Genomic DNA, 54432 nt, shown 5'->3' on the forward strand with positions numbered 1-54432 from the left:
CCTGCGGCATTCGATACGGTCGACTTCGACGGGTTGGAATTGTTTCCTGCACCTACGGCAACCGACCGCGTGAACATGCAGACATTCGTGCAACTTCAGCAGGCTGCCAACAAGGCTATTGTTACAGCATTATCCAAGCGATACCGAGTATCAAATACTTTACTGCCCTTGCCTCCCAATGCGCATCCACTGGTCATGAAAGCTGCGATAACCGGTGTGAGCGCCTCCAACGAGGGCATGAAGTGGTATGAGGTCATTCCCGTTGCAGCAGTAGTGGGGGGAGTGGGTGCCATAACCGGACACCGCGATCAAAACACCGAGTTGTACATAGAGGCCGCTTTACTCGACCCAGCCAGCAATGAGCCAGTGGCGAGAGTTGTGCGCAAGGTTTTTGGGAAAAAACTGGAAAACTCTTCCACTCAGATCACTACTGAGGACTTTACCCAGGCAATTAACGGATTGGGTACAGATCTTAGTGCGTTCATCCGTTAATTATCATCGAAGTCTGCTTTTCGGGACGTTGGTCAAGCAGGTTGATCATCAAACAGGTGTAAAGCGTGACGGCAAGAAACAAACCCATGCGCACGGCAAACGCCGTGTACACGTCCTTCCCCGCTACGCTGTCCTGCACCGACTGGCCCAGCAAAATGATCATAGTGATCAGGCTGTTGAGCCAGAACCCCGGGCTTAACCGGGTCGGACTTAGCCCATAAAGTTTGCGGGCCAGTATCAAACCGAATAGCAGCATCCACAGAAAAAACATCCACAGATGGACAAACAGGCTCAGCGCGCACCAGAACAGAACGGCCAACAGGCCGCCGAGCAGCGTCGAGCCGACCAGTTCGCGTCCGGCATGGCGGGCGGTTAACCTCGAACTCTGCTGACCGAGGCTGACGGCCTTCAGGATAATCGGCAGATAGCTGGCCGGATCGATCAATGCCAGCAGGAAGGTTGGTAATACGATCAAGGTTGCACGCAGCGCCACCCGACTGACTTCTTCTGCCGGCAGGAGTGGAGCTGGCGGCGGCGAAGGGGCGTTGGGCGGATCCGGGAATAACCCATGACTGAGCGCCACGACGACTACGGCGAGCAGCAAACCCTTGACCAGTGCGCCAATAACCATCGCTGCCAGATCGAATTCGGCGATACCCGCCGAAGAAATCATGGTTAGGCCAATCACGAGAAAGGTCATGATCAGGGGGCTGCCGCCGCGCAGGCCGAGACGGAAGGCCAGGAACATTCCGACACTGATCAACAGCACGCCGCTGACGGGGTAATAACGCAGGATCGGAATCAATAGCAGGCCGATGCCAGTGGTCAACATGGCGACCAGTGCAAGCGCCAGTCCGGCCTTGAAAGGCAGCGGGCGATTAAGCGAGGCCAGCAACAGCAGGCACAGCACCGGAGCCATAAAAGGAATCGGCAAGCCTATGCCGAAACTGGCCGTGAGGCATAGTGCCGTGCCAGTGGCCAGACGCAGCGCGCGTTGGTCCCCCGCCGTGCGCTGAGTAGACATCCCGTTAATAGGCATAGCTCAGCCAGCTCATGAACCCCACAAACAAACGGCCGAGCGGATTCAGAGGGTTGCCCTCAGAGGGGAAGGCCATTACCTCGGCCTGCCCGCCGGCACGGATACCTCGGCGGTCACGCAATGTGTTCAATGAGTCTGGCGAAAACTCGATAATCACGGGAAAACGCTGTGCCGGACGCAACCAGTCGCGACTGTTCTGCACACTTGGCAAAGTGCCAGGCGCGGGAGGCTGACCCACGCTGACGCCGTAGCCGACACTGCGCACGCGGCCGTTAAACACCTCGCCCGGAAACGCATCCAGAACAATCGAGACCGGCGTGTCGAGCATGACCAAACCGATGTTGTTCTCGGTCATGTCCGCGCTGATCCACACATCGTGGATGGCGATCAGGGTCATGACCGGGCTGCCGGCAGCAGCGAATTGCCCCGCGTCGGTGCGCAGATCCGAAATCAGTCCGTCCGAGCGAGCGCGAATCTGCGTGTTGGCCAGATCCAGTTCGGCTTTGGACAACACCGTGGAGGCACTGCGCAGCAAGGCGTTGTCTTCTTCACTGCCGCCTTCCTGCTCACGCGCGCGCTGCACTTCAGCGCGGGCAGCGGCGACTTGACTCAGCGCCTGTTCGCGGTTCGCGCGAGACACCTCTAGCAGGCGCACAGAAATAGTGCCGGGGTCTTCGCGATACAAACCTTCCAGACGCTGATTGTCTTGGCGTGCCTTGACTTCATTGGCCTGGGCGGCTCGCAAGCTGGCTTGCGCCGAGGCAATGCCGGCGCTGCTGGCACCGATCTGCCGACGTGTCGATTCAAGGTCGGCGCGCGCACGGTCGACGGCAATCTGATATGGCTGTGGGTCCACCTCGAAAAGGATTTCGCCGGCCTTGACGTCCTGGTTGTTGCGCACGTTCACCCGGGTCACGCGGCCTGCCACTTCCGAGGCGACCGGAATCACAAAGGCACCCACCCGGGCCTGTTGTGTATAGGGTGTGAAACGATCCGCCAACAGGTACCAAGTCAGACTCAGGAGGATCAGTAGTAGCACCCACTTGATGCCTTTTTTCACAGGATCGGCGGCCAGTTCTGGCGCCTGGGTGACAGGCGTCTCGGACGTGGGCGGTGCGGCTTCACTCATTGGTCATCTACCTTGTAAGACATTGGAACGGGGTGCAGTGGTGGGTTCTTCCAGCAGATCGCCCCAGTCGGTGCGTTTTTCCATTTGCCGGCGAGTCGTTTGATCAACTTTTGGCTGGGTGCTGTACCAACCACCGCCCACGGCCTTATACAAGGCAATCACATTGCTCACCGCGTTGCTGCGGGCGACCAGATAATTGTCCTGTTGTTCGAGCAAGGCACGCTGCGCATCCAGCACCCGCTGGAAGTCCGAATAGCCTTCGCGATACTGCGCGCTGGCCAGCACCAGCGAACGCTTCGCCGCTACTTCGGCCTCCCGCAGGATGCGTTCGCGCTCCAGGGATTTGATCAGGCCATAGGCCGCATCGTCTGCCTCGCGTGCCGCCTGGCGAACCTTGTCGCGGTAGGCCTCGATCAGCTGCTGCAACCGCGCATCCTGCACCCGCACGTTGTTGCTGATCTGGCCGTGATCGAACAGGTTCCAGCGCAGACTTGGGCCGCCGACTAAATCCAGATTTCGGGGCGTGCCACTGAGCGTGTCGGTCGACCAGACGATGCTGCCCAGCAAGGTCAACGACGGATAGAAATCGCTTTCAGCCACCCCGATCAGCGCCGACTGAGCGGCGACATTCAACTCGGCCGCGCGCACATCCGGCCGACGCAACAGCAAATTGGCCGGAACATCGTGCAGCACGGCGCGGTCGACCAGCGGGATCAGGCCTTCATTTTCGAGCAGTTGCGGCAGGCCGCCGGGAGGCTGGCCGATCAAAACGGCCAAGGCATTGCGGGTGCGCTGGATCTGATCTTCCAGGTTAGGGATGGTGCTAACCGTGCCCAGGTATTGGGTCCTGGCTTGTTGCAGGTCAAGTTCGGCTTGCTGACCGCTGTTAAACAGCTTTTCAGTAATTTCGAAGTTACGCTTTTGCTGCTTGGCATTTTCCCGGGCGACGCGCAAACGCGCCTCGGTGGTGCGCAGCGAAAAATAGGTGTCGGCCACTTGCGCCCGCAGCAGCACAAGCACGTCTTCATAGTTGGCCTGGGCGGCGAAGTAGCTGGCGTCGGACGATTCGATGGCGCGACTGAAGCGGCCCCAGAAGTCCAACTCCCACCCCACGTCGAACCCCGCACTGTGTTGCCAGAAATGGCTGTCCTGCGGATTGCTCCCGCCGGATTGCCTGCGGTTGAAGTAAAGACTGTCGGCACTGGCTTGCTGCAATTGCGGGTAAAGACCGCTTCGAGCAATGCCGAGTTGGGCACGGGCTTCCATGACGCGCAGGCCGGCGATTTTGAGGCTGGAGTTACGCGCATCCGACTCGGCAATCAAATGATTCAGGACCGGATCGGAAAATACTTGCCACCACTGATGCAGATCCGGTTTCAGTCCGCGCTGGCTGGATTGCTCAAGAGCTGGGCTACTCCAGTGTTTGACCCATGCTTCGCCAGGCGACTGAAAGTCCGGCCCTAGCCGTACGCAGCCACCAAGACCGAGTACGCCAAGCAGCATGAGCCGGCCTGGGCAAATCAGCAGGGTTCTAACTGGATGCATTGATGTTTTCCATAAAAAAGATCATTGGTGCATAGCCGCCCGTCAGGGGCGTGTAGTAATGTCGGTCACCGCGAGGGGTTGTCAATCTACGCTATTAAAATAGCATCTAAGCACTCACCTTCGTGCCCGCGGCTACTCTTCACGCACTATAAAATCCGCTAAAAAACAAATAAGGTAAACGTTCATGAATTCCACACAGGGTACAGTGACCCCGCATTCTGCCGGCTGGCGCTTCAAATTGGGAATTGCGATCATCTGTTTGATGGCAGGCTCATGGTTGTTGGTGCCCATCCTTGCAGCGACCGGTGTACCAGGGTCAAAGATCGCAGCATTTACAGGGGTCTTGTTTATTAGTAACAAAGTCTTGCTGATTTTGGTCATCGCCATTATGGGCAAGTCCGGCTTCCAACAATTGAAAAGCAGCGTGTTCGGTTACGTGTCAACGCTCGCACCCAAAGCCGACCTCGAAGTGGGACCCGTTCGTCATCGAGTGGGTATCGTCATGTTTTGCTTACCTTTGATTTCTGCATTTCTTGAACCCTACATCGACACCATTTGGCCCGGTCTTAGACCCAACCTTTGGCAGCTACAAGCGCTCGGCGACGCCTTGCTGATCGGTAGCTTTTTCGTGCTGGGGGGAAATTTCTGGGAGAAGGTGCGCGCGTTATTTATTCGAACCGCACGAGTTAGCACTACAGAGGTAGCTTGACTTGAAGGCAAGTTATCTTGCCCTTGTCAGCAGACCTCAGCACAGTCAGGCAACTCATTAAGTTGCCTGACTCCCGCGCGATGATGGGAGTCTGCACACCGAAGATGTGCTGACTCACGGTCCTTCGAAATGCCCTGAACAATCGAACAGCGCTCCTGAACCGACGCGCCACTGATCAACCTTTTCGCTAGACTACTTTCCTTTGAGCTTGACGTAAGTCTGATTCAGGTCGCTTGCCCAGCCGTCAAGCACCTTCTTCATATCAGTGGCTTTCATTACCTGACTATCATTTTCCAAAGGCGCTCCCGTGCCCTTGCGCACCACCTGCGCGACGATCTGATTGGATGCACCGTCTAGAAATACCGCTTCAGTCGCAATATTGGTTTCTTGATCCCGGATGCCTGAGGCGGTACTGACGGCTGCTGCTACTAGAGTAATTGGCAGCACCTCGTAGTACTGCAATCCTTGAGTTTTACTACTGACTGCGGTGATAGCCGGCCGAACTATGAGGGATTTTGGTCCGGGCGATGTCGCCACCGGCAAGGATTTCCCTAGTTCACGTTTCAGCGCCTGATCATAGTAAGAGGTAATACCCTGCAAAGTGCTTTGCGGTATTTTTTCGGTCGCTTGCGGCTTAGGGTATAGCTGGCTTGGCTCAACATAGAAACTGGTATACCGATTCAAATCGAGCTTGGGATCAATCCATCGCATAACCGGCACACCGGATGCAGATTGAGCCTCTGTGAGTCGGCTGTAGTCCTTCAGATAGCCAGAATACTCATCAGGCTCACTCAGCTTACTCGCACACCCCGTCATCGTTAGGGAGGCCACACAAAGCGAACTCAACAAAAACGCTAATCTCATCCTTTGAATCTCCTTGACTTTTGCGAGGCGATGGCCGGCTTAGTCACCATGGAAAATGAAAAGCAGGCAGGTATCACTCGTTCCCGATTTTTGATGATCAAGTACTAAAGCGGTACTGGTGTATACCAAAAATTCTATGGCAGGTGTTGCGTCGACTCACAGATTTACCCATTTTATTTAATAAAATTTGCGCATTTTTCTAACCGCTCTATATTGGCTTACCTCAGTATTCATCGGCTTTTTGACGAGTAAGATCCATGGCGAATTGTGACCACTTGGTCATCTGTGAGCATTGTGACTGCGTGTATGAAAAAGTCACCCTCGTCAACGATCAAACCTCCTATTGTTCGCGTTGCGATGGCGTGCTTCAGCGCTTTAACGGCCTGTCGGTGGAGCAGCGTTTAGCATTGACCTTTACCGCGGCGGTGCTGTGGGTTTTCGCCAATTTCTATCCGGTCATGACCATCAAACTGCAAGGTCTGCAAAGCAGCGCCACGTTATGGGATTCGATACTGGCCCTCAGCACAGGACCGATCACGTTTATTGCCATGGTGGCGGCGATTGCCATCATCATTGCGCCAATTTTTCAGCTGCTTTTATTAATATGGGTCTTGAGTTTCGCAGTGGTGAACAGACGTTCGCCGGCATTCAAGCCGTGTATGCGCTGGCTGGAAGCCCTCCGGCCCTGGAGCATGCTGGAAGTCTGCCTGCTGGGGGCGATGGTGGCGGTGTTCAAACTCGCAGGCTTGCTCGATGTGTTGCCCGGCATCGGCCTGTTTGCCCTGGCCGTGCTCAGCCTGATGATGATCCGCCTTGCCGGGCGCGATATTCGTGAACTGTGGGACATCCTATGAATGCGCCACCGACCGCCAGCGAACTCAACCTCTGCTTGTGTCATACCTGCGGCCTGGCCTGCGAATTGAGCAATCGTGCGCATCAATGCGAGCGATGTGACGCTCCGCTGCACTGCAGAAAGATCAACTCTCTAACCCGAACCTGGGCTTACCTGCTGGCGTCGCTGGTGTTTTATATCCCGGCCAATCTGCTGCCGGTGATGAACACCACTATGCTCGGCTCCGGAGCCGACAGCACCATCATGAGTGGTGTGCTGGAGTTTTGGCAGCACGGTGCCTGGGACATTGCCCTGATCATTTTCATCGCCAGCATCGCCGTACCGGGTATCAAATTTGTCGCCCTGACGATGTTGCTGGTGACCGTGCGGCGCAACAGCCAATGGGCGCGAAAGGAACGATCAAAACTGTACCGTTTCGTCGAGCTGATCGGCTACTGGTCGATGCTCGACGTGATTGTCGTCGCGCTGGTGGCAGCGCTGGTGAAGTTCCAGGCGCTGGGAGATATCGAGCCACGCGTGGGCATTCTATTTTTTGGCCTGGTGGTGATATTCACCATGCTGTCGGCGATGAGTTTCGATCCACGCCTGATCTGGGATAACCCACAAAACAAGGAGCAAATGGATGACGCTGCAAGCCACTGACGGGCCGAGAATCCCGGGCCAAGCCCCCATCAAAACCCGACGCTTCAGCGTATCGCTGGTGTGGATCGTGCCGATCGTGGCGGTGCTGGTGGGGATCTCGCTGGTGGTGCACAGCTTGATGCAGGAAGGACCGACCATCACTCTGAACTTCAAGACCGGCAGCGGTCTGACTGCTAACAAAACCGTGGTCAAGTACCGCAACGTGGTGATCGGAACAGTGTCCGACGTGGAACTGAGCGACGACCAGAATAGTGTCAACGCCACCATCAAACTGGTCAAACAAGCGGAAAGTTTTACCCGCGAAGACTCGCAATACTGGGTCGTGCGACCGCGCATTGGCGCCGGCGGGGTCTCGGGCATCGACACCCTGCTGTCGGGGGATTACATCGGCGCCGATATTGGCCAGTCCAACGTTAGCGCGAAAAATTTTAAAGGCCTGGAAAACCCGCCGCCGATTACCTATGGCGAGCCCGGCAAGCGCTTCACTCTGCACACCCAGAACCTGGGATCGCTGGACATCGGTTCGCCGGTTTATTACCGAAAGATCCCTGTTGGCCAGGTGGTGGCCTATGCTCTGGACGCCGACGGTAAAGGGGTGAACATCGAAGTGTTTATCCACGCGCCGAATGATGCCTACGTCACCGAAAACACCCGATTCTGGAATGCCAGCGGGATCGACGTGAACGTCGGCGCAAACGGGTTTGCGGTGAAGACCGAGTCGCTGTCGTCATTGCTGGTGGGGGGCATCGCCTTCCGTGCCCCGGAATACAGCCCCAACGATCAACCGGCCGGAGAGGAAAAAGCCTTCGACCTGTTCGAGGACCAGCAGACCGCCCTCGCCCCGCCCAGCGGTAAGGCGCAGTACTTGAGTTTGCGTTTCGATCAGGCCTTGCGCGGACTCAGGGTCGATGCGCCAGTGGAATTTCTCGGCATCGAATTTGGCAAAGTCGTATCGGTCAACCTCGATTTCGACGCGAAAAAGCGCAGCTTCCCGGTCAATGTCGGCATCGTGATTTACCCGCAACGCCTCGGTCAGGCCCACCTTAAAATGCTTGAGGCCTTAAAGCACGACCCCAATGACGAAGCTGCTGGCATCAAGCTGATAGGTACCTTCATCGAAAACGGCCTGCGTGCTCAGGCCCGCAGCGGAAACCTGTTGACCGGCCAGCTGTACATCGCTCTCGACTTCTACCCCAAGGCGGAAAAGGTCGCGTTCGACCCGACTGCCCGCCCTGTCACCATTCCAACCATTCCTGGCAGCTTGGAGCAGTTGCAGGAAAAACTGGAAAGCATGGTCAACAAGATCAATCAGTTGCCCATCGAGCGAATCGCCGGGAACCTCGATAGCAACCTCGTCGAACTGCGCAAGGGGTTGAGTCAATTCAACGCAAAAACCCTACCCGGTGTGCAAACCACCTTGGCGGACGTCAGCAAAACGCTGCAATCGGCCAGCTCGACCTTGGCCGAAGACTCGCCGCAACGGGAGCAGTTGACCCAGACCCTCGACGAACTCGGCCGAATGTCGCGCTCCTTGCGAGAACTCTCGGACTACCTGGGTCGGCATCCGGAATCACTGCTACGCGGTCGTCCCGATAATGCCGAGCCAATGGATTTAAAGGCGCCACCGCGCAACTGACCACAGGAGCAACACTCATGGTTTTGCCACTAAAGATCAGCCTGTTAACGGCGTTGTTGCTGCTCGCCGCTTGCCGCAGTGATCCGATTCAATTTCACACCCTGATGCCGGCTCATCTGAGCGGCAACTCAAGGTCGGGCGCTGCGGATATCCAAATTGTAGGCATCAGCGTGCCGCCCCAGGTTGATCGTCCGCAGATTGTTATCCGGCAGGGCAACAGTGGCCTAGCGATTCTGGAAACCCAATGGTGGGCGGCGAGTCTGGTCGATGAATTGCGCAGTGCGCTGGTTGATCAACTGACTAACAGCACGCCCAGCCGCAAGCTGTCGGTGCGACTGGACGTGCAGCGCTTTGACTCGATTCCTGACCAGTACGCCTTGCTGGACGTGAAATGGCGCTTGCGTACAACAGGCGAAAACGATTATTCGCTGATGACATGCCGAACGACCCTTCGCTCGACAGCTGGACCTACCATCGATGACTTGGTAATGGCCCACCAAGACAACGTAAAGCGCCTGGCCGCCATAATCAGTGAGGCTTCCGGCAGAACATCTGCCGACTGCCCCGTCGAGCGGTAAAAAATGTTTTAAAGCAGCTTACGACTGACGGAAGGATTTAAACGGGCGGTCAGGATCAATTTTTATCGACCCCGCCCGTTGCTCTGTTCAACGGTTAAATATGGAAGCAATCGCGACAGGTAGCGGTGAACATGCGATGTAGCGCCACTACTCGAAAGACTTTCTGACCTATTTGCAACCGGTGCGAAGCATTTACGATCTCGACGATTAGAAGAGTAGATAATCATGGTGGTTTTCACGCAGCGTGGGTCGAGCCTCCCTTCTTGTTCGACCGCCATCAGCCAAGCGACGTCCAACAGACAGTTCAAAAATTGAAGTTTGCGCGTCTATGCGAAATCTGAAAATTATCGGCTGCTCAGCTGCTCAGCCGATCTGGATTTTGCGTTGAAACGCAATTTTCAGTCGAACACTGGGCTCCATTCGCGCTGAAAAACGTTTTTACACAGCCTCGGCCAGAAGCAGTCACTCATCAAAATGTCAGTTAATGACTGAGTTGAGGGATTTCAACCGATGAAATATAGAAGACATGGAACGAGCCAAGTTGCGTCAGATCTGCCGCTGCTCGTCTGACCCGAGATCTTGCGCTTGATCCTCCACCCATTGCCAGAACAGCTGATAGCCGACCGCAAGTATGACAGGACCGATAAACAGGCCGAGGATACCGCTCGTGACCATCCCGCCCAAGGCGCCGATCAGCACCACAGGCATCGGTACATCGACACCACGACCCAGCAGCAGCGGTTTGAGGACGTTATCGACCAAGCCCGCAACGAAGACATAGATGGCAAATACGATGGTCGCCGTACTGGCACCTTCGCTCGCGAAAACGAAGACAATAACCGGAAGGGTAATCAGGGTGGCCGGTAACTGCATGATGCCAAGAAGCAGCACCGCCAAGGCGAGAAGACCTGCGCCGGGGACGCCCATGAGCACAAAGCCGATGCCTACCAATAGCATCTGAATGAAGGCGATGCCGACCACACCCAACGCCACTGCCCGGATGGTTGCGGTGCACAGCTCGGCGATTTTCGGCCCCTTGACTGGACCGCAGAAGCGCGAAACGATTTGCACTGCGCTGCGGTGTCCACCTTCACCATAGGCTAAAAAAATACCGGCAATAATCAGGGCGAAGATGAATAAAAGGAGCCCCATGCCGACACCCGCAAGCTTGCTCAGCAGGGAGAGGCTGACACCTTTGATTTGCGGTATGAACTTCTGTACCAGATCGGGCAGGTCGTTGACGGCTTGCACCCATAAGCTATGAAGAGGTTTCCCCACGAGTGGCCAGCCGGCTACCGCATCGGACGGTGGCGGGATATGGAAACTGTCACTTTTGACCATGCTCATCGCCCTCTCCACGGAATCTGCAATCGAGGCTCCCAACAAATAGACTGGCACCATAAGGATACTGATGGCGATCAACACGATCAGCGTCGCGGTGATCCCGTCCTTGTTTCCCACCACGCCTTTGAACCTGACTTGCAATGGGTAGAGGGTGATTGCCAGGATCAACGACCACAGCATCAGATCGAGAAATGGGTGGAATATCCGAAAGCAGAAAATCACCAGAACGGCAATCAGTCCGGCACGAATCAGCACATCGAGCAGCCCCCGGGAAAAAGCCTTCTCGAAAATGGGTGTGGGAACCATTGATTTCATCCTGTAGATAGGAGCCAACGCATGCAGGGGTGCACCGCACATACGTGGGAATGCTGGAGCGGTCAGAAAAAAACGCGACAATATACAACATCGACAGAATTGCCGGTGCCTTGCAGGTAGAGCCATACATGCTTTTGAAAAAGCACTGCGAAGACTGATCGATCCATACGCATCTCACCTATCCGTCGTTGCCTACTACGGTGTTCGTATCTGCTGGATGTCGTCTGCTAGATCAAACCATTCACGTATATGCCTCTACCTTTTGCTAATCACACCAGCTCTCACCTCGCTGCGACAAATGGCGCGATTCTAATGGGTAACGGCGAGGTGATGGCGGGCATGCATTGTTGCCAGACAGGCATGACTACGCGCAGTGATTCGGCACGCCATGCAGAAATTATCTCAACGTAACGCCCGTCATGAGCGATAAATCCGCTGTGCCAGATCAAATGACTTGCTGTTGTTGGAGCGGGCGGATGAAGGCGAGCGTGCGGGATATCAACCAGTCCATACCAAGGTGGCGGGAGTATGGGCTGAAATATGGGCTGGCTCGAGGCCTGTCTAAAAAAGTCTTGTTTTACAGAAGGATAGAGCATTAAAAAGCCGGCTTGTGGCCGGCAGCATTCAATCCGCCTCGCTCAAGCCTGATACACAAGCATGGTCTATGGCATGGTCTCTAAAACGCAGATACAAAAAAGCCCTGATAAATCAGGGCTTTAGTGATGAATATGGCGGAGAGATAGGGATTCGAACCCTAGGTACCGGTGAAGGTACAACGGATTTCGAATCCGTCCCATTCGGCCACTCTGGCATCTCTCCAACGGCGCGCATCATAACAACACTTTTGCCGGAAGCGAACCCCCTAAGCGAAATTTTTCCGTGCTATCAGATGCTTGCGTCGATTAAAGCGGTACGCCCAAACGATTGGCGACTTCTTCGTAGGCTTCGATGACGTCACCGAGGCCCTGACGGAAGCGGTCTTTGTCCATTTTCTTGCCGGTGGCCTTGTCCCACAGACGGCAGCCGTCCGGGCTGAATTCGTCGCCCAGAACGATGGAGCCGTCTGAGAACACGCCGAATTCAAGTTTGAAGTCGACCAGCAGCAGGCCAGCGTCGTCGAACAGTTTGCTCAGGACTTCGTTGACCTTGAGCGACAGTTCTTTCATGCGAACCAGTTGCTCGGCGGTGCCCCAACCGAATGCCACGACGTGGGATTCGTTGATGAACGGGTCGCCCTTGGCGTCGTCCTTCAGGAACAGTTCGAAGGTGTAAGGGTTGAGCTTCGTGCCTTCTTCGACGCCCAGGCGCTTGACCAGGCTGCCGGCGGCGTAGTTACGCACGACGCACTCGACCGGGATCATGTCGAGTTTTTTCACCAGGCATTCGTTGTCGCCCAGCAGTTTGTCGAATTGGGTCGGCACGCCGGCTGCTTCGAGTTTCTGCATGATGAAGGCGTTGAACTTGTTGTTCACCATGCCTTTGCGGTCGAGCTGCTCGATGCGCTTGCCGTCGAACGCCGAGGTGTCGTTGCGAAACAGCAGGATCAAGCGGTCAGCGTCGTCGGTCTTGAAAACCGATTTGGCTTTGCCGCGGTAGAGTTCTTCACGTTTTTCCATGATGGGCTCCGCTTGCTAAGTAGGTGGGCTAGGCGATGTGTCGCCAGTCGAGCCCTGAATCTTGATCGGCCAGTTGCAGCCAGTCCGGGTCGCACCCGAGGGTGTCGACAAAACATTGCCGGGCCAGCTGCGGCAGGTTGTTCTTGCTGCTCAGATGGGCCAGGACCAGATGTTGCAGGCCTTGCCAGCCCAACTCAGACACCAGGAATGCCGCCTGATGGTTGTTCAAATGTCCCAATTCACCGCCCACCCGCTGCTTGAGAAAGTACGGGTAGTGACCGCGAGCCAGCATGTCACGGCAATGGTTGGACTCGATCATCAACGCATCGAGGTCCCGGTAGCCGTCCAGCACCTTGTTGCAATACGAGCCCAGGTCGGTCAACAGGCCGAAACGCCGCTCACCGTCACTGAATACGTATTGCGTTGGCTCCTGTGCATCGTGTGCCACGGCAATAACGCCGATGCTCAGTGCGCCGATCTGCAGTTGCTCGCCGCCGGCCAGAAGGCCAGCCGGTTCAATGGGTTTGCGCATCCCGCGCAGGGTGCCGCGACTGAGGTAGACAGGCAGATTGTAGCGCCGAGACAGCAAACCCACGCCATGCACGTGGTCGGCATGTTCGTGGGTCACGAGTATCGCGCTCAGTTGCGCAGGGCTTACATCCAGGCGCAGCAAGCGTTTTTCGGTTTCCCGCAGGGAGAAACCACAATCCACCAGTACATACGTGTCATCGCTGGCTATCAGCGTGCCGTTCCCTTGGCTACCGCTGCCGAGAACGGCAAAACGCATGTGATCAGCCCAGGTTGTCCTGAATCACGCTCAACACTTTGCGCGCCACATCTGCCGGCGCCACGGTATTGATGTTTTTCTCGACGGTGACCTGGACGTTCTCGCCAACCTTGCTCAGGCGAACCTGATAACGCTCGGCACGGGATTCAACTTCTTCCTTGCTCGGCGCGCTGCCGAACAGGCCGCTGAAGAAACCAGGCTTCTCGTCTTTCTTCTCGGCTTTTTCGGCCAGGTTGATGTAGTACAGGCCCAGGCTGCGGTTGATGTCTTCAACGCGCCATTCACCCTGTTCCAGCGCACGACCGACGCTCGACCAGGCACGATCCAGGTCGTTGCCGACGTTCAGAACCGGGTTGCCGCTGCCGTCTTCGCTCAGGCTGACACGGCTTGGCGTATCGGAATCACGTGAAGCCAGCATGGAGACCGAACCGCCCTTCTCCGAGGTGCGGCTCATGCTCGCGAGCATGTCGTCGACCAGTGCCGCGTCCAGGCCCGTGTTGACCGAACGGTTGGTGAAGGCCACGTCAGAGGTGCTACCGGCAGGACGCTCGGCGCTGACCACGTAGACTTCGCTGGTGTTGCGCTGCACGCCAGGCTCGATGCGGACCCGCACGCGGGTTTCGCTGTCAGCGCCGACACCGGCCGCGCTCAGGCGCTTGGCCATGGCGGCGGACAGTTCCTCGGAATGCTGCCAGGTGGTAGTGAATTCACCGGTTTGCGGGCGCTGCTCGTCCAAACGGTAACCGTTGTCCTGGAAGAACTGCACGGCCACTGGCCAGACTTCGGCTGGCGGGTTCTGGGCGACGATCCAACGCGAATCACCGGTCTTTTGCAGGGAGTAGGCGCTGGCGTCGGCCGCTGCCGACAATGGTTGCGGACGAGGAACGATGTACTCGCCCTTAGCGGTATCATCGGCCACGTTACGCGGGATCGGCAATAGCGGATCCAGACGTTTGGCAGTGCTGACATCCGCCGGCAATTGCATGGGTGCAGTTTGTTGCGCTTCCAGGTAATCGCTACCACGGTCACGGAAATAACCTTCCGGGCCCCAAACCCATCCGCAGCCACTGGTGCTGGAGATGATCAAGGCAAGTGCGGAAAGTCCGGCCAATCGCTTCATGCGTAGTGCTTCCTCAATTAAACCAGGACGCCGGACTGGCGCATGGCCTGCCGCAGCGGTTCGTGACAGGCAGCGCTGAGCCAGGTGAGCGGCAGACGGATACCGTCCGGCATCAAGCCCATTTCATGCAGTGCCCATTTCACGGGGATAGGGTTGGATTCGATAAAAAGGGTTTTATTGAGCGGCATCAGTTTTTCGTGAATCGCGCGGGCCGTCACGGCGTCACCTTTCAGGGCAGCGTTGCACAGGTCACTCATGTCGCGCGGCGCAACGTTGGCGGTCACCGAGATGTTGCCTTTGCCGCCGAGCAGGATCAGTTCGACTGCGGTGGCGTCGTCACCGGAAAGCACCACGAAGTCTTTGCTGACGCCGTCGATGATGGCTTTGGCACGCGTCAGGTCGCCGGTGGCTTCCTTGATGCCGATGATGTTTTTCACGGTCGACAGGCGGATCACGGTTTCGGTCAGCATGTCGCAGGCTGTACGGCCCGGCACGTTGTAAAGAATCTGCGGGATGTCGACGGCTTCGGCGATGGCTTTAAAGTGCTGGTACAAGCCTTCTTGGGTCGGCTTGTTGTAGTACGGCGTGACCAACAGGCAAGCATCGGCGCCGGCGGTCTTCGCATTGGTGGTCAGTTCAATGGCTTCGCGAGTCGAGTTGGCGCCGGTACCGGCGATCACCGGGATGCGCCCTGCAACCTGCTTCACCACGTAACGAATCACTTCGATGTGCTCGTTCACGTCAAGGGTGGCCGATTCACCTGTGGTGCCGACCGCCACGATGGCGTGGGTGCCGTTTTGCAGGTGAAAGTCCACCAGTTTGCTCAGGCTGTCCCAGTCGAGACCACCTTGTGCATCCATGGGTGTGACCAGTGCCACCATACTGCCCGCAATCATGCAACCGCTCCTGCCGGAAAAAGAGAGCGGTAATGGTACTGGCGCCAAGATGCTTGTACAAGCAAAGTACTGCGCTGCTGCCATTCCCCTTGGCGCTGCTTTTCGCTACCCTTCAGACTTTGATCGGTACTGATCAGCTCGTACGCCGGGTTCCAGCCTCTATTTTCGGCATCACAAGCCCCGATCCAGCGTTGCCACCCCTCGCTCTTGCCACACTGGAGCACGTTGCAACCTTGCGGTTCGGGTTTTCTGAATTCGCATTCGCAGGCTCGCTCCCGGTAAAAAAAGCCCGTAGAAGTATCGACCGCTCATCGCTTTAGGAATGCTGCATGTCCACCCCCACAGTTCGCGAACAATTCCTTGTCATCAGTGCCCTCGGCGCCAACCCCATGGAGCTGACTAACGTCCTGTGCCGCGCCAGCCATGAAAACCGCTGCGCCGTGGTCACCTCTCGTCTGACGCGTCATGGCGAGTGCAGTGCGCTGATCCTCGAGATCTCCGGCAGCTGGGACGCCCTGGCGCGCCTCGAAGGCAGCCTGTCGAGCCTCGCCAAGAAGCACGCCTTTACGGTCAACGTGGTGCGCAGCGCGGCGCTGGAGAATCGACCTCAGGCCCTGCCGTACGTCGCCTATGTCAGCTCAGCTTACCGCTCGGACATCATTAACGAGCTGTGCCAGTTCTTCATGGACCACAACGTCGAGCTGGAAAACCTGACCTGCGACACCTATCAGGCTCCGCAAACCGGCGGCACCATGCTCAACGCTACGTTTACCGTGACCTTGCCGGCCGGTGTGCAGATCAGTTGGCTGCGCGATCAGTTCCTGGATTTCGCCGACGCGCTGAACCTGGATGCCCTGATCGAACCGTGGCGCCCACAAAACCCAATGTAAGGAAGCTTTCATGGCCGTTGCCATCGACCAACCGGTTGCCGACTTCGAAGCCCCCGCCACCAGCGGGCAGTCCGTCAGCCTAGCGAGCCTCAAAGGCAAGCAGGTGGTGATTTACTTCTATCCGAAGGACAGCACGCCAGGCTGCACCACCCAGGGTCAGGGCTTTCGCGATCAGCTGGACGCTTTTAAGGCCGCCAACACTGAAGTCTTCGGCGTGTCCCGCGACAGCCTCAAATCCCACGAAAACTTCAAGGCCAAGCAAGCGTTCACCTTCGAGCTGATCAGCGACAAGGAAGAATCACTTTGCCAGTTGTTCGATGTGATCAAGCTGAAGAAGCTTTATGGCAAAGAGTATATGGGTGTTGATCGCAGCACATTCCTGATCGACAAGGACGGTGTGCTGCGTCAGGAATGGCGGGGTGTGAAAGTGCCGGGGCATATAGATGCGGTGCTGGCTGCGGCTCAAGCGCTGAACAAGGCCTGATCGTTGAATGCTGTGGGAGCCCGCTCCCACAGACTGCTTACAAAAGCGGCGCCACCACCGGCTCCTTGCGCGGCCACGCATCCAGCACAGCCTTGAATAGCGTCGCCAGGGGAATCGCAAAGAATACCCCCCAAAAACCCCACAGCCCACCAAACAACAACACCGCGCAGATGATCGCCACCGGATGCAGATTGACCGCTTCCGAGAACAACAGCGGCACCAGCACGTTGCCGTCCAGTGTCTGGATGATCCCGTAAACCGCCATCAAATAGATGAACTGATCGCTCCAGCCCCACTGGAACAGCGCAATCAGCAGCACCGGCACGGTCACCACCACGGCCCCGACATAGGGCACCACCACCGACACACCCACCAGCAACGCCAGCAGCGCCGCGTAGTTCAGCCCCAAGGCGACGAAAGCGATGTAAGTCACGCCACCGCAAATGAAGATTTCGATGACCTTGCCGCGTATGTAATTGGCGATCTGCCGGTTCATTTCCTGCGCGACGCGGGTGATCAGCGCCCGCTCACGGGGCAAGTAACCACGCACCCACTGACCGATCATCTCCCGGTCCTTGAGAAAGAAAAACACCAGGATCGGCACCAGCACCAGGTAGATCATGATGTTCACCAGCAGCGGCAGACTCGACAGCGAGAACGTCAGCGCCCACTGACCGAACTTGCCGATCTCGCCCCGCGCCACTTCGATGGCCTGCAGCACCTGCTCGTCGGATACCAGATGCGGATAGCGCTCAGGCAGCAGCAATAACAGCGATTGCCACTTGGCGAGCATGCCGGGTAACTCGTTGAACAAGGTGATCAGCTGATGCCAGAGCAACGGCACCACGACAATAATGAATACCAGCAAAACCCCCATGAACAAGGCGAAGACCAGCCCCACCGCTACCCCGCCGGGCATGCGCAGGCGTTCGAGAGTCACTACCAACCCTTGCATCAGATACGCCAGCACCATCCCGGCCAGCACTGGCGCAAGCATGCCGCCCAGCGTAAGCACGGCGGTAAACGCCAGAAACAACAGGACCGCCAGCACCACGGCTTCTTCATCGGAGAAATAACGCTGAATCCAGTCGCGTAACACCTTGAACATCAATAATCCCTTAGAAACGAACGCAGCAGAATTCAGGCTTTTTGCAACCAATAGCGGTAAACGCCCGCGTCATCTTCTTCACGAAGCAGCGTATGACCGGCCAATCGGGCAAAGGTGCGAAAGTCACGCTGTGAGCCCGCATCGGTGGCGATCACCTTGAGCACTGCGCCGCTGGCCAGTCGATTGAGTTCCAGCTTGGCCTTCAGTAAAGGCAACGGGCAATTCAGGCCGCTGGCGTCGAGTTCGGCGTCATGGGCTACAGCGTCGGTCATTGCATCACTCCGGGTCAGGTGGTCGAGGGACTTAGAATATCTGGTCCGAAGCGTACTGTCCGGCTACAGTAAGGTCTTTGTCGACTAAGGCTTTGTGCATGACTTTTTTGCGCCCTACCCTGCTGACGCTCGCTTGCCTGCTCGCCTCACCGGGCTTCGCCGACGACCTGCCGTCACTCGGCGACGCCAGTTCTGCCATCGTCTCGCCGCAACAGGAACACCAGTTGGGCCGTGCCTGGCTGGCGCTGTTACGTAGTCAGGTTTCCCAGCTCAACGATCCGCAGCTCAAAGACTACGTCGAATCCAGCGTCTACCGACTGGTGGAAACCAGCCAGGTTAATGACCGGCGTCTGGAGTTCATCCTGATCAACAGCCCGCAACTCAACGCCTTCGCGGCACCGGGCGGAATTGTCGGGGTCAACGGCGGTTTGTTTCTCAATGCCCAGACCGAGGGCGAATACGCCTCGGTACTCGCTCACGAATTGGCTCACTTGTCGCAACGCCACTTCGCCCGCGGCGTCGAAGCCCAACAGCGCATGCAGGTGCCGATGATGGCCGCGCTGCTGGCCGGGATCGTGATTGCCGCAGCCGGTGCCGGCGATGCCGGGATCGCGGCCATTGCGGGCACGCAGGCGGCGGCCATTCAGGAACAGCGGCGCTTCTCTCGCCAGAACGAACAGGAAGCCGACCGCATCGGCATCCTCAATCTGGAAAAGGCCGGTTACGACCCGCGCTCGATGCCGACCATGTTCGAGCGATTGGCGCGCCAATACCGCTTTGACGCCAAGCCGCCCGAGTTTCTGCTGACTCACCCGGTGACCGAATCGCGGATCGCCGACACCCGCAACCGCGCCGAACAGTCCAAAGCAGGCGGGATCGAAGACACCATCCGATATCAACTGATTCGTGCACGGGTTCAATTGATCTATGAAGAGACCCCTGGCCTGGGCGCCAAACGCTTTCGCGCCCAGCTTGATGAAAACCCGAAAAGCGATGTCGCGCGCTACGGCCTGGCCCTCGCCCAGATCAAGGGCGGCCAGCTGAATGAAGCACGGGAAAACCTCAAGATGCTGCTGGCCAAGTCGCCGAACGAAATCATCTATAACCTAGCTCAGGTCGACCTGGACATCACCAACAATCGTCTGCCAGATGCCCAATCCCGGGTTGACCGGATGCTTACTCAGTATCCCGGCAACTATCCGCTGAATTCGGTGCGTGTTGATCTGCTGCTCAAGCAGAACCGCGCGCCCGAAGCGGAAAAAGCGCTGGAAAATTTACTCAAGAGTCGCCCCGACGATCCCGACGTCTGGTACATGGTGGCCGAGACTCGAGGTTTGTCAGGCAACATCATTGGCCTGCATCAGGCCCGCGCCGAGTATTTCGCCCTGGTCGGGGATTACCGTCAGGCCATTCAGCAACTGGACTTCGCCAAGCGCAAGGCCGGCACCAACTTCCCGCTGTCGTCGCGGATCGACGCACGGCAACGTGAGCTGATGGAGCAAGAGCGCATGATCAAGGACATGATGGGCTGACTCTTTCGGCAGACACAAAAAAACCGCCTCTTTCGAGGCGGTTTTTTGTTCAACCAACAACCCGGATTATTCAGCCAGTTTGAAGGTGATGAAGCTCGCGCGATTTTGACGCAGAACCCGCATCGACACCGAACGGTTCTTCGGCAGCGCCTTGGCGATATCCGTGAACTCCTTGGTGGAGCCAATCGCCTGATTATTCAGGTGAGTGATTACATCGCCTGGCTGCAGGCCAATCAGAGAAGCAGGACCGTCCTGGACTTCCTTGATGACGACGCCGCCTTTGAGGTCGTAGGTTTTCTTCTGTTCATCAGTCAGCTCGGCCACGGAAACACCCAGGCGGTTGCTGCTGCGCTCGGTGCTGGATTTTGGCAGGGCATTCAGCTCTTTGCCTTCTTCCGGGATAGCGCCAACAGTCAACTCGACATTCTTGCGCTTGCCTTCACGTATCACTTCCAGATCAGCTTTGGAGCCGGCCTTCAGCGCGCCCACCAAGTGCGGAAGATCGGCGGACATGACGATGGGTTGGCCATTCATGCTCAGAATCACGTCGCCGACTTGCAGGCCACCCTTGGCAGCCGGGCCGTCATCCTGGATCTGAGCCACCAGCGCACCGGCCGGTTTCTCCAGACCGAACGACTCGGCCAGGTCCTTGTTCACTTCCTGAATCACCACACCCAACCAGCCACGGCTGACTTTGCCGCCACTTTTGAGCTGATTGGAAACGTCCATGGCCACATCTATAGGGATCGCGAACGATACGCCCATGAAGCCGCCGGAACGGGTGTAGATTTGCGAGTTGATGCCAACCACTTCACCGGCCAGGTTGAACAACGGACCACCAGAGTTACCTGGATTGATCGGCACATCGGTCTGGATGAACGGCACATAGTTTTCGTTCGGCAGGCTGCGACCAATGGCGCTGACGATACCTTGGGTCACGGTATGGTCGAAACCAAATGGAGAGCCAATAGCCACGACCCATTGGCCGGCTTTCAGGTCTTGGGATTTGCCAAGTTTCAGGACCGGCAGATCCTTGCCTTCGATTTTCAACAGAGCCACGTCGGAACGTGGATCGGTGCCAACCAGCTTCGCCTTCAATTCGCTGCGGTCGGCGAGTCGAACGAGGATTTCGTCGGCATCGGCGATTACATGGTTGTTCGTCAGGATGTAGCCATCAGGCGAGATGATGAAGCCCGACCCCAGGGACTGGGCTTCACGCTGACGATCACCGCGAGGCGTACGCGGCTGTGGCATGCCACGTTCGAAGAACTCGCGCAGCATCGGCGGCAAGCCTTCAAGGTCAGGCATCTGCTCGCTTGACACTTTGCGGTCCGGCAGTTTCTGCGTGGTACTGATGTTCACCACCGCGGGCGAGGCCTGCTCGACCAACTGTGTGAAGTCAGGCAACTCAGCCGCTTGAACAGCGACCGCCTGACCAAGCACCAGCACGGTGGCAAAAATAGAGAGATAAGACTTCAAGCGTGGTATCGACATACGGCTCCCGTTACGACGAGCATGGTTAAGCGATATGGAGCAAGGAACACCGGGAACGATACGCCGGTATTTTTGTTCCGGGAACAACAAACAAGGCCAGAGCCGAGGGACTCTGACCTATAGAAAAAATCGAAGATATTTGCAAGTTGAAATGCTCACCAAACATTTCGCTACAGCTCACTACTTGGTTGCAGTGGCGTCGGAGCGCATGGATAGCGCAATCCGCTCAGCGGTGCCAATCGGAATCTCACCGACCACGGTCACCATCATCTCGCCTTGCGGGGTAGTCAAGCGTCGGGAGACTGCAACGGTTGGTCCCAACTGGGTGCGAGTGTCGGTGACTGTTGCGCCATTCAACGGTTCCAGAAAAACCGAGAAACGGGCCAGACCGTCGTCATACATCAGGCTGTTAACCTGGGTTTTGGTCTCTGGATCCTTGCGCGAGGTGCTGCTTGTCAGCTCAAAGCCTGCAGGCAACCAGTCCGAATGCCAGACCTGAGCGGCCTTGACCACCGAAGCCTTATCACTATGGAGGGTGACGGCTTTGCAATCTGGACCCGGCTGCAAGTCGCTCTCGGATGGAACATCGGCGGTATTCAGTTGGGTGAACTGGAATCGCTCCAGCAATTGCCCTTTTTCATTCATAAGCAATGATTTGAGAGGCAAGCCGGTGTCTTTATCCAGATGCAATTCAAAACCGTAACGGTGTTGATCGCGAGGTCTCAGTGAAACGATCACTGCCGCACGCCCCGCCACACGCGACTTGCCAATCACGGCAAGATCGTACCAATTCTTTAATTTTTGTGGATCGAGTGCACGAGCAGCGGAGTTGGGGGAATCCCCAAGCCCTGCTATCAGGGTGCCGCTGACGCATTGAGTATGCCCATCAATGCGCACGACTTCCTGTGCCGAGCCGTCGAGCTGGAGTAAACGCTCGCGGACCTTGCCATCCTGGACACGGTGCCAGATGTTGTGGGTAGAAAAACTACCGTTACGCTCGTAGACGAATGTACCGTGAAAGCTTTGCTGTTGCTCGGCTTGGCCCAGACGGGTCAACCAGTCTTGGGCTTCATCAGCATTGGCTGGAACAACAAACCAGCCACCCAGCAGAAGCGTAAGTAGAGGTATGGCGCGCATGATCCTCCTTAACGGTTTTCCAGACTTGCTGCACGAGCGTAAGGCAGAGCGCTCTCAGTACCTTTCAATGCAGCCTGTTGAGCATGTTGGCGCAAGTAGCCTGGCAGACGCTGATCGTGCCAGCCTGGCTGACCTTGCAATACGCCGTTGGCCATAGGACTAGCGGCTTCCGAACTCTCATTGTAGCCTGCCAAAACAGCTGGACCCTTGACCTGAGGAACGGCCAAACCCGGTTGACTGGATTGCTGAGCCAATTCGACACCAGCGATCTCGTCCTGGTTATACAGACGAACACCCGCCAGTACCGCGACGGTTACCGATGCAGCGACCGCCAGACGACCCAGGCTGCGCCATGGACCACGGGAGGTTTTTGCCGGTACGGCTTCGTCAGCCAGCGCAGCGGAGACTGCCGCAGCGATATCCAGACGTGGAAGCAACAAATCCTTGTGCATAACTGCCCGAGCGATCTGATAACGAGCCCAGGTTTCACGGGTTTCAACATCGTCAAAGGCATTCAATACCCGACGCAATTCCAATTCGTCCGCTTCGTTATCCATCACTGCGGACAGCGATTCCTGCAGGGCTTCACGACTCATGGCGTTCCTCTCTTGGCTGTCGCCGCTGTCTCAGTTTTCCTGCAACAACGGCTGCAGGGCTTTATCGATGGCTTCCCGAGCGCGGAAAATCCGAGAGCGCACGGTACCCACCGGACATTGCATGACGGCCGCAATGTCCTCGTAACTCAGACCATCGAATTCACGTAAAGTTAAAGCCGTACGCAAATCTTCTGGCAGTTGCTGAATGGTTCGATGGACGGTGCCTTCGATCTCATCCCGCAGCAATGCACGCTCTGGCGACTCGAGATCCTTGAGGCCATGATCGCCATCGTAGAACTCTGCATCCTCGGAACTGACATCGCTATCCGGCGGCCGACGGCCGCGTGAAACCAGATAATTTTTCGCCGTGTTGATGGCGATGCGGTAAAGCCACGTATAAAACGCGCTGTCTCCGCGAAAATTTCCAAGTGCACGGTACGCCTTGATAAAGGCTTCCTGCGCCACATCCTGGGCTTCATGGGTGTCGTGCACAAAACGCACGATCAACCCGAGAATTTTGTGCTGGTATTTCAGCACTAGCAGATCAAAAGCTCGCTTGTCGCCGCGCTGAACGCGTTCGACCAGCTGCTGATCCTCTTCCTGGGTTAGCATGAACACTCCTCGATAAGCTCGGAGGAGGCTTGCATACCTAAACGACCAGACTTGCAAACATAGACTCGGGCTTTTCGCAAAAGTTCTCCCCTCCAAGCAAGTTTCCTGCGGGCTCTGATTTGGCACGCACGAAAAGCGCAGCTCGGGTTAACCCGGCTGCGCGAATAATCTTGTCATCGGATTCGCCAGCAAGGATCAAACCACAGATCCCGCGTTGAAACCGACACTGTCCCTTAAATCAGGCAACGTTCTATGGATCTTGGGCCTTTGGCAAAAGTTCCAAACGTTTATAGCTGCGCAAGACCGACATTGTGCAACCGTGAAGAGAAAAAGACTGTTAAATCCACGATACAGTCTTTTAGTCGCCGAACCGGTGAAAAAAACATCCGACGAAGCGTCCAATCTTTTCCGTCACAGTAGTTTCACAATGCCATGCGGGCTCGGCTATTGTGCCGCTCCCCCCCTCTATATACTAGTGGGCTGTGTGGCTGTCTTGACTCGCCGATCCAGGTGTCTTGCGCCAACCCCGACCCAGGTCGCTTTGAGCGGAATCCTGAAATGAGCCAACAGTTTCAACACGATGTACTGGTCATTGGCAGCGGTGCTGCCGGCTTGAGCCTTGCGCTGACCTTGCCCGGTCATTTGCGCATTGCCGTACTGAGCAAAGGCGACCTCGCCAATGGCTCGACTTTCTGGGCCCAGGGTGGCGTCGCCGCCGTCCTGGATGATACCGACACCGTTGAATCACATGTCGATGACACCCTCAATGCTGGCGGCGGTCTGTGCCACGAAGACGCCGTGCGCTTTACCGTCGAGCACAGTAAAGAAGCGATTCAATGGCTGATCGACCAAGGCGTGCCCTTCACCCGCGATGAACAGTCCGGTACCGAAGATGGTGGATTTGAGTTTCACCTGACCCGCGAAGGCGGTCACAGTCATCGGCGCATCATCCATGCCGCCGATGCCACGGGTGCAGCGATTTTCAGAACCTTGCTCGACAAGGCCAGGCAACGACCGAACATCGAATTGCTGGAGCAACGAGTCGCGATCGATCTGATCACCGAAAAGCGCCTTGGCCTTGAAGGTAATCGCTGCCTCGGCGCCTATGTCCTCAATCGCGGGACCGGTGAAGTCGACACCTACGGCGCTCGCTTTGTGATCCTCGCGTCGGGTGGCGCAGCAAAGGTCTATCTCTATACCAGCAACCCCGACGGCGCCTGCGGTGATGGCATTGCTATGGCTTGGCGTTCAGGCTGCCGGGTGGCGAATCTGGAGTTCAACCAGTTCCACCCCACTTGCCTGTATCACCCGCAAGCCAAAAGCTTCTTGGTCACCGAAGCCCTGCGCGGCGAAGGCGCACACCTGAAACTGCCCAACGGCGAACGCTTCATGCAGCGCTTCGACCCTCGCGCCGAACTGGCGCCACGGGACATCGTCGCCCGGGCCATCGACCATGAAATGAAGCGTTTGGGCATCGATTGTGTCTATCTGGACATCAGCCACAAGCCGGAAGCGTTCATCAAGACTCACTTCCCGACCGTGTACGAACGGTGCCTCGAATTCTCCATCGACATCACCAAGCAACCGATTCCGGTGGTGCCAGCGGCGCATTACACCTGCGGCGGCGTGATGGTCGATCAGCACGGTCACACCGACGTGCCGGGGTTATATGCCATTGGCGAAACCAGCTTCACCGGCCTGCACGGCGCCAACCGCATGGCCAGCAACTCGTTACTGGAGTGTTTCGTTTATGCGCGCTCGGCGGCGGCGGACATTCTTGAGCAACTGCCGCAGGTTTCGATTCCGATCGCCCTGCCCGTCTGGGATGCGAGCCAGGTCACCGACTCCGATGAGGACGTGATCATTGCGCACAACTGGGACGAACTGCGGCGATTCATGTGGGACTATGTCGGCATCGTGCGCACCAACAAACGCTTGCAACGGGCGCAGCATCGCGTGCGGCTGTTGCTGGACGAAATCGATGAGTTCTACAGCAACTACAAGGTCAGTCGCGATTTGATCGAATTGCGTAACCTGGCCCAAGTGGCCGAGTTGATGATCCAGTCAGCCATGGAGCGCAAGGAAAGTCGCGGCCTGCATTACACCCTCGACTACCCGAACATGTTGCCGGTCGCCCTGGACACTATTCTGGTGCCGCCCACCTACGCCGACTGAACGTGAGCCGAACCCGCAGGCGTCGGTGCAGATCCGCCGCCTGCGAGTCGCGGGGAACGCAGATTGATCTGACCCGCCGCTCGTCTCGCAGTCGAAAACGCAGCACCACAATCAATGGCAATGCCAGGCTGTCCGGTCGCAACTGCACGGGTTGCCAACCTGCAGCCTGATTCCACAACTGCCAGCCATCGGCATCGCGACGCAAGCCGCGAAATGCCTGAGGGTGCGTCAGCAGAATCTGCCTCGGCACTGCCCACCAGCCATGAACCACGCACAGAACAACGCCGAGCAGACTGGCCCAGACTGGAATAGAGAGAAGAAACAGCGAACCCAGCGCGAACAGCTGGGCCAGAAGATACGCCGCCAGCAACTGCCGTGAGGCATGCCAGCGGCATTCGAACGCATTACTTGGGCTGGACACGATCCAGGATCATGCGAACCATGCGCTGAAGCTCCGGATCTTCCGATTCGGCGCGCTCCATGAACCAGCCGAACATGTCCTGATCTTCGCATTCGAGCAGTTTGCGGTAGCAATCACGGTCGACATCATTGAGGTGCGGATAGACCTCTTTCACGAACGGCACCAGCAACACGTCAAGCTCAAGCATGCCGCGGCGGCTGTGCCAGTAGAGGCGATTCAGTTCAACATCTTCGACCATGGAGCGCTCCTCAAATAGGCGGCAAGTATACAGTCCCAGTCAGAGTCGGGCACTCGGCTTTGGTCGGGCACCAACGATCTTTTGTGAACTACCCATTTCAAGAGCGCCCCCTTATGATGTCCCCCAGACTCTTTACCCTGCGATGACCCATGGCCGATTCTGCTTTTTTCTGCACCCTGTCTCATGAAGGCGTTCTCGCAGTACGCGGCGCGGATGCCAGCAAATTCCTGCAAGGCCAATTGACCTGCAACCTCGATTACCTGAGCGAAACTCAGGCCAGCCTGGGCGCTCGCTGCACGCAGAAAGGCCGGATGCAGTCGAGCTTCCGCATCCTGCTGGAAGGTGACGGCGTTCTGATGGCCATGGCCACCGAGTTGCTGGAGCCGCAACTGGCGGACCTGAAAAAGTACGCGGTGTTTTCCAAATCCAAACTGGCCGACGAAAGTGCTGCCTGGGTCCGCCTCGGCGTCAATCAAGGCGATGCTGCGCTGATCAGCCTGGGACTTGAGCTGCCGGTAGAAACCGACAGCGTCGTGCGCAGTGAAGGTCTGATCGCCATTCGCGTCTCGCCGGATCGTGCCGAACTCTGGGTCGCCGCCGACCAGGCCGACCTCATCAGGGGCAAGCTGTCCGCCCTGTTGGCCGAAGGTGATCTGAATCAATGGCTGCTGGGCCAGATCCGCGCAGGGATCGGGCAGGTCATGCCGAGCACTCGCGAGTTGTTCATCCCGCAGATGCTCAATCTGCAAGCCGTTGGTGGCGTGAGCTTCAAAAAAGGTTGCTACACCGGTCAGGAAATCGTCGCGCGCATGCAGTACCTGGGCAAGCTCAAGCGCCGCTTGTATCGCCTGAAACTGGATGCCAACGAGCTGCCTGAACCTGGTACGCCACTGTTCTCCCCCACCCACGGCAGTTCTATTGGTGAAGTGGTGCTGGCCGCCCGCGCCGAGCGAAACATTGAACTCCTGGCCGTGCTGCAAGCCGAAGCAGCAGAAGGTGGCGATATCCATCTGGGCGCGCTCGAAGGGCCAGCCCTGCACCTGCTCGACCTGCCGTACCAGCTGGATCGCGATCGCGAAATCCAGCGTTAACAGCAGCACTTGTCGCAACACCTAGAGAAACGAAATGAGCGAGCTGGCGGAAAAGGTCCAACAGGATTTGGTTGAGGCCATCGATAACGATGACCTGGTTCTGCCAACGTTACCGGAAGTGGCCCTGCAGATTCGCAAGGCCGCAGAAGACCCGGAAATCAGTGTCAGCACTTTGAGCAAAGTGATCGGCCGCGACACCGCACTGTCGGCGCGCCTGATCAAAGTGGTCAATAGCCCGTTATTGCGCGCGACTCAGGAAGTCACTGATCTGCACACGGCGATCACTCGACTGGGTGTCAATTACAGCAGCAACCTGGCCATCGGTCTGGTCATGGAGCAGATTTTCCATGCCCGCTCCGAGGTGGTGGAACAGAAAATGCGCGAAGTCTGGCGCAAAAGCCTGGAAATCGCCGGAGTCAGCTACGCGCTGTGCCGCCGCTACACCCAACTAAAACCCGATCAGGCAGCCCTTGGCGGACTGGTGCATCAAATCGGTGTACTGCCGATCCTGACCTACGCCGAAGATCACTACGAACTGCTGTCTGACGCGGTCAGCCTCAACCATGTGATCGATCAGATTCATCCGTGGATCGGCGACAAACTGCTCAGGGTCTGGGAGTTTCCGGAAATGTTGGTGCAGGTGCCGGGGCTTTATCTGGACTTCAAGCGACAGTCCGAGCGGATCGATTATGTCGATCTGGTGCAAGTGGCCAGCCTGTATTGCCACAAGGACACCGACCATCCCCTCGCCCGTATCGACGCATTCAGCGTGCCGGCGTTCAAGAAGCTGGGGATTGATCCGGAAAACGAGGCGATGTGCCGCGATCTGGAAGAGTCGCGGTCGATGTTTTATTGATCGAGAGACCGCGTTGCGCCCATCGTCGGAACGCCGCCCGGAGCGAGCTTGCTCCCACAGGGATCTTCGGTGTTACATAGATTCAGTGTGGGAGCGAGCTTGCTCGCGAAGAGGCCAGCAAAGACACCATCACTCTCCCGCAATAAAACTCACCCGCACCTTCAGCCCCGCCTGCTCGCCATCGTGCAGGCTGATCTGCGCCAGGTGTGCGCGGCAGATCTCGCCGACAATCGCCAGCCCCAACCCCGAACCGGCCACCTGCTGGTTGCGCCGGTAAAAGCGCTCGAACACCCGATCGCGCTCTTCAAGAGGAATCCCCGGGCCGTCGTCCTCGACCTCCAGCACTGCCGGTGCCGTGACCCGAAGAATGACATTGCCACCTGACGGTGTATGGGCCAGCGCGTTATCCACCAGGTTGCTCAATAGTTCGTTCAACAGCGTCGGCTCGCCGCGCAACCAGACGGGTTCGTCCGCTTCCAGCGCCAGCGCCACACCGCGTGCGTGGGCCAGCGGTGCCATGGCCATGCCGAGTTCGCGAGCCAGCTGACTGAGGTCAAGCAACTGCGCGCCGCCCTCGGCGATGGCCCGGGCGCCATTTTCGACCCGTGCCAGTGAGAGCAATTGATTGGCAAGGTGGGTCAAGCGGTCCGTGCCCTGGGCGGCGGTTTCCAACGTGCTGCGCCAGGTTTGGGGTTCGCTCGAACGCAGACCCAGTTCGAGTCGCGCCTTGAGCGCTGCGAGGGGCGTGCGCAATTCATGGGCGGCATCGGCGATGAACTGCGCCTGACGCTCGAACTGCTCACGCAGGCGCTCGGTAAAGTGATTGAGCGCGCGCACCAGTGGCCACAATTCGTGCTGCACCTCCACCAGCGGCAACGGCCGCAGATCGTCTGACTGCCGCTCCTCCACCGCCGTGCGCAAGCGTTCCAGCGGACGCAGCGCGGCGCTGACCGCAAACCACACCATCAACAGCGCACCGATCGCCAGCATGCCCAGACGCAGCAACGTGTCCGCTGCCAGGCTGCGAGCCATGCTGACCCGCGCTTCATCGGTCTCGGCTACACGAATTTCCGCCATGCCGTTCATGTTCGGCTCGCTCACAGGTTTAAGCAGGCTCACTACGCGTACGTTCTGTCCCTGATATTGGGCGTTGTAGAAGCGCGCCAGTGCCGGATAGTCATCGGTGCGCGGCGTCCCTGGTGGCGGCGGCGGAAGGTTTTCGTAACCGGAGATCAGTTTCTGATTGATGTCGTTGACCAGGTAAAAAATTCGCCCCGCGCTGTCGTATGCGAAGGTATCGAGGGCCACATACGGCACGTCAGCGCTCAGCGTGCCGTCGCGCTGGGAGACACCCGCGGCGATAGTCCGCGCCGACGCCAGCAAGGTCCGGTCATAGGCCGTGTCGGCGGCTTCGCGACCGTTCCAGTACGCGCTCAAACCACTGGCCAGCATCAACACCACCAGCAACAGCGCCAGATTCCACAGCAACCGCCAGCGCAGACTGCTGGGTTTATGCATCACGGCTTTCCAGCAAGTAACCGAGCCCGCGGAAGGTCACGATGACGACCGGTTGGCCGTCGAGCTTCTTGCGCAGGCGATGGACATAGATCTCGATGGCGTCGGGGCTGGCCTCTTCGTCCAGGCCGAACACTTGCGCAGCCAGCTGCTCTTTGCTCATCACCCGACCGGGACGGGCGATCAGGGCTTCGAGTACGGCCTGTTCGCGAGAAGTCAGGGTCAGCAGTTCTTCGCCGAGGGTGAAGCGCCGAGTGTCCAGGTCATAGACCAGCACGCCGCAGCGCTGCTGGCGTTCACCGCCGAGCACACTGCGACGCAGCAAGGCTTTGACCCGAGCTTCGAGTTCGGTCAGTTCGAAAGGTTTGGCCAGGTAATCGTCAGCGCCGAGGTTCAGGCCGTGGACCCGATCCTTGACGTCGCTGCGGGCGGTCAACATCAACACCGGCAGGTTCTTGCCCCGCGCCCGCAGGCGCGCCAGCACGTCGAAACCATCCATGCGCGGCAGGCCGACGTCGAGGATCGCCATGGCGTATTCCTCGCTGCTCAAGGCCAGGTCGGCCGCCACACCGTCGTGCAGCACATCCACGGTCAGCCCGGTGCTCTTGAGCGCCTGGGCGACACTTTCGGCGAGCTGCAGATGGTCTTCGACGAGCAGAACACGCATGGATCTTTACCTCATTCAGGGATGTCGACGCCATTCTTTGGCGCGGAGTTTACAGCCGCATCTGCCGCTGTGAAGCGCAAAAACGCTGAATGCCAGCTGAAAGGTTAGCGAAAGGTTAGCCCGTTAGAGTCAGGCCACGGTCAGTTTCGACTGCCGTCGCGATACGAAAAACGCCACGAAGCGTTTTCGCCAATAAGAACAATAAACGGAGTACTACACAATGCTGTCCATGCAGCTTCAGGCTCGCCCGCCTGCTCGTTTTTCCCGCCTCAGCCAGACCGTCCTCGCCAGTGCCGCCGCCTTCGCCGGCTTTTCGCCGTTGAGCCAGGCTGCTTTTTTCGAAGACAGTACGGCAACCCTCGAAACCCGCAATATGTATTTCAACCGCGATTTTCGCGACGGTACCAGCGCCCAGCAATCCAAGCGTGACGAGTGGGCACAAGGCTTCATGCTCAATCTGCAATCGGGTTACACCGACGGCACCGTGGGGTTCGGTGTCGATGCGCTGGGTATGCTGGGGGTCAAACTCGATTCGAGTCCGGACCGCACCGGTACCGGTTTGCTGCCGACCCACGATGACGGCCGCGCGGCTGATGAGTACTCCAAACTGGGCCTGACCGGCAAAGTGAAAATCTCGGCCACGGAACTTAAAATCGGCAGCCTGATTCCGGAGCTGCCAATCCTCAAGCCCAACGACGGACGCATCCTGCCGCAGACCTTTGAAGGCGGCCTGCTGACCTCCAAAGAGATCAAGAACCTGACCTTCACCGGCGGCCGTCTCGAGAAAGCCAAAGACCGCAACAGCACCGACTTCGAGGACATTGCCCTCAACAACAAGAACAGCCGTTTTGCCGGCACCGCCGCTGGCAAGCACTTCGATTTTGGCGGCGTGGACTACAAGTTCACCGACAAAATCACCGGCAGCTACCACTTCGCGCAACTCGATGAAGTCTATAACCAACACTTCCTCGGCGTCGTCGCCTCGCAGCCGTTCGGCCCTGGCACTTTCGGCACCGACCTGCGACTGGCCATCAGTGATGACCAAGGCGCGGCCCGTGGCGGCAAGATCGACAACAAATCCCTGAGCGGTCTGGTGAGCTACGCCTTGAGCGGGCATAAGTTCAGCGCCGGTTATCAGCACATGTCCGGTGACAGCGCGTTCCCCTATGTTGATGGCGCCGACCCGTACCTGGTCAACTTCGTGCAGATCAACGACTTTGCCGGCGCCGAAGAGCGTTCCTGGCAAGCACGCTACGACTATGACTTCGCCAAACTCGGTCTCCCCGGCCTGAGTTTCATGAGCCGTTACCTGAGCGGCGACAACATCAAGCTCAAGAACGGTGACGAAGGCAAAGAGTGGGAACGCAACACCGAGATCAAGTATGTCGTACAAAGCGGTGCGCTCAAGGACGTCGCCGTGCGCCTGCGCAATGCCACTTACCGCTCCAATTACTCCGCCCGCGACGCCGATGAAGTGCGTTTGCTGGTGAGCTATAGCGTTGCCCTTTGGTAAACATCACGTCCAACAACAATAATTCTCGTGGAGACTCAAATGACCTTATCACTGCGTAAAATTGCTCTAGCCGCCAGCTGCTTGCTGTTTGCCGGCCAACTGATGGCGGAGCCAAAACGCCCGGAATGCATTGCCCCGGCATCCCCTGGTGGCGGTTTCGACCTGACCTGCAAACTGGCGCAAAGCGCGCTGGTCAACGAAAAGCTGCTGACCAAACCGATGCGCGTGACCTACATGCCCGGCGGTGTCGGCGCGGTGGCGTACAACGCGGTAGTCGCTCAGCGCCCTGGCGACGCCGGTACGCTGGTGGCGTGGTCCAGCGGTTCGCTGCTGAACCTGGCTCAAGGCAAGTTCGGTCGCTTCGATGAAAACGCCGTGCGCTGGCTGGCGGCGGTTGGAACCAGCTATGGCGCCATCGCGGTGAAAAGCGATTCGCCTTACAAGACCCTGGACGATCTGGTTCAGGCGTTGAAGAAAGATCCGAGCAAAGTGGTGATCGGCTCCGGCGGCACCGTCGGCAGCCAGGACTGGATGCAAACCGCCCTGATCGCCAAGGCTGCCGGGATCAACCCGCGCGACCTGCGTTACGTCGCCCTCGAAGGCGGCGGTGAAATCGCCACTGCCCTGCTCGGCGGCCACATCCAGGTGGGCAGCACCGACATCTCCGACTCCATGCCGCACATCCAGAGCGGCGACATGCGCCTACTCGCGGTGTTCTCCGAGAAGCGTCTGGACGAGCCGGAAATGAAAGACATCCCGACCGCCAAAGAGCAAGGCTACGACATCGTCTGGCCAGTGGTTCGCGGCTTCTACCTCGGGCCAAAAGTCAGCGACGAAGACTACGCCTGGTGGAAAGACGCCTTCGACAAACTGTTGGCGTCCGACGATTTCGCCAAGCTGCGCGATCAACGTGAGCTCTTCCCGTTCGCCATGACCGGCCCGGAGCTGGACACCTACGTGAAGAAGCAGGTTGCGGACTACAAAGTGCTGGCCAAAGAGTTCGGCCTGATTCAGTGATCGCCTCTGTCTAGCGGCTGTGGCCCCCGTTCTGCGGGGCTGCGGCACAGGAGTTTCCCATGCTCTTACAACGCATTTTCGCCTCCGCACTGTTGCTGGCCTGTATTGGCCTGGCGCTGATGGCGTGGCCGTATCAAGCGTCTTTTTCCTACGAACCAGTGGGGCCGCGGGCCTTCCCGCTGTTGATGCTCGGCCTGATGGGCCTTGGCCTGCTGTACATGGTGTTTCGTCCGACACCGATCGTGCACAGTGACGATGACCCGAAACTCGACCGTGAAACCCTGACCAAAATTGGCATCTGCGTCGTGCTGTTGCTGGTGTTCGCCGGGACCTTCGAACCCTTGGGTTTCATTGGCGCCAGCATTCTGATTGGAATCCCTATGGCACGCCTGTATGGCGGCCGCTGGCTGCCCAGTACGGTGATCATCAGCCTGATGGCTATCGGTCTTTATCTGCTGTTCGACAAAGTGATGGACGTGCCACTGCCGCTGGGCGTGCTCAACGTTCTGGAGAACTGATATGGATACTCTTGGCTATTTGGGTCAGGGCTTCGGCGTCGCGCTGAGCCCGTACAACCTGGTGACCGCGCTGTGCGGCACCCTGATCGGCACCGTCGTCGGGCTGTTGCCTGGCCTGGGCCCGATCAACGGCGTGGCGTTGCTGATTCCGATCGCGTTCGCCCTCGGTCTGCCACCGGAGTCGGCGCTGATCCTGCTGGCGGCGGTGTACCTGGGATGTGAATACGGCGGCCGGATCAGCTCGATCCTGCTGAACATTCCGGGCGAAGCCTCCACCGTCATGACCACCCTCGACGGCTACCCGATGGCCCGCAAGGGTCTGGCCGGTGTAGCGTTGTCGCTGTCGGCGTGGAGTTCGTTCATCGGTGCGTTCATCGCGACTTGCGGCATGGTGCTGTTCGCTCCGCTGCTGGCGAAATGGGCGATTGCCTTTGGACCGGCGGAGTATTTCGTGCTGATGGTGTTCGCGATTGTCTGCCTGGGCGGCATGGCCGGTGATCGACCATTGAAGACGTTTATTGCCGCGCTGATCGGCCTGTTTCTGTCGACCGTCGGGATCGATGCCAACAGCGGCGTGTACCGTTTCACTGGGGACAATATCCATTTGACTGACGGCATTCAGTTCGTTGTGCTGGTACTGGGCTTGTTCTCCATCAGTGAAATCCTTCTGCTGCTGGAAAAAACCCATCGCGGCCAGGAAGCGGTGAAAGCGACCGGCCGGATGATGTTCAACTTCAAGGAAGCGTCGGCGGTGTTCATGGTGAACATCCGTTGCGGTCTGCTCGGTTTCATCATGGGCGTTCTGCCGGGTGCCGGCGCAACATTGGCCAGTGCCGTGGCCTACATGACCGAAAAACGTATCGCCGGCGCCAAGGGCACGTTCGGACAAGGCGACATGCGTGGCCTCGCGGCGCCGGAAACCGCCATCGGTGGCGCAGCCTGCGGTGCCCTGGTGCCGATGCTGACGCTCGGCGTTCCGGGTTCCGGTACGACGGCGGTGATGATCGGCGCACTGTCGCTGTATAACATCACCCCGGGCCCGCTGCTGTTCCAACAGCAACCCGACATCGTCTGGGGCCTGATCGCTTCGTTGTTCATCGCCAACATCATGCTGGTGATCCTCAACATCCCGATGATCCGCATCTTCACCCGCATCCTTGCCGTGCCGAACTGGGCGCTGGTGCCAGTGATTGCGATCATCACCGGGATCGGCGTCTACGCGGTGCACGCCACCACCTTCGACCTGTTCCTGATGATCGGCATCGGCATCTTCGGTTACATCCTGCGCAAGCTGGACTTCCCATTGTCGCCGGTTCTGTTGGGCTTCATCCTCGGTGGCCTGATGGAGCAAAACCTGCGTCGCGCCCTGTCGATTTCCAACGGTGCGCTGGAAATCCTCTGGTCGAGCCCGATCACCTTCGGTGTCTGGGTGCTGACCGCAATCATGCTGCTGATGCCTATCCTGCGGATCTGGCGCAAACGTTCGGTCTCCCGGCGCGCAATCGCCGATGCCTGATCGAACACCCTTCAAAGCTTGGTGGGGAACCCCGCTGGTCGGTCTGCTGGGCGGGTATCTCGCCAGTCAGATCGACTGGCCACTGCCGTGGATGGTCGGCTCGTTGCTGGCGATCATCCTGGTGCGCTGCCTGACACCCTGGCAATTGGCGCAAATCCCTGGCGGCCGCAAGTGCGGCCAGTGGATTGTCGGCATCGGCATCGGCCTGCACTTCACCCCGGTGGTGATGGAGCAGGTCCTGAGCCACTTCGGTCTGATCTTCTTTGGTGCATTGGTCACCAGCCTGTCGGCTGTGGTCGGGGTCTGTTTGATGCGGCGTACCGGTGAAGATCGCGCCACCGCGTTCTTTTCCAGCATGCCGGGTGGTTCCGGGGAGATGGTCAACCTCGGCGCGCGTAACGGCGCGGTACTCAGTCGCGTAGCGGCAGGGCAGAGTCTGCGGGTGTTGGTGGTGGTGCTGTGTGTGCCGGCGGCCTTCAAATATTTGCTCGGAGACGGTGCACCGCTGTCCCATGCCACTTCCGTTGACTGGCGCTGGCTGGCGTTGCTGTTTCCGGTGGGTGCCCTCGCCGCTTGGCTTTGGGAGCGCCTGCGGCAACCCAATCCGTGGCTGTTCGGGCCATTGCTGGTGAGTGCGGCGGTGAGCATTGGTTGGGATCTGCACATCGGTTTGCCCAATGGCGGTAGCCAGATCGGTCAATGGCTGATCGGCAGCGGGTTGGGTTGTCACTTCAATCGGCAGTTTTTCCGGCGCGCCCCATCATTCATGGGGCGGACCTTGCTCGGCACGGTGTTGACCATGTTGATTGCTACGTTGGCGGCGCTGGGGTTGAGTGCGCTGACGCATCTGGATTTGCGTTCGCTGACGTTGGGCATGATGCCCGGCGGGATTGCGGAGATGAGCCTGACGGCGCAGACCCTGCAATTGTCGGTGCCGCTGGTGACGGCGATGCAGGTGATGCGGCTATTGTTTGTGCTGTTTCTGGCAGAGCCGTTGTTCAAGTATTGGAACAGGCAGCCCGACTCCCCCTAACCTGATCGTTCCCCCGCTCCGCGTGGGAATGCCTCAACGGACGCTCCGCGTTCGGCTCTGGATGGGACGCAGAGCGTCCCGGGCTGCATTCCCACGCAGAGCGGGGGGACGATCATTACGCCACTGGCGGCAACCGCCATTCGATCGGCGTCTCGCCATTCTGCTCAAGATACTTATTGGTTCGGCTGAAGTGCCCACAGCCCAGGAAGCCGCGATAAGCGGACAACGGTGATGGATGCACTGAGGTCAGCACCAGATGCTTGGTGGCGTCGATCAGTTTCTGCTTGCTCTGGGCATGGGCGCCCCACAGCATGAACACCAGATGCGGTTGCTGTTGGCTGACCACTTCAATGATCCGATCCGTGAAAAACTGCCAGCCCTTGTCCTTGTGTGCATTGGCGTTGGCGCGTTCCACGGTCATGGTGGTGTTGATCATCAGCACGCCCTGGTCGGCCCAGTTTTGCAGGCAACCGTGGGGCGGGATGTCGATGTTCAGGTCGCGTTTCAACTCTTTATAGATGTTCACCAATGACGGCGGCGCCGGTACGCCCGGTTGCACCGAGAAGCACAAGCCGTGGGCCTGTCCCGGACCGTGGTAAGGGTCCTGGCCGAGAATGACGACTTTGACCTTATCCAGCGGCGTCGAATTGAGCGCATTGAAAATCATCGGTCCTGGCGGGTAGATTTCCTTGCCTGCCGCGCGCTCTTCTTGCAGGAAGTTGCGCAACTCTGCCATGTAGGGCTGGTCGAATTCGGCACGCAGTGCCTCCTTCCAGCTCGGTTCGAGTTTGATACGGTCGTCAGCAGTCATGGTTACATCCGGCAAAAACAATGGAGCGAACCCTAGGAAAGCCCATCACGCTTGTCAATTGTTCTGACGCAGATCCGGCACTTTCCTGCATAGCGATCATACTGAACGCTCAAATTCCCGATCGAGGTCACGATGAATCTGCACTTCGAAGAACTCACCGGCACCGACGGCGCACGCATCGGCATCGCCAGCCTGGATGCCGAAAAGTCCCTCAATGCCCTGTCCTTGCCGATGATCAACGCCTTGCGCGATCAACTGGACGCCTGGGCCAAAGAGCCGCAAATCGTCTGCGTAGTGTTGCGCGGCAAAGGCGCCAAAGCCTTTTGCGCCGGCGGTGAAGTCCGCAGCCTGGTGGAAGCCTGTCGCACCCATCCAGGCGAAGTGCCGCCATTGGCCGCGCACTTCTTTGCGGCGGAGTATCGCCTGGACTTCAATCTGCACACGTACCCTAAACCGCTGATCTGTTGGGGGCATGGCTATGTGCTCGGCGGCGGCATGGGGCTGCTGCAAGGCGCGAGCATCCGGATTGTTACGCCGAGCAGCCGCCTGGCGATGCCGGAGATCAGTATCGGTCTGTACCCGGACGTCGGGGCCAGTTGGTTTCTGTCGCGCCTGCCCGGAAAGCTCGGATTATTCCTCGGCCTGACCGGCGCCCACATGAACGGTCGCGATGCGATCGATCTGGACCTTGCCGACCGTTTCCTGCTCGATGAACAGCAAGAAAAGCTGATGGAAGGCCTGCTGCAATTGAACTGGCAGGAACAGACGCCGATGCAGCTCAACAGCCTGCTCAAGGCGTTGCAGCAGGAAGCGCTCGCGCAAATGCCCGAAGCCCAGTGGTTGCCACGACGCCAGCAGATCGATGAGCTGCTGGATGTCAGTGACGTGCGCTGCGCCTGGAAGGCGATCAGCCAGTTGCGCGACAACACGGATCTGCTCCTCAGCCGTGCCGCGAAAACCATGAGCGAAGGCTCGCCCCTGACCGCCCATCTGGTGTGGGAGCAGATTGCCCGCGCCCGGCATATGTCGTTGGCTCAAGTCTTTCAGATGGAATACACCATGAGCCTCAACTGCTGCCGTCATCCGGAGTTCAGCGAAGGCGTGCGTGCGCGGTTGATCGACAAGGATCAGAAACCTCACTGGCACTGGCCGGACATCAATAACCTGCCGGATGCGGTGGTAGAAGCGCATTTCCAAAAGGCCTGGGAAGGCCGGCATCCGCTGGCTGATCTGTAGGATTACTGAAATCCGGGCATAAAAAAGCGGCGCTTCATGCGCCGCTATTTTTATGAGTGCTTAACGGTGGCCGCCTCGGCCATCGTGATCGCCGCGATTGTTGTGTTCGCCTCGTCCGCCACGATTGTCCCACCCCCCACGTCCGCGATAGTCATTGTCCCGACCGCCGCGGTTACGACCATCCCAACCGTGATTCTGTTGGGCCCGATAGTGGCCTCGTTGCGAATGGTAATAGCCTGGTGCCGGTTGATAAACCCGCGGCTGGTGGTAATACCGCGGTGTTGGCTGGTAATACCGCGCGGGCGGTGCGTAGTACCGGCGAGGTTGCGTGTAATAACCGCCGCCACCTGAATAGTAAGATCCGCCACCGGAATAATAGGCTGGCGCTGGAGAGGTATAGACCTCGGAACTGTAGTAGCTGGCTCCTCCATCGGAATAGGGCACGCAGGCACCAAGAGACAATCCCAATACAGCAATCAGAAGAATTTGGCCGAGCATTTTTCGACAGAGCATGGCGGCCTCCTGGACCGCGAGTGAGCCACACCAGCGACGCTGGCAGGCGACAGTCAATTATTCGGTGACTGTCGAAAGATCAGACATCGAATTCGATATCTGGTGCGTTCGCGAAACACGTTGAAATAACTCGCCGATGAAACGCGATGGGTGGCAATTGGCGGATGGGCGCTGGGAGAGTGGGTTTATCTGTGAGGCGTATGGGTTGGAGGGGGCAACCAATATTAGCCATTTAGGCGGATGGCGTGCGTATCTGCGATCCCGGACCTGAGATCGTTCCCATGCTCCGCGTGGGAATGCCGCCCGGGGACGCTCCGCGTCCCTTCGCAAGCGTGACGCAGAGCGTCACAGGAAGCGTTCCCACGTGGAGTGGGAACGATCACTCAGGAGCGTGGGAACGATCGCTCGCCTTGCACATAGAGCAGTTATTTCCCCGCCGTGCCATTAGAATGCCAGCCATCTGGTCACTGACAACGGAATCGTCATGCCGCTTCGCTCGCCGCTATATTCGCAACGTTCGTTGGTCCTCACGCTGATCGCGCTGTTGGGCGCAGGTTTTCTCGCCACCTCCTTCCTCAGTTACTACGCCTCGCGAGCGTCGATCCGCGACAACATCATCAACACCGAACTGCCGCTGACGTCGGACACGGTCTACTCGGAAATCCAGAAAGACCTCGTCAGACCGATCCTGATTTCATCGATGATGTCCCGCGACACCTTCATGCGTGACTGGGTGGTAAACGGCGAAAACGATCCCGAGAAAATGACCCGTTACCTCAACGAGGTCATGACCCACTACGGCGCCTACACCGCATTTTTCGTTTCCAACAGCAGCCTGACCTACTATCACGCCAAAGGCGTACTCAAGCAGATCAAAGCCACGGAGCCCCGCGATGCGTGGTATTTCCGCGTACGTGACATGGCCGATCCGTACGAGATCAACGTCGATCCGGACATGGCCAACAAGGACAACCTGACCTTCTTCATCAACTACAAGGTCTACGACTACAACAACCGTTTCATCGGCGCGGCGGGTGTCGGTCTGACGGTCGATGCGGTAATCAAGCTGATCGACACGTATCAGCAGCGTTATCAACGCAGCGTGTTTTTCGTCGACAACTTCGGGCGCCTGGTACTTACGGGCGCCGAGGGTGGCCCAGAAGGCGCGCGGATCGGGCGGACTCTCAGCGAGCTCGACAGCATGAAGGACCTGGTCAGCCAACTGCCCAAACCTCACAGCGGCAGCTACGAATATTCCGTCCGGGGCCAGGGACATTTCCTCAATGTGCGTTTCATTCCAGAGCTGAACTGGCACTTGTTCGTCGACAAACGCGAAGACGGCGCCCTCAGTGAAATCCGCCAGTCGCTGTACCTCAACCTGTTGATCTGCCTGATCGTCACGCTGATTGTGCTGATTCTGCTCAACCGGGAGATCAAGCGCTATCAGGGCAAGATCCAGGCCCAGGCGATCCTCGACAGCCTGACCGAGTTGCCGAACCGTCGCGGCTTCGACTTGCTGGCGGCGCAAGCCATGCACGAAGCCCAGCGCGAGCCAAAACCACTGGCTGCTTTGCTGCTGGATCTGGACCACTTCAAGGCCTTGAACGACACCTACGGCCACCTTGCCGGCGATCAGGTGCTGATTGGTTTCGCTCGGGATCTGGAGAGCTGTCTGCGACATTCCGACATTGTCTGCCGCTGGGGCGGTGAGGAGTTCATCGTGCTACTCAAGGACACTGACGGTGAGACCGGTCTGATGATCGCCGAGAAAATTCGTCAGCATGTCGAGCAACAGCGTTATGCCTACAACGATAAGGCCTTGCAGCTGACCGTGAGCATCGGCGTTACCACCCTGCAGACCGATGACACCTTGCACACGCTGCTCTCGAGGGCTGATCATGCGATGTACCGGGCCAAGCAAGCCGGCCGTAACCGCACCTGCGTGGAAATGCCTCACTCCAGTTATGCATAACCCTAAATGAGCAAGCCTGACCTCTGCCCAGCGTGCGGCGCCGCCAACGACTGTACGCTGGCCGACCCGCGAACCGCCGATCGAGCCTGCTGGTGCTACGGCGTCAGCATCGACCCGGCAGTGCTCGAAGCGCTGCCGGCCGGCCTGCGCGACACATCCTGTTTGTGCCCCGGCTGCGCTCGGGTCGAGGCGCAGTTGCAAGCATCCTCCCGGCCGATCACGTAAGATGCGCGGCCCTTTTCCCACCGACCTCTAGCCATGCGTGTTGACCGTTTCCTCAGCAACCTGCCGCGCTTCAACCGTAAGCAAGTGCGTCTGTTGCTGGTGGAAAAACGCGTCAGGATCGACGGGAAGATCGTCAGTGACCCTCACGCCGAAGTACGCGAGTTCAGCCGTGTCGAGGTCGATGACGAGGTGCTGCAAATCGGCAAACCGGTGCGTCACTTCATGTTGCACAAGCCAGCTGGTTGCGTCAGCGCCACCCGCGACCCGGAACACCCAACCGTACTCGACCTGATCCATGAGCCGGACAAAAACGAGCTGCACATCGCCGGTCGGCTGGATTTCAACACCACCGGTCTGATGCTGATCACCAACGACGGCAGCTGGTCGCGACGCCTGACCCAACCTCAGACCAAACTGCCCAAGGTTTATTACGTCGAGACCGAGCAGGACATCGGCCCGGAATATGCGGTCACGTTCACCGAGGGGCTGTACTTCGCCTTTGAGAATCTCACCACCCAACCCGCCGAGCTGGTGCTACTCGGGGCAAAATCGGCGCGACTGAGCATCGTCGAAGGTCGGTATCACCAAGTGAAGCGGATGTTCGGCCATTTCGACAACAAGGTGCTGCGTCTGCACCGCGAAAGCATGGGCCCGCTGGTGCTCGACAGTGCGCTGAAACCGGGCGAGTACCGCGCATTACGCACCGAAGAGATTCAATTGATCTAAGCAGGCGACCGCTCAGCAGAAGTGTCGAACAATTTGCAAAGATACTTGCGTGATGACGTGACCCCTGCTTGAATCAGGACGTCGGCCGAAATGTGACCGACGAGTCACAACATACTTCTAAGAAACTTCTTGCCGGCAGTGAACCCTCAGGTTCCGCCTTCCCCCCGGCAGACTGCCCGCCAATAACAATACCCGTCGACCGGACTGCAATGGATCGACATGGGCCTCTCAAATTCCAGGCGTATGCCTACCTGTCACAAAGCTTGTGCAATCTGATTTGCACGCATACCCGCTTGCCAGGAGTCTTATGACATGAGGCCAGAAATCGCTGTGCTGGATATACAGGGTCAGTATCGGGTTTACACGGAGTTCTATCGCGCAGACGCCGCAGAGAAGACCATTATTTTGGTCAACGGCTCGATGGCCACGACTGCGTCGTTTGCACAAACCGTAAAAAATCTTCACCCGCAATTCAATGTGGTTTGCTACGACCAGCCCTACGCGGGCAAGTCCAAAGCCCACAACCTGCATGAGAAAATGCTGTCCAAGGAACTCGAAGGGCAGATCCTCCTGGAGCTGATCGACCACTTTGGCGCCGAACACGTGCTGTCGTTTTCCTGGGGTGGCGCCGCAACCCTGGTCGCCCTGGCCCACCAGCCACGGCGAATCGAAAAAGCCGTGATCAGTTCGTTCTCCCCGGAGATCAACGCGCACATGCTCGATTACCTCGAGCGCGGTGTCGATTACCTCGGCAGCCGGGACGGGGACCGGGTCGGCAATCTGGTGAACAGCACCATCGGCAAACACCTGCCGACACTGTTCAAGCGCTTCAATTATCGGCACGTCAGTTCTTTGGCCGAGCATGAATACGGGCAGATGCACTACCACATCAGCGACCTGCTCAATAGCGATCGCCAGTGCTTTCTGAAAGCCTCGGAGAAAATCAACGTGCCAGTGTTGTTCATGAACGGCGAATGGGACGAATACACCGCTGCCGACGGCGCTCATCTGTTCGCCAACCACGTGCGAGACGCCACCTTCACCACCCTTGAGGCGACCGGGCACTTTCTCGACATGGAACACAAAGCTGCTTGCCGAGACAGCCGCAACGCATTGCTGGGCTTTCTGAAACCTTCGCAACACGAAAGCCGACCGCGTTACCACTACGTCCAGGACCAACATGCATTGGCCATCTGAAACAGTGTCATCGCGAGCAAGCCCTGCCCTGTAGAAGCGAGGCTTGCCCGCGAATCACGCAGTTGCTGCTTGTGATTCACCCGGCGCTAAAGCTATCCCGCGCAAAGAAAAACTTCATTTCCACGGCCACATCTGGTACAAAGTCAGCCGCTCTGAGCGGGTGTCGTATAATGGCATTACTCCAGCTTCCCAAGCTGATAACGAGGGTTCGATTCCCTTCACCCGCTCCAATCGAATTTTGGTCTCACGTCGTTTTTTTACGGGGGATGCAGTAAAGAAAAACCGGCCTTGATGGCCGGTTTTTTTGTGTCTGGGGTTTGGTTGAATCCAGTTCGTGATCCCGCTGATCGATAATCAAGCTTTCCCGCCGCTGTAGCGACTGCTCTGAGTCCGTTAGCGTTTTTTTCGAAGAATACGGGTTTATTATCAAATTTCATCCAGCATTATTATTTTCACACCTGTGAAAATTATCGTTTTCGCATAGGATCGACATTCTGTTAGCGTTTTTCTTGTCCCAGTAAAGGATCTCGTCAATGCAAGTCGGTTTCAAGACACTCGCGAACCGCTATGACATCGCACTGGCACAGCCTCTTCGCGTCGAGTCGATAATCGGCACTTCACGTGTTCGCCGCGAAAGCGACGGGAATGTGGAGAACCGGTATCCGCCAAGCTACCGGCCCACAGACGACTTCGCAGGACATTTCGAATTCGGCCTCAAGTACGAAGAGATTCATCTTGAGTTCTTCGCTCGCCTGTTTGCGGCAACAGGCCCGCAGCCTATCGAAGATTGGTGTCGACGAGAGCCTTTCGGCCTGTACGCCCGTCGCACCGGATTCCTCTACGAATGGCTGACAGGGGAACGTCTGGATGTGCCTGACGTGACCAATGGCGGCTATGTTGATGCCGTTTCGCCAAAAGATTACCTGACACGTAGCGAGGCACTGCGAACACGGCGTTGGCGTATCAACAACAACCTGCCGGGGGCGGCTGAGTTCTGCCCCTTGGTTCGTCGTACGGCGTCAGTGCAGAAAGCTCTGCAATTCAATCTGCCCGAGGCATTGAATGAGTTGGATCAGGCGTTCGGCGCCGACATCCTGATGCGTACGGCCAGTTGGCTGACGTTCAAGGAATCACGCGCGAGCTTTCTCATCGAAAAGGAAGCCGACCAGGCCGATCGCATCCAGCGGTTTGCCCATGTCATTGCCCAGTACTGCGGTCATATCGAAAACCCGTTGAGTGACGACAGCCTGCAGTCCCTGCAAGCCGGCATTCTGGGGCGTGACGCCATCGGACTGGGCTTGCGGCGCTCTCCTGTGTTTGTGGGGCAGGCCACGATGCGCGAGGACATCGTGCATTACATTGCCCCTCATTTTGCCGATCTTGCGCAGCTATTGGCAGGACTCAACGAGTTTGAGGTCGCAACGCGTGGCAAGGAGTCGCTGGCACGTGCCGCTGTGTTGGCGTTTGGCTTCGTGTATATCCATCCCATGCGGGATGGCAATGGCCGGATTCATCGCTTTCTGATCAACGACACTTTGATTCGGGATAAGGCCGTGCCCGACGGCGTGATACTGCCGGTGTCAGCCACAATTACCAGTTCGATCGACTTCAGGGCCGGCTACGATCGTACGCTCGAAGTGTTCTCGCGACCGTTCATGCGACGTTACGCGACGGCCTATCGGTTCGGCGAACTCGTGACCTATGAGGACGGCACTCTCAGCAACTTCATCTTCGATGAATACGAGGATGCGTGCTTTGCCTGGCGATATCCCGATCTGACTGAGCACGTCCTGTATACCTCACGCGTCGTCGAGCACACGATTCGAAAGGAAATGGCGGATGAAGCCAGAGTACTGGTGATCTTTCAGCGAGCTCAGGAGCAGCTAAAAGAAGTACTGGAGATGCCAGACCAGGACGCGAATCGCATTATCCGTTCCATCAAGGAGAACGGCTGGACGGTGTCCGGCAAGCTAAAGAAAGGGTACCCGCGGCTTGAAGATGAGGGCATGGCGGAACGCGTCGTGGAGGCCGTGCGTTCCGCGTTCGAGGATCGAGAGTTGGGGGCCGGCGAAGAGTGATTTTTGGCGGGTCCGGATAAGGCGGAGGGGGATTGGGAAAAAACAGCCCTGATGGCAGTCCAGGTAGCCGGTTTTTTTATGCCTGAAAATTGAGCTACGCGAGCGCTTGGAGGGTGGTAAAACCCTGCAATACAGAAAGCGCCTCATTTGAGGTAGTCCCTCGAACCCTCTCCTCACGTCCCCTAGACTCGTTTCCACCATCGATGCCCGAGAAGGTCCAGTAGTTATAGTGTTGATCATATAAATCCAGTGGGTATAGTAACCACCTAAGCACACCACAGGGCGGTGATGTGAATAGCCGATTTTTGATAGGCCAAATCGTTGCGGATGGCTGGTACTTGGTTCGAATCAGGGGAAGTCATCATCACTTTAAGCATCCGACCAAACCGGGGCTGGTGACAGTTCCTCATCCGAAAAAGGATCTGCTTAAAAAAACGGCCATGAGTATTTTGCAACAGGCGCTGCTTTGACGATCTCAATGCAGGGTTTCAGGAGGACAATGAATATGCTTTACCCAATTGCGATTTCAATGGGCGATGACGAGCACGCTTGGGGAGTGGAAGTACCGGATATTCCGGGGTGCTACTCTGCCGGTGACGATCTGGATGATGCGATGGCCATGGCTCGCGAAGCCATTGAGGGTCATTTCGAAATTCTGGCCGAAGACGGTTCGCCGATACCACCGGCGAACAAAGTCACTCTGCATGCGACCAATTCGCAGTACGCTGGTTGTACATGGGCAGTGGTGGACATCGATGTCACCAAGTACCTGGGCAAAGCCCAGAAGTTGAACATCACACTGCCGGGCTACCTGCTCAACCGCATCGACGAGTACGTACTGCACCATCCGGAAGAGAAAAGCCGTTCGGGTTTTCTGGCCTCGGCAGCACTTAAGGTGTTGCAGCAGAGCTGATGACCTTGTTTCAGCGATGCATCTACCGGCCCCGAGTGGCCGGTTTTTTTTGTGGGCGGGATTTGGTGAAATGTTGATTCTTCCTCTGTGATCAGCCACCACCGTCTACCAAATAAAGTGTCCATAGCCCATTTTTCTGGGCTCCGAGCGAAGTCGGCTTCCAGATAGGCAACGTCCTACACGACACTGGGAATTGTCCGTACACTTGCGCATTGCTGTGCCTTTGTCATGAGACCTATAGTCCGAGCGCGCCAAATGGCGTATCGGGTTTGGCGACTCGATGACTGGTACAGAAGCCTCCGGAAATCTCTCGGAGCGCTTTTGAACGCACTTGGCTGCCTTTTTTTGGTGGCTGTGCGTGGGAGACCCTAGGGTCTGCCGGTTTTACCATGTCCCGGTTCGCCAACCCACGTACAGCTACCACCCTATTGTTTGGCGACGATTGCGGCGACATCACCACCGATTCGGTGATTCTCAGCGACTTCGCAATGCTCTGCTGCATTCCCTTGCGCGACGGCTGCGATGTGCTGGACGTCATTGCTCGGCGTATGGATGCGCAATAGTTCTGCCGTGATACGGGGGTACCCCTTTCGGGGCGTCCTCAATTTGTAGCAGCTGGCGAAGCCTGCGTTCGACTGCTGCGCAGCCGAACGCAGGCTTCGCCAGCTGCTACAAAAAGTGTGTGTTGCCATTTTTTTCTGATCGGCAATACCCCTGAATGGCCGGCTCTCTTTGATATGAGCACTGCTTACAAATCCCCAACGCTCAACCCCGTTCCCCTTCCCCGCTCAACCCGCTAGCATCTCCCCTATCTTCAACCACCCTCTCCCCTGCGCGGCCATCAGCGAACACGCGCCATAAACTCTCCGAGGGAACCCAATCGGCCGCACATCAGGTGCCGCCCGTGAACGATCTCAACAGAGCCCCCCCAAAACATGACTCAAAATATCTACGACGATCCAGAATTTTTCCAGGGCTACAGCCAAATGGCCCGCTCCATTGGCGGCCTCGACGCAGCACCGGAATGGCCTGCGCTCAAAGCAATGCTGCCACCCATGAAAGGCCTGAAGGTGGTCGACCTCGGCTGCGGTTACGGCTGGTTCTGCCGCTGGGCCAGTGATCAAGGTGTCGATAGCGTGCTTGGCCTGGACGTCTCGGAAAAAATGCTGGAGCAGGCACGCAAGACTACGTCGGCGACGAATATCCAATACGCCCGTGCCGATCTGGAACAACTCGCCTTACCCGCAGCCAGTTTCGACCTCGCCTATAGCGCTCTGGCGCTGCACTACATCAAGGATCTCCCAGGATTGTTCGCCAAAATCCACGCGGCCCTTAAACCCGGTTCACGCTTCGTATTTTCAATTGAACACCCGATCTTCATGGCCCCGCGCAATCCGGGCTGGCTGATTGATAGCGAAGGTAACAAGCGCTGGCCGGTCGACAGTTATCAACTGGAAGGAGAGCGTGTGACCCACTGGTTGGCCGAAGGCGTGATCAAGCAGCACCGTACCATCGGCACCTTGCTCAATACGCTGATTGGCGCAGGTTTCAGGATCCAGCATGTCAACGAATGGGGACCGACCGATGCAGAAATGGCGGCGCAACCGGCCCTGGCCGAAGAACGGGAGCGACCGATGATGATGCTGGTCAGTGTTCAGCGCTGAGTGCCAAGCAAAGGGACAGATAACGTTCAGCGTGATCCGTCCCTTTTTGCACTAACGGGTCGCGACGATGAACAACCGCGGGAATGGCAATAGCACCGAACCATCGGTAAGGGCGGGATACGCCTGCTCGATTGCGGCTTGGTACTGCTTGAGGTATTGCGCTTTTTCCGCCTCATCCAGCGGTTCGAGAAATGGCCGCAATCCGCTGCCCTTGAACCACTCGACCACACCGAATGCGCCGCCCGCGAGCGGGTGATGGTAGGTGGTGCGCCACACGTCGACTCGAGTACAGTGCGGTCGCAGCATCGAGTAGTAATCGCTGGCGCTCGCCATTTCCGTGCGTTGCCCGGCGGCGTCCGCCAACTTGCTGGCCCACGGCCCATCGGCAGCGACTTTGCGCATCAAGCGGTGTGACGGCTCGTTGAGATTGTCGGGCATCTGAATGGCCAGGCTGCCGCCCTGAGTCAGTCGGGCGGCCAGCGAAGGCAGTAACTTCGCGTGATCGGGCACCCACTGCAACACCGCGTTGGCGAAAATCACATCGAACGGGCCGTTCTCGTTCCAGGTATCAATGTCAGCCGTATCGAATTGCACCTGCGGCAAGCGCTTGCGGGCGGCGTCGATCATATCGGTTGAACTGTCCAGTCCACGCACCGTGGCATTGGCGAAGCGCTCCACCAGCAATTCGGTCGAATTGCCGGGGCCGCAACCGATGTCGATTGCCGAGCGCGCTTCCACAGCGGGGATTGCGGCCAGCAGGTCACGCGCGGGCCGTGTGCGTTCATCTTCAAAAGCGACGTATTGTTTGGCGGACCAACTCATTGCGTTCTCCTGTCGGTGCGTTGTCATGGGCAGGGCAGATAACGGTTCGCTACGATACGCCGATCGATGTGCTCTGCCCTATCCAACCAATGGCGAACGATGTCAGTTGACCCAACCCCCTCGTTGCCAATACCCGCCATTATTACGTGGCTCCCAGTGCGGATGTACAACTGGCGCCGACATAACAATGAGAACTTCAATGAGCGGTTTTATTCGCCAAATCGTGTGAACTCATCACTAAACCGACCGTTCGTCTAACCAGCAGGCAAGCAATTTTGACAGCATGAAAATGGCATCTATAGTCCTGTCGCGGCCCGTCGGATGGAACCCGACCCGTTAATTTGCACGCTAGGAGCAAGGCCAGCTCATACCCGTGACAGGTGGGTTCCGCCCGTAGTGTTTTCGCAACGGCCGCAAGGCAAGCAAGCGTTGTTGTGCCTGGAAAGATGCCAGGCATTCACTATGAAAATGGAGCGTTACTATGTCTCGAGTCACGGATGTACTTGTTCCATCGACACTGAAACCATTCTGAAAAACTACCCGAACATCAGCAAGAATCCTGCGTCGCCAACGCTGATCGACGTCAATCATGTGTACATGGTGACCAATCAGAACAACGTAGTCAGCGGCCAGGCCGGCGGCGAACTCAACTTGAAAGCCCAGGTAGGCGACTTGATTCGCTGGCGTGAAACCAGTCTGTCGCAGAGCTTCGAGACGGCAGTGATTTTCTACAAGTTCATTGGCAACGTCTGCAACGACTTGATCTCCACACCCTCGCCGCGCAGGGCTACAGCGTGTGTTGCCGTTCCCAACACCAGCAACCCGTCGGTACCGAGCTGCCAGAAAGTCGATAACCATTACTGGTCTTCGGAAACCCTTTCGTGCGGTAGCGTGACCTACCACTTCCATTTCCTGATCGTGGATCGCGACTGCAAGATTGTCGGCTGCTGCTCGTGGGATCCGTTCATTACCATCCGTAATTGACGATGACCAGGCCCCTTGGCAAACGAGGGGCCTACCGAGTTCGTTGCCGCCTCGACAGGAACAGGATGTCTTGCATGAATCGAAGCGGCTGCCGTCTTGCATCAACATCATGAAAGGAATCCATGATGACTTCCGAACCGATCAAATCTCCTTCATCCAGTGCCGCGACCGCCAACAATGTGTTGCTGATCGTCGACGCCGAATCGTTGTTTTCACGGTATCCGCAGCCCAGTCTTGAGCCAAAAAAACCGACCAAGATTGCCCAAGGCTTCATCTTTGCCATCAGTGGCACCCAAACAACACAAAGTACAACAAATGACAGCTTAATGACGCTTACCGCCAGTAACGGAAAGGACTTCCATATCCGAGGCAGGACCGTCAGCCTGCTCGCCGAACACAGCGTGGTGTTCTACGAGATGTCTGTAGGTGATGCCGGGGTACTTTCACCGCCAGAACTGGTGGTTCACGCAAACCTGACTGTCCCCGCCCCCGACCCCGCAAACCCGACCCAACCGGGCAGCCAGACGGCCGATGATCATTACTGGCACTGCACGCAGTTGGCGACAGGGGTTGAGGCGTGCGAACTGAATTTCATGCTGATCAATAAAAACTGCGAGCCGTTGGGATACTTCAGTTGGGCGGTGGAAGTGAAGTTGGCGGAGTGAACAGAAATCCAAAAAAACCGGCCTCATGGGTCGGTTTTTCTTCGCCAGTCAGTAAGCGTGGCTAGTCGCAATACCCAACAGTCTTCTTCAAGTGATCCGGGTATTCGACTACTTATCTCCCTTCTCCTGCATCTGCACCGAAGACTTGGTGCCATCCGTGTTGTCCTTGGTTTCGTTATCAGAATTGTCGAAGCAGCCTTGCAACGCGAACAGGCAGAAGCAAAGGCAAAGGGTGCGGGCTTGGTTCATGTCGTTCTCCGGAGTCTAGGGATCTGAATATAGTGACCCTCGCCGTGGTGAGTTGGTTGCGCCGGATTGCGCCCGGCGCGATGAGCGTGGATGCCCCTGACAGAAAAGCCGATCTGGATGAATGATTAAATGTAAGCAGAATTTTCATCATGCCCGCGCTGTCACAAATTCAGACGCATCCCGATAAGGAACACGGCAATGAAATTCGCAAAGATCTCGCAAAAACTTGCCCTTTGGGCGGGCAGCCCCATGACGTTCATAGGGGCGATTGTTCTGATTTTCCTGTGGGGCCTAAGCGGGCCTGTTTTTCATTTCGACGACACCTGGCAACTGATCATCAATACTTCGACCACCATCATCACGTTCCTGATGGTGTTTCTGATTCAGAACACCCAGAACCGCGACACGGACATTTTGCACTTGAAGGTCGATGAGTTGCTGCGGGTGACGAAGGAGGCGCAGAACGCGATGCTGGGGCTTGAAGCGCTGGACCTCAAGCAGTTGGAAGCGCTGAGAAAGCAGTATCGGCAACTTGGCGAGGGCGAAACGATTTCACTGGACGGTACCGTCGCCCAGGACCACAAGAAACAGGATTTGAATGAATGTTGATCCAGGATTCGCGGGTGACCAGGTCACCCGCGCACCGGACACCTATCGGCTAGCTTGCAACGCCCTGGCCATTTGCAGGTGGTTCTGCAGTTTGGGCAGGGTTTCCTCGGCAAAGGCTTTGATTTCAGGCACGTCGGTGGTCTGCGCTTCCTGTTGAAGCTGTTCGATGGCTTCCTGGGTGGTTTTCACCTGACTGGCCGCGTAGGCCTGGTCGAAGCTCGCGCCGTCCTTCACTTGCGGCATCAAGGCTTTGGCTTTATCGACGACCACCTCGCGTGGTGCCACCGGCAAATCGAGTTGCTTGGCGATTTTCGCCAGATGCTGGTTGGCGGTGGTGCGGTCATTGATGACGACGATGGTGTAGTCCTTGACCTCTTTGGATTCGGTTTTCTGGTGCGCCAGGCGGCTGGCTTCGATATCGGCCATGCCTTTGGCCGACGCATCGTTAATGAATTCGGCGGGGGACTGGGCAAAGGCACTGCTGGCACACAGGCCCAATAATGTGGCAAAACTGGCATTGCGTAATCGGGTGGCCATCCGGCTCATGGTCGCGCCCTCCTCGTAAAAAATTCAAACGGGAGCTTACGCTCCCGCCTCTCAATCAAAACTACCTCCACCACTACTTCGACTTCTGACCACCTTTGCGGCCCATATCTGGTTTCGCAGGTTCTTTATCGACAGTCGTGGTGGTAGTTTTCCCACCTTTGCGACCGGCTTCAGACGCCTTCGTTCGATCGCTGGGGGGGTTTCCCGAGTTCGAGTTTCTTGAATTAGGCATGATTCTCTACCTCTTGGTGATGATCGCGGCGAGCAGGAGCCCGCATAGGATCAGAATTTCCAAGACCAAAAAGGTTTAGAAAACCTGGCATCGCCGCGACGAACGGTGACGAAACTCAGACTCCGGTGCGCAGGTGATGCTGGCGTTTTGCGGCGTACATCGCCTCGTCGGCGTGTCGGAACAACTGCTTTTCTTCAGTGCCGTGGTCGGGGTATCGCGCAACGCCGATGCTCGTCTGGATGATGAGGCTTTGGCCATCCAGGCGCAGGGGGTGAGCCAGGACCTGACGGATTTTTCCTGCCACGCTGTCGGCGTCTTCCGAGGCGTGGATGCTGTGCAACAACACCACAAACTCATCACCGCCGATGCGCGCCACCGTGTCAGTTTCGCGCACGCAGCCTTTGAGCCGATTGGCGACCGCTTGCAGCAGCATGTCGCCCACCGCATGGCCGTGAGTGTCGTTGACTTGCTTGAAGCGGTCGAGATCAACGTACAGCAGCGCCATTCGGCCAGAATCCGCGCGCGCCAGCGTCAACGAGGCTTTGAGCCGCTCACGGAGCAACTCGCGGTTGGGCAGCTGAGTCAGTTGATCGTATTGCGCCATGCGCTGCAGTCGGGCATGCAATTGCTTACGTTCGATGGCGGTCGCGACTTGGGCGCACACGTATTGCAGCAACTCCTTGTCCTGTTCGGTGTAGCGCTCGCCACCGGGCACGCTTTTAACGATCAGCGCACCGATGGTGCCGTTTTGTGAACTCAACGGCACGCCCAGCCAGCAGGGCGAATGCGGGCTCGCGACCAGCGCCGCAAACCCTTCTGGCAAGTTGCTCTGATCCGGGGTCAGCAGAATCGGCTGGCCACTGCGAATCACCTCGGCGCAGAGACGTCCAGTGATAGTCCCAGGCTGCTCGGGTTGCAGCTCATAGTCGTCGACGTGATAGGGGAAATTCAGCTGCGCGCAGTGTTCGTCATACAGCGCCACGGAGAAATTCAGTGCTGGCAGCCATTCACCGATGATCAAATGGATGTGCTTGAACAGCGCCAGCAAATCTTCCGCCGCGTGGGCGGCTTCGGAGATCGCATACAGCGCCGCTTGCCGGGACTCGGCCTGCTTGCGCTCGGTGATATCGCGCGCCACGGCGATGCGCAATTGGTCGACCTCCGACCAGCGTGCCGACCAGAGGATGTGCACCACTCGGCCATCCTTGCGCAGGTAGCGGTTTTCGAAATTGAGCTTGGGTTCGCCGTCCATGATCTCCCGCGCGGCGTCGAGGGTGCGCTGACGATCGGCGGGATGCACCAGGTCGATCATCGGCTGGCCGATCAGCTCTTCGGGGGTATAACCGAAAATACGCTCGCAGGCCGCGCTGACAAATACGAAGCGACCTTGTGTGTCGACCGCACAGACGGCGTCCAGCAAGAGATCGATGTAACTCGCCGACGGCGCGGAATTTCTGGTTGCCATGGTGCTGGGCGCATGTCCGAACAATGCAGCACTAAAAACCATCCCTGACCGGTCATACGCCCGTGCGATGACGTTGCCACTGACGCTTCCCTGCGATCAGTTTCAAGCCTTGTTCGTCAGCAGCCCCGGCAGTGCATGCGCCAGGGCGTTGATGGCGAAACCGATAAACATCACCCCACACAGCCGGGTGATCAACAGCTCATGGCGCTGGTACACGTTGCGCACCTGTCGCGCTCCGACAATAGCAATGAGGATAGCGTAGGCCATGAGGCCACCGACGAAGCTCAGGACAATCAACCACGGCAGCATCGACCAATGCAGCAATTCGGCACGGCTGGACAGCAGCGCGGTAAACGTCGCCACCGCCACCGGGTAAGCCTTCGGATTGGTCAGGCCAAACAGAATGCCGTGCCAGAACGGCTGCCGCGCCGGCCCCTGTGGCGCCTCGACACTGCTGCGACGAGCGCGAACCGCGCGCAGGCCGAGCCATAACAGATACAGCCCGCTGAGCACGCCCAGCACATCGAACGCGGTACTGCCAATTTCCCGCGCACCGACAATCGCGATCAGCGCAGTGCTGCACCACACCACATCTCCCAGCAAATGCCCGCAGAGAAACCCCGCCCCTGCCCTCCGACCACGCGCCGCACCGATGCCGAACACCGCCAACACACCCGGCCCCGGCGTGATGCCGTAGATAAAGCCCGAGGCGAGAACGGCCATTAGCAGCGATGGGGTCATGGGGAGTCCTGTTGCGTTGGGGTGAATGCTCGCAAGTCTATCCCAGGTCTCCGGGGATCGACTGACTGATCGTCGAAGAGCTTCATCCCCGCATACGGACGCTCGCGACAGGCTGCCAGCCGAGACGTCAGGTCACCGACGTGGGCTTCGAGCTTGTGGCCGTCCGGGTCGAGGAAATAGAAGGATGCGCCTTCGCTACGGTTGTCGCGCCATTCCTGCACGTTGGCCGATTGAAGGCGTTCGACGAACAAGGGAAATCCGCTGCGCTGACGGTGAAGGCGTAATGGGTGTAATCGGCGGCAGGCTTAGAGCTGCGTAGCGGATCAACAGACAGACAAAGCCACAAACCCGGCAGTGAAAGATAGGCGCCGGTGTCCCAAGAGGCTTCGAGGCGCAGCTGCAACAGATCTTGATAGAACGCCACGCTGGGGTTCAGGTCGGTGACGGCAAGGGTCAGGTGGTTGAGGCCGGTAAGCATGTTGTTAGTAACCTTTGAGTTCTTCAGGCACGACGTAATGTTTGCCATCGTAGCTC

The 54432-nt window shown here is 57.8% G+C and carries 56 protein-coding genes, 2 tRNA genes and 3 pseudogenes (1 of these 61 cut by a window edge); 32 read left to right on the forward strand and 29 right to left on the reverse strand.

The annotated features are described in order from the left end of the window. Nucleotides 1-492, forward strand: partial view of a DUF3313 domain-containing protein gene (locus ACYZTR_RS21225; RefSeq protein ID WP_461973639.1) — the 3' portion only. Its footprint begins 183 nt before the window's first position; only the last 492 of its 675 coding nucleotides appear in the window; the start codon falls outside the window, past its left edge; it ends in the stop codon at nucleotides 490-492. Here the strand turns inward: ACYZTR_RS21225 and ACYZTR_RS21230 are convergent. The 3 genes from ACYZTR_RS21230 to ACYZTR_RS21240 are packed head-to-tail and all read right to left on the reverse strand — an operon-like array spanning nucleotide 482 to nucleotide 4205. After that, nucleotides 482-1516: a DUF2955 domain-containing protein gene (locus tag ACYZTR_RS21230; protein ID WP_461979824.1), complete on the reverse strand. Its 1035-nt coding sequence runs from the start codon at nucleotides 1514-1516 to the stop codon at nucleotides 482-484. The two genes, ACYZTR_RS21225 and ACYZTR_RS21230, sit on opposite strands and share 11 nt — an antisense overlap. 4 nt (nucleotides 1517-1520) lie before the next feature. Beyond that, nucleotides 1521-2660, reverse strand: coding sequence for an HlyD family secretion protein (locus ACYZTR_RS21235; protein WP_461973640.1), 1140 nt, complete (start codon nucleotides 2658-2660; stop codon nucleotides 1521-1523). Between the two features lie 3 nt (nucleotides 2661-2663). Beyond that, the gene (locus tag ACYZTR_RS21240; protein ID WP_461973641.1) at nucleotides 2664-4205 is read right to left on the reverse strand and encodes an efflux transporter outer membrane subunit; all 1542 of its coding nucleotides are present in this window, start codon (nucleotides 4203-4205) and stop codon (nucleotides 2664-2666) included. Between the two features lie 184 nt (nucleotides 4206-4389). Between ACYZTR_RS21240 and ACYZTR_RS21245 the strand changes: the two genes are divergently transcribed. Beyond that, nucleotides 4390-4914 carry a transporter suffix domain-containing protein gene (locus ACYZTR_RS21245; RefSeq protein ID WP_461973642.1) on the forward strand — a complete coding sequence of 175 codons (525 nt, stop codon included), beginning with the start codon at nucleotides 4390-4392 and terminating at the stop codon, nucleotides 4912-4914. 192 nt (nucleotides 4915-5106) lie between these two features. Here ACYZTR_RS21245 and ACYZTR_RS21250 read toward each other — a convergent pair whose 3' ends face one another. Beyond that, the gene (locus tag ACYZTR_RS21250) at nucleotides 5107-5778 is read right to left on the reverse strand and encodes a DUF3313 domain-containing protein (RefSeq protein WP_461973643.1); all 672 of its coding nucleotides are present in this window, start codon (nucleotides 5776-5778) and stop codon (nucleotides 5107-5109) included. A gap of 257 nt (nucleotides 5779-6035) precedes the next feature. Between ACYZTR_RS21250 and ACYZTR_RS21255 the strand changes: the two genes are divergently transcribed. Genes ACYZTR_RS21255 through ACYZTR_RS21270 form a run of 4 tightly spaced genes read left to right on the forward strand, consistent with a single transcriptional unit; the run spans nucleotide 6036 to nucleotide 9487 of the window. After that, nucleotides 6036-6632 (forward strand): paraquat-inducible protein A, encoded by a 597-nt coding sequence (locus ACYZTR_RS21255; RefSeq protein ID WP_461973644.1) that lies wholly within the window; start codon nucleotides 6036-6038, stop codon nucleotides 6630-6632. Beyond that, complete coding sequence (locus ACYZTR_RS21260; RefSeq protein WP_461973645.1) at nucleotides 6629-7273, forward strand: paraquat-inducible protein A; 645 nt, start codon at nucleotides 6629-6631, stop codon at nucleotides 7271-7273. Before ACYZTR_RS21255 ends, ACYZTR_RS21260 begins: the two co-directional genes overlap by 4 nt. Next, on the forward strand, nucleotides 7254-8909 hold the full coding sequence (locus ACYZTR_RS21265) for a PqiB family protein (protein ID WP_461973646.1): 1656 nt from the start codon (nucleotides 7254-7256) through the stop codon (nucleotides 8907-8909). The genes ACYZTR_RS21260 and ACYZTR_RS21265 overlap by 20 nt, the downstream gene beginning before the upstream one ends. A 17-nt stretch (nucleotides 8910-8926) precedes the next feature. Further along, nucleotides 8927-9487 carry a PqiC family protein gene (locus tag ACYZTR_RS21270; protein ID WP_461973647.1) on the forward strand — a complete coding sequence of 187 codons (561 nt, stop codon included), beginning with the start codon at nucleotides 8927-8929 and terminating at the stop codon, nucleotides 9485-9487. 546 nt (nucleotides 9488-10033) lie between these two features. On the opposite strand, the gene ACYZTR_RS21275 is transcribed toward ACYZTR_RS21270, so the two are convergent. The 6 genes from ACYZTR_RS21275 to dapA form a co-directional block, all read right to left on the reverse strand. Then, nucleotides 10034-11137, reverse strand: coding sequence for an AI-2E family transporter (locus ACYZTR_RS21275; protein ID WP_461973648.1), 1104 nt, complete (start codon nucleotides 11135-11137; stop codon nucleotides 10034-10036). 738 nt (nucleotides 11138-11875) lie between these two features. Then, nucleotides 11876-11965, reverse strand: a tRNA-Ser gene (locus ACYZTR_RS21280). 83 nt (nucleotides 11966-12048) lie between these two features. Then, nucleotides 12049-12762 (reverse strand): phosphoribosylaminoimidazolesuccinocarboxamide synthase, encoded by a 714-nt coding sequence (gene purC, locus ACYZTR_RS21285; protein WP_461973649.1) that lies wholly within the window; start codon nucleotides 12760-12762, stop codon nucleotides 12049-12051. Between the two features lie 28 nt (nucleotides 12763-12790). Next, the gene (locus ACYZTR_RS21290) at nucleotides 12791-13549 is read right to left on the reverse strand and encodes an MBL fold metallo-hydrolase (protein WP_461973650.1); all 759 of its coding nucleotides are present in this window, start codon (nucleotides 13547-13549) and stop codon (nucleotides 12791-12793) included. A 4-nt stretch (nucleotides 13550-13553) separates the two neighbouring features. Continuing rightward, complete coding sequence (gene bamC, locus ACYZTR_RS21295; RefSeq protein ID WP_461973651.1) at nucleotides 13554-14669, reverse strand: outer membrane protein assembly factor BamC; 1116 nt, start codon at nucleotides 14667-14669, stop codon at nucleotides 13554-13556. A 17-nt stretch (nucleotides 14670-14686) separates the two neighbouring features. Continuing rightward, nucleotides 14687-15565 carry a 4-hydroxy-tetrahydrodipicolinate synthase gene (gene dapA / locus ACYZTR_RS21300; RefSeq protein ID WP_461973652.1) on the reverse strand — a complete coding sequence of 293 codons (879 nt, stop codon included), beginning with the start codon at nucleotides 15563-15565 and terminating at the stop codon, nucleotides 14687-14689. A 329-nt stretch (nucleotides 15566-15894) separates the two neighbouring features. Between dapA and ACYZTR_RS21305 the strand changes: the two genes are divergently transcribed. Continuing rightward, nucleotides 15895-16455: a glycine cleavage system transcriptional repressor gene (locus ACYZTR_RS21305; RefSeq protein WP_046055714.1), complete on the forward strand. Its 561-nt coding sequence runs from the start codon at nucleotides 15895-15897 to the stop codon at nucleotides 16453-16455. Between the two features lie 10 nt (nucleotides 16456-16465). Then, the gene (locus ACYZTR_RS21310; RefSeq protein WP_461973653.1) at nucleotides 16466-16939 is read left to right on the forward strand and encodes a peroxiredoxin; all 474 of its coding nucleotides are present in this window, start codon (nucleotides 16466-16468) and stop codon (nucleotides 16937-16939) included. A gap of 37 nt (nucleotides 16940-16976) precedes the next feature. On the opposite strand, the gene ACYZTR_RS21315 is transcribed toward ACYZTR_RS21310, so the two are convergent. Together ACYZTR_RS21315 and ACYZTR_RS21320 are read right to left on the reverse strand one after the other, a co-directional pair. Then, nucleotides 16977-18047, reverse strand: a complete 1071-nt coding sequence (locus tag ACYZTR_RS21315; RefSeq protein WP_461973654.1) for an AI-2E family transporter — start codon at nucleotides 18045-18047, stop codon at nucleotides 16977-16979. Between the two features lie 32 nt (nucleotides 18048-18079). After that, on the reverse strand, nucleotides 18080-18319 hold the full coding sequence (locus ACYZTR_RS21320) for a sulfurtransferase TusA family protein (RefSeq protein WP_461973655.1): 240 nt from the start codon (nucleotides 18317-18319) through the stop codon (nucleotides 18080-18082). A 98-nt stretch (nucleotides 18320-18417) separates the two neighbouring features. Between ACYZTR_RS21320 and ACYZTR_RS21325 the strand changes: the two genes are divergently transcribed. Then, nucleotides 18418-19851: a M48 family metalloprotease gene (locus ACYZTR_RS21325; RefSeq protein ID WP_461973656.1), complete on the forward strand. Its 1434-nt coding sequence runs from the start codon at nucleotides 18418-18420 to the stop codon at nucleotides 19849-19851. 66 nt (nucleotides 19852-19917) lie between these two features. On the opposite strand, the gene ACYZTR_RS21330 is transcribed toward ACYZTR_RS21325, so the two are convergent. The 4 genes from ACYZTR_RS21330 to rpoE all read right to left on the reverse strand — a co-directional run bounded on the left by ACYZTR_RS21330 (nucleotide 19918) and on the right by rpoE (nucleotide 23690). Further along, nucleotides 19918-21345 carry a DegQ family serine endoprotease gene (locus ACYZTR_RS21330; RefSeq protein WP_461973657.1) on the reverse strand — a complete coding sequence of 476 codons (1428 nt, stop codon included), beginning with the start codon at nucleotides 21343-21345 and terminating at the stop codon, nucleotides 19918-19920. A gap of 180 nt (nucleotides 21346-21525) precedes the next feature. Next, entirely contained in the window at nucleotides 21526-22482 is a 957-nt protein-coding gene (locus ACYZTR_RS21335; protein ID WP_461973658.1) for a MucB/RseB C-terminal domain-containing protein, read from the reverse strand. 8 nt (nucleotides 22483-22490) lie between these two features. After that, entirely contained in the window at nucleotides 22491-23078 is a 588-nt protein-coding gene (locus ACYZTR_RS21340) for a sigma-E factor negative regulatory protein (RefSeq protein WP_461973659.1), read from the reverse strand. A gap of 30 nt (nucleotides 23079-23108) precedes the next feature. Further along, a complete protein-coding gene (rpoE, locus tag ACYZTR_RS21345) occupies nucleotides 23109-23690 on the reverse strand; it encodes an RNA polymerase sigma factor RpoE (RefSeq protein ID WP_007944079.1) in 582 nt (193 codons plus the stop codon). Between the two features lie 558 nt (nucleotides 23691-24248). Here rpoE and nadB point away from each other — a divergent pair. Then, nucleotides 24249-25865, forward strand: coding sequence for an L-aspartate oxidase (gene nadB, locus ACYZTR_RS21350; RefSeq protein ID WP_461973660.1), 1617 nt, complete (start codon nucleotides 24249-24251; stop codon nucleotides 25863-25865). On the opposite strand, the gene ACYZTR_RS21355 is transcribed toward nadB, so the two are convergent. Continuing rightward, nucleotides 25834-26286, reverse strand: a complete 453-nt coding sequence (locus ACYZTR_RS21355; protein ID WP_461973661.1) for a protein YgfX — start codon at nucleotides 26284-26286, stop codon at nucleotides 25834-25836. The genes nadB and ACYZTR_RS21355 overlap by 32 nt on opposite strands. After that, nucleotides 26270-26524, reverse strand: coding sequence for an FAD assembly factor SdhE (locus tag ACYZTR_RS21360; protein WP_007944081.1), 255 nt, complete (start codon nucleotides 26522-26524; stop codon nucleotides 26270-26272). Before ACYZTR_RS21360 ends, ACYZTR_RS21355 begins: the two co-directional genes overlap by 17 nt. Nucleotides 26525-26673: 149 nt before the next feature. Between ACYZTR_RS21360 and ygfZ the strand changes: the two genes are divergently transcribed. After that, on the forward strand, nucleotides 26674-27615 hold the full coding sequence (gene ygfZ / locus ACYZTR_RS21365; RefSeq protein ID WP_461973662.1) for a CAF17-like 4Fe-4S cluster assembly/insertion protein YgfZ: 942 nt from the start codon (nucleotides 26674-26676) through the stop codon (nucleotides 27613-27615). A 34-nt stretch (nucleotides 27616-27649) separates the two neighbouring features. Next, nucleotides 27650-28471: an HDOD domain-containing protein gene (locus ACYZTR_RS21370; RefSeq protein WP_461973663.1), complete on the forward strand. Its 822-nt coding sequence runs from the start codon at nucleotides 27650-27652 to the stop codon at nucleotides 28469-28471. A 129-nt stretch (nucleotides 28472-28600) separates the two neighbouring features. Here ACYZTR_RS21370 and ACYZTR_RS21375 read toward each other — a convergent pair whose 3' ends face one another. Continuing rightward, complete coding sequence (locus ACYZTR_RS21375; RefSeq protein ID WP_461973664.1) at nucleotides 28601-29989, reverse strand: sensor histidine kinase; 1389 nt, start codon at nucleotides 29987-29989, stop codon at nucleotides 28601-28603. Next, entirely contained in the window at nucleotides 29982-30653 is a 672-nt protein-coding gene (locus ACYZTR_RS21380) for a response regulator (RefSeq protein ID WP_461973665.1), read from the reverse strand. The genes ACYZTR_RS21375 and ACYZTR_RS21380 overlap by 8 nt, the downstream gene beginning before the upstream one ends. Before the next feature lie 220 nt (nucleotides 30654-30873). Between ACYZTR_RS21380 and ACYZTR_RS21385 the strand changes: the two genes are divergently transcribed. Genes ACYZTR_RS21385 through ACYZTR_RS21405 form a run of 5 tightly spaced genes read left to right on the forward strand, consistent with a single transcriptional unit; the run spans nucleotide 30874 to nucleotide 36250 of the window. Further along, nucleotides 30874-32166 carry an OprD family porin gene (locus ACYZTR_RS21385; RefSeq protein ID WP_461973666.1) on the forward strand — a complete coding sequence of 431 codons (1293 nt, stop codon included), beginning with the start codon at nucleotides 30874-30876 and terminating at the stop codon, nucleotides 32164-32166. A gap of 39 nt (nucleotides 32167-32205) precedes the next feature. Beyond that, nucleotides 32206-33183, forward strand: a complete 978-nt coding sequence (locus ACYZTR_RS21390; protein ID WP_461973667.1) for a Bug family tripartite tricarboxylate transporter substrate binding protein — start codon at nucleotides 32206-32208, stop codon at nucleotides 33181-33183. 59 nt (nucleotides 33184-33242) lie between these two features. Next, the gene (locus tag ACYZTR_RS21395) at nucleotides 33243-33701 is read left to right on the forward strand and encodes a tripartite tricarboxylate transporter TctB family protein (protein WP_461973668.1); all 459 of its coding nucleotides are present in this window, start codon (nucleotides 33243-33245) and stop codon (nucleotides 33699-33701) included. Between the two features lies 1 nt (nucleotide 33702). Continuing rightward, nucleotides 33703-35217, forward strand: coding sequence for a tripartite tricarboxylate transporter permease (locus tag ACYZTR_RS21400; RefSeq protein WP_461973669.1), 1515 nt, complete (start codon nucleotides 33703-33705; stop codon nucleotides 35215-35217). After that, nucleotides 35210-36250 carry an AbrB family transcriptional regulator gene (locus tag ACYZTR_RS21405; RefSeq protein ID WP_461973670.1) on the forward strand — a complete coding sequence of 347 codons (1041 nt, stop codon included), beginning with the start codon at nucleotides 35210-35212 and terminating at the stop codon, nucleotides 36248-36250. The genes ACYZTR_RS21400 and ACYZTR_RS21405 overlap by 8 nt, the downstream gene beginning before the upstream one ends. Before the next feature lie 115 nt (nucleotides 36251-36365). On the opposite strand, the gene ung is transcribed toward ACYZTR_RS21405, so the two are convergent. After that, the gene (gene ung, locus ACYZTR_RS21410) at nucleotides 36366-37061 is read right to left on the reverse strand and encodes a uracil-DNA glycosylase (protein WP_461973671.1); all 696 of its coding nucleotides are present in this window, start codon (nucleotides 37059-37061) and stop codon (nucleotides 36366-36368) included. 132 nt (nucleotides 37062-37193) lie between these two features. Between ung and ACYZTR_RS21415 the strand changes: the two genes are divergently transcribed. After that, nucleotides 37194-38297, forward strand: coding sequence for an enoyl-CoA hydratase/isomerase family protein (locus tag ACYZTR_RS21415; RefSeq protein ID WP_461973672.1), 1104 nt, complete (start codon nucleotides 37194-37196; stop codon nucleotides 38295-38297). Nucleotides 38298-38357: 60 nt separating this feature from the next. On the opposite strand, the gene ACYZTR_RS21420 is transcribed toward ACYZTR_RS21415, so the two are convergent. Next, a complete protein-coding gene (locus ACYZTR_RS21420; protein ID WP_461973673.1) occupies nucleotides 38358-38810 on the reverse strand; it encodes a hypothetical protein in 453 nt (150 codons plus the stop codon). Nucleotides 38811-38946: 136 nt separating this feature from the next. Here ACYZTR_RS21420 and ACYZTR_RS21425 point away from each other — a divergent pair, with 136 nt between their 5' ends. The 11 genes and pseudogenes from ACYZTR_RS21425 (at nucleotide 38947) to ACYZTR_RS21475 (ending at nucleotide 47585) form a co-directional block, all read left to right on the forward strand. Further along, entirely contained in the window at nucleotides 38947-39081 is a 135-nt protein-coding gene (locus ACYZTR_RS21425; protein ID WP_461973674.1) for an allophanate hydrolase-related protein, read from the forward strand. A 213-nt stretch (nucleotides 39082-39294) separates the two neighbouring features. Then, the gene (locus ACYZTR_RS21430) at nucleotides 39295-40782 is read left to right on the forward strand and encodes a sensor domain-containing diguanylate cyclase (protein WP_461973675.1); all 1488 of its coding nucleotides are present in this window, start codon (nucleotides 39295-39297) and stop codon (nucleotides 40780-40782) included. 6 nt (nucleotides 40783-40788) lie between these two features. Beyond that, the gene (locus ACYZTR_RS21435; protein WP_461973676.1) at nucleotides 40789-41007 is read left to right on the forward strand and encodes a cysteine-rich CWC family protein; all 219 of its coding nucleotides are present in this window, start codon (nucleotides 40789-40791) and stop codon (nucleotides 41005-41007) included. A gap of 33 nt (nucleotides 41008-41040) precedes the next feature. Next, a complete protein-coding gene (locus ACYZTR_RS21440) occupies nucleotides 41041-41733 on the forward strand; it encodes a pseudouridine synthase (RefSeq protein ID WP_461973677.1) in 693 nt (230 codons plus the stop codon). A gap of 312 nt (nucleotides 41734-42045) precedes the next feature. Further along, nucleotides 42046-42930, forward strand: a complete 885-nt coding sequence (locus ACYZTR_RS21445; protein WP_461973678.1) for an alpha/beta fold hydrolase — start codon at nucleotides 42046-42048, stop codon at nucleotides 42928-42930. A 156-nt stretch (nucleotides 42931-43086) separates the two neighbouring features. After that, nucleotides 43087-43160: transfer RNA gene (locus tag ACYZTR_RS21450), tRNA-Gly, on the forward strand. Between the two features lie 303 nt (nucleotides 43161-43463). Beyond that, a complete protein-coding gene (locus ACYZTR_RS21455; RefSeq protein ID WP_461973679.1) occupies nucleotides 43464-45008 on the forward strand; it encodes a Fic family protein in 1545 nt (514 codons plus the stop codon). A 290-nt stretch (nucleotides 45009-45298) separates the two neighbouring features. Further along, nucleotides 45299-45478, forward strand: a complete 180-nt coding sequence (locus ACYZTR_RS21460) for a type II toxin-antitoxin system HicA family toxin (protein WP_461973680.1) — start codon at nucleotides 45299-45301, stop codon at nucleotides 45476-45478. 35 nt (nucleotides 45479-45513) lie between these two features. Further along, nucleotides 45514-45921 carry a type II toxin-antitoxin system HicB family antitoxin gene (locus ACYZTR_RS21465; protein ID WP_461973681.1) on the forward strand — a complete coding sequence of 136 codons (408 nt, stop codon included), beginning with the start codon at nucleotides 45514-45516 and terminating at the stop codon, nucleotides 45919-45921. 446 nt (nucleotides 45922-46367) lie between these two features. Next, nucleotides 46368-46484, forward strand: a pseudogene (locus tag ACYZTR_RS21470) (short-chain dehydrogenase); the annotation flags it as partial. Nucleotides 46485-46856: 372 nt separating this feature from the next. Continuing rightward, nucleotides 46857-47585, forward strand: a complete 729-nt coding sequence (locus tag ACYZTR_RS21475; protein ID WP_461973682.1) for a class I SAM-dependent methyltransferase — start codon at nucleotides 46857-46859, stop codon at nucleotides 47583-47585. A gap of 51 nt (nucleotides 47586-47636) precedes the next feature. Here ACYZTR_RS21475 and tam read toward each other — a convergent pair whose 3' ends face one another. Next, a complete protein-coding gene (tam, locus tag ACYZTR_RS21480) occupies nucleotides 47637-48407 on the reverse strand; it encodes a trans-aconitate 2-methyltransferase (RefSeq protein WP_461973683.1) in 771 nt (256 codons plus the stop codon). A 481-nt stretch (nucleotides 48408-48888) separates the two neighbouring features. Here tam and ACYZTR_RS21485 point away from each other — a divergent pair. Together ACYZTR_RS21485 and ACYZTR_RS21490 are read left to right on the forward strand one after the other, a co-directional pair. Continuing rightward, nucleotides 48889-49391 (forward strand): annotated as a pseudogene (locus tag ACYZTR_RS21485) (inclusion body family protein). A gap of 125 nt (nucleotides 49392-49516) precedes the next feature. Further along, nucleotides 49517-50056, forward strand: coding sequence for an AidA/PixA family protein (locus ACYZTR_RS21490; RefSeq protein WP_461979826.1), 540 nt, complete (start codon nucleotides 49517-49519; stop codon nucleotides 50054-50056). Between the two features lie 108 nt (nucleotides 50057-50164). On the opposite strand, the gene ACYZTR_RS21495 is transcribed toward ACYZTR_RS21490, so the two are convergent. After that, entirely contained in the window at nucleotides 50165-50305 is a 141-nt protein-coding gene (locus ACYZTR_RS21495) for a hypothetical protein (protein WP_461973684.1), read from the reverse strand. A 198-nt stretch (nucleotides 50306-50503) separates the two neighbouring features. Between ACYZTR_RS21495 and ACYZTR_RS21500 the strand changes: the two genes are divergently transcribed. Further along, entirely contained in the window at nucleotides 50504-50914 is a 411-nt protein-coding gene (locus ACYZTR_RS21500; RefSeq protein ID WP_461973685.1) for a low affinity iron permease family protein, read from the forward strand. Nucleotides 50915-50956: 42 nt separating this feature from the next. On the opposite strand, the gene ACYZTR_RS21505 is transcribed toward ACYZTR_RS21500, so the two are convergent. From ACYZTR_RS21505 to fos, 5 genes and pseudogenes are all read right to left on the reverse strand, one after another. Then, nucleotides 50957-51460: a DUF4142 domain-containing protein gene (locus ACYZTR_RS21505; RefSeq protein WP_461973686.1), complete on the reverse strand. Its 504-nt coding sequence runs from the start codon at nucleotides 51458-51460 to the stop codon at nucleotides 50957-50959. 73 nt (nucleotides 51461-51533) lie between these two features. Then, on the reverse strand, nucleotides 51534-51692 hold the full coding sequence (locus tag ACYZTR_RS21510; protein WP_449642565.1) for a stress protein: 159 nt from the start codon (nucleotides 51690-51692) through the stop codon (nucleotides 51534-51536). 115 nt (nucleotides 51693-51807) lie between these two features. Further along, nucleotides 51808-53157: a sensor domain-containing protein gene (locus ACYZTR_RS21515; protein ID WP_461973687.1), complete on the reverse strand. Its 1350-nt coding sequence runs from the start codon at nucleotides 53155-53157 to the stop codon at nucleotides 51808-51810. A 102-nt stretch (nucleotides 53158-53259) separates the two neighbouring features. Beyond that, the gene (locus tag ACYZTR_RS21520) at nucleotides 53260-53898 is read right to left on the reverse strand and encodes a LysE family translocator (RefSeq protein ID WP_461973688.1); all 639 of its coding nucleotides are present in this window, start codon (nucleotides 53896-53898) and stop codon (nucleotides 53260-53262) included. Continuing rightward, nucleotides 53895-54376 (reverse strand): annotated as a pseudogene (gene fos, locus ACYZTR_RS21525) (fosfomycin resistance glutathione transferase). Before fos ends, ACYZTR_RS21520 begins: the two are co-directional and overlap by 4 nt. Nucleotides 54377-54432: the final 56 nt, after the last annotated feature.

The sequence above is a fragment of the Pseudomonas sp. Hz4 genome (genome assembly GCF_054898165.1).

Bases quoted from the DNA above. Each gene is read 5' to 3' on its own strand.
- ACYZTR_RS21230 (WP_461979824.1), bottom strand. From the start codon at position 1,516: ATGTCTACTCAGCGCACGGCGGGGGACCAACGCGCGCTGCGTCTGGCC.
- ACYZTR_RS21235 (WP_461973640.1), bottom strand. From the start codon at position 2,660: ATGAGTGAAGCCGCACCGCCCACGTCCGAGACGCCTGTCACCCAGGCG.
- ACYZTR_RS21240 (WP_461973641.1), bottom strand. From the start codon at position 4,205: ATGCATCCAGTTAGAACCCTGCTGATTTGCCCAGGCCGGCTCATGCTG.
- ACYZTR_RS21245 (WP_461973642.1), top strand. From the start codon at position 4,390: ATGAATTCCACACAGGGTACAGTGACCCCGCATTCTGCCGGCTGGCGC.
- ACYZTR_RS21250 (WP_461973643.1), bottom strand. From the start codon at position 5,778: ATGAGATTAGCGTTTTTGTTGAGTTCGCTTTGTGTGGCCTCCCTAACG.
- ACYZTR_RS21255 (WP_461973644.1), top strand. From the start codon at position 6,036: ATGGCGAATTGTGACCACTTGGTCATCTGTGAGCATTGTGACTGCGTG.
- ACYZTR_RS21260 (WP_461973645.1), top strand. From the start codon at position 6,629: ATGAATGCGCCACCGACCGCCAGCGAACTCAACCTCTGCTTGTGTCAT.
- ACYZTR_RS21265 (WP_461973646.1), top strand. From the start codon at position 7,254: ATGACGCTGCAAGCCACTGACGGGCCGAGAATCCCGGGCCAAGCCCCC.
- ACYZTR_RS21270 (WP_461973647.1), top strand. From the start codon at position 8,927: ATGGTTTTGCCACTAAAGATCAGCCTGTTAACGGCGTTGTTGCTGCTC.
- ACYZTR_RS21275 (WP_461973648.1), bottom strand. From the start codon at position 11,137: ATGGTTCCCACACCCATTTTCGAGAAGGCTTTTTCCCGGGGGCTGCTC.
- purC (WP_461973649.1), bottom strand. From the start codon at position 12,762: ATGGAAAAACGTGAAGAACTCTACCGCGGCAAAGCCAAATCGGTTTTC.
- ACYZTR_RS21290 (WP_461973650.1), bottom strand. From the start codon at position 13,549: ATGCGTTTTGCCGTTCTCGGCAGCGGTAGCCAAGGGAACGGCACGCTG.
- bamC (WP_461973651.1), bottom strand. From the start codon at position 14,669: ATGAAGCGATTGGCCGGACTTTCCGCACTTGCCTTGATCATCTCCAGC.
- dapA (WP_461973652.1), bottom strand. From the start codon at position 15,565: ATGATTGCGGGCAGTATGGTGGCACTGGTCACACCCATGGATGCACAA.
- ACYZTR_RS21305 (WP_046055714.1), top strand. From the start codon at position 15,895: ATGTCCACCCCCACAGTTCGCGAACAATTCCTTGTCATCAGTGCCCTC.
- ACYZTR_RS21310 (WP_461973653.1), top strand. From the start codon at position 16,466: ATGGCCGTTGCCATCGACCAACCGGTTGCCGACTTCGAAGCCCCCGCC.
- ACYZTR_RS21315 (WP_461973654.1), bottom strand. From the start codon at position 18,047: ATGTTCAAGGTGTTACGCGACTGGATTCAGCGTTATTTCTCCGATGAA.
- ACYZTR_RS21320 (WP_461973655.1), bottom strand. From the start codon at position 18,319: ATGACCGACGCTGTAGCCCATGACGCCGAACTCGACGCCAGCGGCCTG.
- ACYZTR_RS21325 (WP_461973656.1), top strand. From the start codon at position 18,418: ATGACTTTTTTGCGCCCTACCCTGCTGACGCTCGCTTGCCTGCTCGCC.
- ACYZTR_RS21330 (WP_461973657.1), bottom strand. From the start codon at position 21,345: ATGTCGATACCACGCTTGAAGTCTTATCTCTCTATTTTTGCCACCGTG.
- ACYZTR_RS21335 (WP_461973658.1), bottom strand. From the start codon at position 22,482: ATGCGCGCCATACCTCTACTTACGCTTCTGCTGGGTGGCTGGTTTGTT.
- ACYZTR_RS21340 (WP_461973659.1), bottom strand. From the start codon at position 23,078: ATGAGTCGTGAAGCCCTGCAGGAATCGCTGTCCGCAGTGATGGATAAC.
- rpoE (WP_007944079.1), bottom strand. From the start codon at position 23,690: ATGCTAACCCAGGAAGAGGATCAGCAGCTGGTCGAACGCGTTCAGCGC.
- nadB (WP_461973660.1), top strand. From the start codon at position 24,249: ATGAGCCAACAGTTTCAACACGATGTACTGGTCATTGGCAGCGGTGCT.
- ACYZTR_RS21360 (WP_007944081.1), bottom strand. From the start codon at position 26,524: ATGGTCGAAGATGTTGAACTGAATCGCCTCTACTGGCACAGCCGCCGC.
- ygfZ (WP_461973662.1), top strand. From the start codon at position 26,674: ATGGCCGATTCTGCTTTTTTCTGCACCCTGTCTCATGAAGGCGTTCTC.
- ACYZTR_RS21370 (WP_461973663.1), top strand. From the start codon at position 27,650: ATGAGCGAGCTGGCGGAAAAGGTCCAACAGGATTTGGTTGAGGCCATC.
- ACYZTR_RS21375 (WP_461973664.1), bottom strand. From the start codon at position 29,989: ATGCATAAACCCAGCAGTCTGCGCTGGCGGTTGCTGTGGAATCTGGCG.
- ACYZTR_RS21380 (WP_461973665.1), bottom strand. From the start codon at position 30,653: ATGCGTGTTCTGCTCGTCGAAGACCATCTGCAGCTCGCCGAAAGTGTC.
- ACYZTR_RS21385 (WP_461973666.1), top strand. From the start codon at position 30,874: ATGCTGTCCATGCAGCTTCAGGCTCGCCCGCCTGCTCGTTTTTCCCGC.
- ACYZTR_RS21390 (WP_461973667.1), top strand. From the start codon at position 32,206: ATGACCTTATCACTGCGTAAAATTGCTCTAGCCGCCAGCTGCTTGCTG.
- ACYZTR_RS21395 (WP_461973668.1), top strand. From the start codon at position 33,243: ATGCTCTTACAACGCATTTTCGCCTCCGCACTGTTGCTGGCCTGTATT.
- ACYZTR_RS21400 (WP_461973669.1), top strand. From the start codon at position 33,703: ATGGATACTCTTGGCTATTTGGGTCAGGGCTTCGGCGTCGCGCTGAGC.
- ACYZTR_RS21405 (WP_461973670.1), top strand. From the start codon at position 35,210: ATGCCTGATCGAACACCCTTCAAAGCTTGGTGGGGAACCCCGCTGGTC.
- ung (WP_461973671.1), bottom strand. From the start codon at position 37,061: ATGACTGCTGACGACCGTATCAAACTCGAACCGAGCTGGAAGGAGGCA.
- ACYZTR_RS21415 (WP_461973672.1), top strand. From the start codon at position 37,194: ATGAATCTGCACTTCGAAGAACTCACCGGCACCGACGGCGCACGCATC.
- ACYZTR_RS21420 (WP_461973673.1), bottom strand. From the start codon at position 38,810: ATGCTCTGTCGAAAAATGCTCGGCCAAATTCTTCTGATTGCTGTATTG.
- ACYZTR_RS21425 (WP_461973674.1), top strand. From the start codon at position 38,947: ATGAAACGCGATGGGTGGCAATTGGCGGATGGGCGCTGGGAGAGTGGG.
- ACYZTR_RS21430 (WP_461973675.1), top strand. From the start codon at position 39,295: ATGCCGCTTCGCTCGCCGCTATATTCGCAACGTTCGTTGGTCCTCACG.
- ACYZTR_RS21435 (WP_461973676.1), top strand. From the start codon at position 40,789: ATGAGCAAGCCTGACCTCTGCCCAGCGTGCGGCGCCGCCAACGACTGT.
- ACYZTR_RS21440 (WP_461973677.1), top strand. From the start codon at position 41,041: ATGCGTGTTGACCGTTTCCTCAGCAACCTGCCGCGCTTCAACCGTAAG.
- ACYZTR_RS21445 (WP_461973678.1), top strand. From the start codon at position 42,046: ATGAGGCCAGAAATCGCTGTGCTGGATATACAGGGTCAGTATCGGGTT.
- ACYZTR_RS21455 (WP_461973679.1), top strand. From the start codon at position 43,464: ATGCAAGTCGGTTTCAAGACACTCGCGAACCGCTATGACATCGCACTG.
- ACYZTR_RS21465 (WP_461973681.1), top strand. From the start codon at position 45,514: ATGCTTTACCCAATTGCGATTTCAATGGGCGATGACGAGCACGCTTGG.
- ACYZTR_RS21475 (WP_461973682.1), top strand. From the start codon at position 46,857: ATGACTCAAAATATCTACGACGATCCAGAATTTTTCCAGGGCTACAGC.
- tam (WP_461973683.1), bottom strand. From the start codon at position 48,407: ATGAGTTGGTCCGCCAAACAATACGTCGCTTTTGAAGATGAACGCACA.
- ACYZTR_RS21490 (WP_461979826.1), top strand. From the start codon at position 49,517: ATGACTTCCGAACCGATCAAATCTCCTTCATCCAGTGCCGCGACCGCC.
- ACYZTR_RS21495 (WP_461973684.1), bottom strand. From the start codon at position 50,305: ATGAACCAAGCCCGCACCCTTTGCCTTTGCTTCTGCCTGTTCGCGTTG.
- ACYZTR_RS21500 (WP_461973685.1), top strand. From the start codon at position 50,504: ATGAAATTCGCAAAGATCTCGCAAAAACTTGCCCTTTGGGCGGGCAGC.
- ACYZTR_RS21505 (WP_461973686.1), bottom strand. From the start codon at position 51,460: ATGAGCCGGATGGCCACCCGATTACGCAATGCCAGTTTTGCCACATTA.
- ACYZTR_RS21510 (WP_449642565.1), bottom strand. From the start codon at position 51,692: ATGCCTAATTCAAGAAACTCGAACTCGGGAAACCCCCCCAGCGATCGA.
- ACYZTR_RS21515 (WP_461973687.1), bottom strand. From the start codon at position 53,157: ATGGCAACCAGAAATTCCGCGCCGTCGGCGAGTTACATCGATCTCTTG.
- ACYZTR_RS21520 (WP_461973688.1), bottom strand. From the start codon at position 53,898: ATGACCCCATCGCTGCTAATGGCCGTTCTCGCCTCGGGCTTTATCTAC.